At 71.7% G+C, this 53,548-nt stretch carries 46 protein-coding genes (1 of these 46 only partly in view); 13 read left to right on the forward strand and 33 right to left on the reverse strand.

All coding sequences use genetic code 11. From position 1 onward, the window contains the following. The 10 genes from ACFYPR_RS30765 to ACFYPR_RS30810 all read right to left on the reverse strand — a co-directional run. On the reverse strand, nucleotides 1–1,129 hold the 5' end (the start) of the coding sequence (locus ACFYPR_RS30765; RefSeq protein ID WP_387264048.1) for a glycoside hydrolase family 65 protein. Its footprint begins 1,244 nt before the window's first position; only the first 1,129 of its 2,373 coding nucleotides appear in the window; its start codon is at nucleotides 1,127–1,129; the stop codon falls past the left edge of the window. After that, entirely contained in the window at nucleotides 1,126–1,944 is an 819-nt protein-coding gene (locus ACFYPR_RS30770; RefSeq protein ID WP_354861953.1) for a beta-phosphoglucomutase family hydrolase, read from the reverse strand. The genes ACFYPR_RS30765 and ACFYPR_RS30770 overlap by 4 nt, the downstream gene beginning before the upstream one ends. 61 nt (nucleotides 1,945–2,005) lie before the next feature. Further along, nucleotides 2,006–2,470: a DUF4442 domain-containing protein gene (locus ACFYPR_RS30775; protein ID WP_354861951.1), complete on the reverse strand. Its 465-nt coding sequence runs from the start codon at nucleotides 2,468–2,470 to the stop codon at nucleotides 2,006–2,008. 62 nt (nucleotides 2,471–2,532) lie between these two features. Next, nucleotides 2,533–3,579 (reverse strand): hypothetical protein, encoded by a 1,047-nt coding sequence (locus tag ACFYPR_RS30780; RefSeq protein WP_354861950.1) that lies wholly within the window; start codon nucleotides 3,577–3,579, stop codon nucleotides 2,533–2,535. 93 nt (nucleotides 3,580–3,672) lie between these two features. Further along, nucleotides 3,673–4,971 carry an ABC transporter ATP-binding protein gene (locus ACFYPR_RS30785; protein ID WP_387264051.1) on the reverse strand — a complete coding sequence of 433 codons (1,299 nt, stop codon included), beginning with the start codon at nucleotides 4,969–4,971 and terminating at the stop codon, nucleotides 3,673–3,675. A gap of 132 nt (nucleotides 4,972–5,103) precedes the next feature. Beyond that, on the reverse strand, nucleotides 5,104–7,314 hold the full coding sequence (locus ACFYPR_RS30790; protein ID WP_387264053.1) for a CDP-glycerol glycerophosphotransferase family protein: 2,211 nt from the start codon (nucleotides 7,312–7,314) through the stop codon (nucleotides 5,104–5,106). Between the two features lie 15 nt (nucleotides 7,315–7,329). Continuing rightward, the gene (locus tag ACFYPR_RS30795; protein ID WP_387264056.1) at nucleotides 7,330–9,372 is read right to left on the reverse strand and encodes a DUF5941 domain-containing protein; all 2,043 of its coding nucleotides are present in this window, start codon (nucleotides 9,370–9,372) and stop codon (nucleotides 7,330–7,332) included. Further along, on the reverse strand, nucleotides 9,369–10,115 hold the full coding sequence (locus ACFYPR_RS30800) for an ABC transporter ATP-binding protein (protein WP_354863304.1): 747 nt from the start codon (nucleotides 10,113–10,115) through the stop codon (nucleotides 9,369–9,371). Before ACFYPR_RS30800 ends, ACFYPR_RS30795 begins: the two co-directional genes overlap by 4 nt. Nucleotide 10,116: 1 nt before the next feature. After that, nucleotides 10,117–10,944, reverse strand: coding sequence for an ABC transporter permease (locus tag ACFYPR_RS30805; protein WP_355066676.1), 828 nt, complete (start codon nucleotides 10,942–10,944; stop codon nucleotides 10,117–10,119). Nucleotides 10,945–11,016: 72 nt separating this feature from the next. Then, the gene (locus ACFYPR_RS30810; protein WP_387264058.1) at nucleotides 11,017–12,387 is read right to left on the reverse strand and encodes an L-serine ammonia-lyase; all 1,371 of its coding nucleotides are present in this window, start codon (nucleotides 12,385–12,387) and stop codon (nucleotides 11,017–11,019) included. 577 nt (nucleotides 12,388–12,964) lie between these two features. On the opposite strand from ACFYPR_RS30810, the gene ACFYPR_RS30815 reads away from it, so the two are divergent. After that, nucleotides 12,965–13,174: a PspC domain-containing protein gene (locus ACFYPR_RS30815; RefSeq protein WP_007454856.1), complete on the forward strand. Its 210-nt coding sequence runs from the start codon at nucleotides 12,965–12,967 to the stop codon at nucleotides 13,172–13,174. 1,175 nt (nucleotides 13,175–14,349) lie between these two features. Here ACFYPR_RS30815 and ACFYPR_RS30820 read toward each other — a convergent pair. From ACFYPR_RS30820 to pdxH, 7 genes are all read right to left on the reverse strand, one after another. Then, on the reverse strand, nucleotides 14,350–15,138 hold the full coding sequence (locus ACFYPR_RS30820; protein WP_354862786.1) for a DUF4230 domain-containing protein: 789 nt from the start codon (nucleotides 15,136–15,138) through the stop codon (nucleotides 14,350–14,352). A gap of 99 nt (nucleotides 15,139–15,237) precedes the next feature. Continuing rightward, nucleotides 15,238–16,398, reverse strand: coding sequence for an acyl-CoA dehydrogenase family protein (locus tag ACFYPR_RS30825; protein WP_355134445.1), 1,161 nt, complete (start codon nucleotides 16,396–16,398; stop codon nucleotides 15,238–15,240). 34 nt (nucleotides 16,399–16,432) lie between these two features. After that, a complete protein-coding gene (locus ACFYPR_RS30830; RefSeq protein WP_354862783.1) occupies nucleotides 16,433–16,738 on the reverse strand; it encodes a type II toxin-antitoxin system VapB family antitoxin in 306 nt (101 codons plus the stop codon). Between the two features lie 188 nt (nucleotides 16,739–16,926). Next, on the reverse strand, nucleotides 16,927–17,529 hold the full coding sequence (locus ACFYPR_RS30835) for a nitroreductase family protein (RefSeq protein ID WP_387264061.1): 603 nt from the start codon (nucleotides 17,527–17,529) through the stop codon (nucleotides 16,927–16,929). Then, nucleotides 17,529–18,458, reverse strand: coding sequence for an aldose 1-epimerase family protein (locus tag ACFYPR_RS30840; protein WP_387264063.1), 930 nt, complete (start codon nucleotides 18,456–18,458; stop codon nucleotides 17,529–17,531). The genes ACFYPR_RS30835 and ACFYPR_RS30840 overlap by 1 nt, the downstream gene beginning before the upstream one ends. Nucleotides 18,459–18,476: 18 nt before the next feature. Continuing rightward, nucleotides 18,477–19,775 (reverse strand): MFS transporter, encoded by a 1,299-nt coding sequence (locus ACFYPR_RS30845; RefSeq protein ID WP_363935175.1) that lies wholly within the window; start codon nucleotides 19,773–19,775, stop codon nucleotides 18,477–18,479. Next, the gene (gene pdxH, locus ACFYPR_RS30850; RefSeq protein WP_387264065.1) at nucleotides 19,772–20,488 is read right to left on the reverse strand and encodes a pyridoxamine 5'-phosphate oxidase; all 717 of its coding nucleotides are present in this window, start codon (nucleotides 20,486–20,488) and stop codon (nucleotides 19,772–19,774) included. The genes ACFYPR_RS30845 and pdxH overlap by 4 nt, the downstream gene beginning before the upstream one ends. Before the next feature lie 193 nt (nucleotides 20,489–20,681). On the opposite strand from pdxH, the gene ACFYPR_RS30855 reads away from it, so the two are divergent. The 3 genes from ACFYPR_RS30855 to sepH all read left to right on the forward strand — a co-directional run bounded on the left by ACFYPR_RS30855 (nucleotide 20,682) and on the right by sepH (nucleotide 24,383). Further along, nucleotides 20,682–21,788 (forward strand): citrate synthase 2, encoded by a 1,107-nt coding sequence (locus ACFYPR_RS30855; RefSeq protein ID WP_354862774.1) that lies wholly within the window; start codon nucleotides 20,682–20,684, stop codon nucleotides 21,786–21,788. A gap of 199 nt (nucleotides 21,789–21,987) precedes the next feature. Continuing rightward, a complete protein-coding gene (gene serC / locus ACFYPR_RS30860) occupies nucleotides 21,988–23,115 on the forward strand; it encodes a phosphoserine transaminase (protein ID WP_355134439.1) in 1,128 nt (375 codons plus the stop codon). Between the two features lie 185 nt (nucleotides 23,116–23,300). Continuing rightward, nucleotides 23,301–24,383 (forward strand): septation protein SepH, encoded by a 1,083-nt coding sequence (gene sepH, locus ACFYPR_RS30865; RefSeq protein ID WP_355065543.1) that lies wholly within the window; start codon nucleotides 23,301–23,303, stop codon nucleotides 24,381–24,383. Between the two features lie 310 nt (nucleotides 24,384–24,693). Here sepH and thpR read toward each other — a convergent pair whose 3' ends face one another. The 5 genes from thpR to ACFYPR_RS30890 form a co-directional block, all read right to left on the reverse strand. After that, nucleotides 24,694–25,275, reverse strand: coding sequence for an RNA 2',3'-cyclic phosphodiesterase (gene thpR / locus ACFYPR_RS30870; RefSeq protein ID WP_354854806.1), 582 nt, complete (start codon nucleotides 25,273–25,275; stop codon nucleotides 24,694–24,696). 13 nt (nucleotides 25,276–25,288) lie between these two features. Further along, the gene (locus ACFYPR_RS30875; protein ID WP_354854804.1) at nucleotides 25,289–25,798 is read right to left on the reverse strand and encodes a hypothetical protein; all 510 of its coding nucleotides are present in this window, start codon (nucleotides 25,796–25,798) and stop codon (nucleotides 25,289–25,291) included. Nucleotides 25,799–25,935: 137 nt separating this feature from the next. Then, nucleotides 25,936–27,219: an MFS transporter gene (locus ACFYPR_RS30880; protein ID WP_354854802.1), complete on the reverse strand. Its 1,284-nt coding sequence runs from the start codon at nucleotides 27,217–27,219 to the stop codon at nucleotides 25,936–25,938. Nucleotides 27,220–27,292: 73 nt separating this feature from the next. Then, nucleotides 27,293–27,742, reverse strand: a complete 450-nt coding sequence (locus ACFYPR_RS30885) for a MarR family transcriptional regulator (protein ID WP_354854801.1) — start codon at nucleotides 27,740–27,742, stop codon at nucleotides 27,293–27,295. A 116-nt stretch (nucleotides 27,743–27,858) separates the two neighbouring features. Next, on the reverse strand, nucleotides 27,859–29,337 hold the full coding sequence (locus ACFYPR_RS30890; protein WP_387264068.1) for an NCS2 family permease: 1,479 nt from the start codon (nucleotides 29,335–29,337) through the stop codon (nucleotides 27,859–27,861). A gap of 89 nt (nucleotides 29,338–29,426) precedes the next feature. On the opposite strand from ACFYPR_RS30890, the gene ACFYPR_RS30895 reads away from it, so the two are divergent. Continuing rightward, the gene (locus ACFYPR_RS30895; RefSeq protein ID WP_354854797.1) at nucleotides 29,427–29,672 is read left to right on the forward strand and encodes a DUF2530 domain-containing protein; all 246 of its coding nucleotides are present in this window, start codon (nucleotides 29,427–29,429) and stop codon (nucleotides 29,670–29,672) included. 28 nt (nucleotides 29,673–29,700) lie between these two features. On the opposite strand, the gene ACFYPR_RS30900 is transcribed toward ACFYPR_RS30895, so the two are convergent. Beyond that, a complete protein-coding gene (locus ACFYPR_RS30900; RefSeq protein WP_354854796.1) occupies nucleotides 29,701–30,630 on the reverse strand; it encodes a DUF3027 domain-containing protein in 930 nt (309 codons plus the stop codon). On the opposite strand from ACFYPR_RS30900, the gene ACFYPR_RS30905 reads away from it, so the two are divergent. Together ACFYPR_RS30905 and ACFYPR_RS30910 are read left to right on the forward strand one after the other, a co-directional pair. Then, nucleotides 30,629–32,242 carry an MFS transporter gene (locus ACFYPR_RS30905; protein WP_387264071.1) on the forward strand — a complete coding sequence of 538 codons (1,614 nt, stop codon included), beginning with the start codon at nucleotides 30,629–30,631 and terminating at the stop codon, nucleotides 32,240–32,242. The two genes, ACFYPR_RS30900 and ACFYPR_RS30905, sit on opposite strands and share 2 nt — an antisense overlap. Then, nucleotides 32,239–32,889 (forward strand): futalosine hydrolase, encoded by a 651-nt coding sequence (locus ACFYPR_RS30910; RefSeq protein ID WP_387264074.1) that lies wholly within the window; start codon nucleotides 32,239–32,241, stop codon nucleotides 32,887–32,889. Before ACFYPR_RS30905 ends, ACFYPR_RS30910 begins: the two co-directional genes overlap by 4 nt. Nucleotides 32,890–32,902: 13 nt before the next feature. Here ACFYPR_RS30910 and ACFYPR_RS30915 read toward each other — a convergent pair whose 3' ends face one another. Next, the gene (locus ACFYPR_RS30915; protein WP_387264076.1) at nucleotides 32,903–33,730 is read right to left on the reverse strand and encodes a GNAT family N-acetyltransferase; all 828 of its coding nucleotides are present in this window, start codon (nucleotides 33,728–33,730) and stop codon (nucleotides 32,903–32,905) included. A 469-nt stretch (nucleotides 33,731–34,199) separates the two neighbouring features. Between ACFYPR_RS30915 and ACFYPR_RS30920 the strand changes: the two genes are divergently transcribed. Continuing rightward, nucleotides 34,200–35,030, forward strand: a complete 831-nt coding sequence (locus ACFYPR_RS30920; protein ID WP_387264077.1) for a 1,4-dihydroxy-6-naphthoate synthase — start codon at nucleotides 34,200–34,202, stop codon at nucleotides 35,028–35,030. Here ACFYPR_RS30920 and ACFYPR_RS30925 read toward each other — a convergent pair. Beyond that, the gene (locus ACFYPR_RS30925; RefSeq protein ID WP_088986676.1) at nucleotides 34,991–35,377 is read right to left on the reverse strand and encodes a cold-shock protein; all 387 of its coding nucleotides are present in this window, start codon (nucleotides 35,375–35,377) and stop codon (nucleotides 34,991–34,993) included. The genes ACFYPR_RS30920 and ACFYPR_RS30925 overlap by 40 nt on opposite strands. A gap of 27 nt (nucleotides 35,378–35,404) precedes the next feature. Further along, nucleotides 35,405–36,028, reverse strand: coding sequence for an HAD family hydrolase (locus ACFYPR_RS30930; protein WP_387264081.1), 624 nt, complete (start codon nucleotides 36,026–36,028; stop codon nucleotides 35,405–35,407). Nucleotides 36,029–36,112: 84 nt separating this feature from the next. On the opposite strand from ACFYPR_RS30930, the gene ACFYPR_RS30935 reads away from it, so the two are divergent. Next, a complete protein-coding gene (locus tag ACFYPR_RS30935; RefSeq protein ID WP_387264084.1) occupies nucleotides 36,113–38,596 on the forward strand; it encodes a helicase-associated domain-containing protein in 2,484 nt (827 codons plus the stop codon). Between the two features lie 24 nt (nucleotides 38,597–38,620). On the opposite strand, the gene ACFYPR_RS30940 is transcribed toward ACFYPR_RS30935, so the two are convergent. Next, nucleotides 38,621–38,857, reverse strand: a complete 237-nt coding sequence (locus tag ACFYPR_RS30940; protein WP_354854783.1) for a hypothetical protein — start codon at nucleotides 38,855–38,857, stop codon at nucleotides 38,621–38,623. Nucleotides 38,858–38,952: 95 nt separating this feature from the next. After that, a complete protein-coding gene (locus ACFYPR_RS30945) occupies nucleotides 38,953–39,843 on the reverse strand; it encodes a L,D-transpeptidase family protein (RefSeq protein ID WP_387264085.1) in 891 nt (296 codons plus the stop codon). A gap of 173 nt (nucleotides 39,844–40,016) precedes the next feature. Here ACFYPR_RS30945 and ACFYPR_RS30950 point away from each other — a divergent pair, with 173 nt between their 5' ends. Next, entirely contained in the window at nucleotides 40,017–41,696 is a 1,680-nt protein-coding gene (locus tag ACFYPR_RS30950) for a DNA repair helicase XPB (RefSeq protein ID WP_355065525.1), read from the forward strand. Nucleotides 41,697–41,987: 291 nt separating this feature from the next. Here the strand turns inward: ACFYPR_RS30950 and ACFYPR_RS30955 are convergent, their stop codons facing one another. After that, complete coding sequence (locus ACFYPR_RS30955; protein ID WP_139581917.1) at nucleotides 41,988–42,197, reverse strand: winged helix-turn-helix domain-containing protein; 210 nt, start codon at nucleotides 42,195–42,197, stop codon at nucleotides 41,988–41,990. A gap of 418 nt (nucleotides 42,198–42,615) precedes the next feature. Between ACFYPR_RS30955 and ACFYPR_RS30960 the strand changes: the two genes are divergently transcribed. Beyond that, nucleotides 42,616–42,870, forward strand: coding sequence for a hypothetical protein (locus tag ACFYPR_RS30960; RefSeq protein WP_387264089.1), 255 nt, complete (start codon nucleotides 42,616–42,618; stop codon nucleotides 42,868–42,870). Nucleotides 42,871–42,879: 9 nt separating this feature from the next. Here the strand turns inward: ACFYPR_RS30960 and ACFYPR_RS30965 are convergent, their stop codons facing one another. Next, nucleotides 42,880–43,452 carry a TetR/AcrR family transcriptional regulator gene (locus tag ACFYPR_RS30965; RefSeq protein WP_387264092.1) on the reverse strand — a complete coding sequence of 191 codons (573 nt, stop codon included), beginning with the start codon at nucleotides 43,450–43,452 and terminating at the stop codon, nucleotides 42,880–42,882. A gap of 87 nt (nucleotides 43,453–43,539) precedes the next feature. On the opposite strand from ACFYPR_RS30965, the gene ACFYPR_RS30970 reads away from it, so the two are divergent. After that, complete coding sequence (locus ACFYPR_RS30970; protein WP_387264095.1) at nucleotides 43,540–43,911, forward strand: DUF4267 domain-containing protein; 372 nt, start codon at nucleotides 43,540–43,542, stop codon at nucleotides 43,909–43,911. A gap of 86 nt (nucleotides 43,912–43,997) precedes the next feature. On the opposite strand, the gene ACFYPR_RS30975 is transcribed toward ACFYPR_RS30970, so the two are convergent. From ACFYPR_RS30975 to ACFYPR_RS30985, 3 genes are all read right to left on the reverse strand, one after another. Continuing rightward, complete coding sequence (locus tag ACFYPR_RS30975; RefSeq protein ID WP_387264098.1) at nucleotides 43,998–44,720, reverse strand: hypothetical protein; 723 nt, start codon at nucleotides 44,718–44,720, stop codon at nucleotides 43,998–44,000. A 164-nt stretch (nucleotides 44,721–44,884) separates the two neighbouring features. Then, nucleotides 44,885–49,816, reverse strand: a complete 4,932-nt coding sequence (locus ACFYPR_RS30980; RefSeq protein WP_387264101.1) for a carbohydrate-binding protein — start codon at nucleotides 49,814–49,816, stop codon at nucleotides 44,885–44,887. Nucleotides 49,817–49,967: 151 nt separating this feature from the next. Continuing rightward, the gene (locus ACFYPR_RS30985; protein ID WP_387264104.1) at nucleotides 49,968–50,693 is read right to left on the reverse strand and encodes a hypothetical protein; all 726 of its coding nucleotides are present in this window, start codon (nucleotides 50,691–50,693) and stop codon (nucleotides 49,968–49,970) included. 725 nt (nucleotides 50,694–51,418) lie between these two features. Here ACFYPR_RS30985 and ACFYPR_RS30990 point away from each other — a divergent pair. Continuing rightward, nucleotides 51,419–53,548, forward strand: a 2,130-nt coding sequence (locus ACFYPR_RS30990; protein ID WP_387264106.1) for a tetratricopeptide repeat protein, incomplete at its 3' end; no start/stop codon positions are given.

Raw genomic sequence — 53,548 nt, forward strand, 5'->3', positions numbered from 1 at the left:
TCGGCTGGGTGTACGTGAGCACCGGCAGGACGAACATCTCGGTGTCCCAGAAGGCGTGCCCGTCGTAACCGGGGCCGGTCAACCCCTTCGCCGAGATCGGTCGCTGCTCGGCCCGGGCGCCGGCCTGGAGCACGTGGAACAGACCGAACCGCACGGCCTGCTGGATCTCCGGATCGCCCTCGACCAGCACGTCGGCCGCGTCCCAGAACTCGTCGAGGTAGTTGCGCTGTTCCCGGTGCAGACCGTCCCAGCCGTCCAGCCGGGCCCCGGCGAGCGCCGCGCCGACCTGGTCGCGGAGTGCGGGCAGGGACCGCCGGCTGGACCAGCTGTACGTCAGGTACTTGACCACCCGCAGCTTCTCGCCGGGACGGAGCACGCAGCCGATGGTGGTGCGTACCCAGTCCTCGTACCCCTCGGACTCGATGGTGGTGTGGTCCGGGCCGTGCACCTCGTGCTCCATGGCGGCGGCCACCCGCAGCCCGGAGACCTTGGTGCGGTGAATCAGCTGCCCGCCGTCCGGTGTGGTCAGCTCCTCCTCAGCCTGCAACGGCGACTCCAGCACCGCCGCGACCCGGGGGTCCTTGCTCTGCGCCGGCAGCGACTCGTTGGCGACCAGTTCGGACTGGACGATCAGCCGCAGCGGGCCGTCGACGGCCTCCACCTCGTAGCTGATCGCGGCGACCGACCGCTGGGTGAACGACACGAGCCGGGTGCTGCGGACCTTGACCTCACGGCCGGCCGGCGAGCGCCAGTGCAGCTCCCGGTGCAGGGTGCCGGCCCGCATGTCGAGGATGCGCTCGTGCGACAGCAGCTCGCCGTAGCGGACGTCGAGCGGTTCGTCGTCGACGAGCAGCCGGATCAGCTTGCCGTTGGTGACATTGACGATGGTCTGCCCGGACTCGGGGAACCCGTAGCCGGCCTCCGCGTACGGCAGCGGACGCAGCTCGTAGAACGAGTTGAGGTAGGTGCCGGGCAGGCCGTGCGGCTCGCCCTCGTCGAGGTTGCCGCGCAGACCGACGTGGCCGTTGGAGAGCGCGAAGACCGACTCCGACTGGGCCAGCACGTCCATGTCCAGGCGGGTCTCCCGGATGTGCCAGGGCTCGACGGGATAGGCCCGTTCCCGGATCACGCGAGGCCCCGCTCGCCGGTGGGCGCCCAGCCAGCGGTGTCGCCGGCGGGGCGGGGCGCCGGCGGGTCGGCGTCGCCCGCGTCGAGCAGGTCGGCGAGATCCTTCACCACAACGTCGGCGCCGTGTGCGAGCAGTTCGTCGGCCTGTCCCACCCGGTCGACACCGATCACATACCCGAAGCCGCCGGCCCGGCCGGCGGCCACCCCGGAGAGCGCGTCCTCGAAGACGGCGGCCTGGGTGGGGTCCACACCGAGGATCCTGGCCCCGGCCAGGAAGGTGTCGGGCTGCGGCTTGCCGCGCAGCTTCTGCTCGCGGGCGACGAGCCCGTCGACCCGCGCCTCCAGAAGGGCCTCCAGCCCGGCCGCGGCGACCACCTCGCGCCCGTTGGCGCTCGCGGTGACCACCGCCCGACGCAGCCCGGCGGCGGCCGCCGCCCGCAGATAACGCACCGAACCCGGGTAGACCTCGACTCCGGAGGTGCGCAGCTGTTCCAGCAGCAGGACGTTCTTGCGGTTGCCGACACCGTTGACGGTGTCGGCGTCCGGCGGGTCGTCGGGGCTGCCCTCGGGGAGCACGATCCCCCGGGAGCCGAGGAACGACCGGACGCCGTCGGCGCGGGGCCGGCCGTCGACGTAGCGGTTGTAGTCCGGGCCGGGGTCGAACGGCTGGAAGGGTTCTCCGGTTGCCGTGGCCCGCTGCCGCAGGAACTCGTCGAACGTCTTCGTCCAGGCGGCGTTGTGCACCCGGGCGGTCTGCGTCAGCACACCGTCCAGATCGAAGAGACAGGCGGTCACATGAGCAGGTAGGCCCAGCACGGTACGAATCTAACCACCCGGCCCGGCCCGCAAACCCGTTTTCGGCCGCCCGTGGCCTCGCTCAGTTCGGCCGCAACGTCCAGATCACCGTCATCGCCGAGGTGGGCGTGCCGTCCTCGGTGGCGATCTCCACCTCGACGGCGAACTCGGGCCGCCGACCGGACTCCAGCTCGGCGATCACCTCCGGGGCGGGCCGCCCGAGCCGCGCGGCGGCCAGCACCGGCCCCCGGGCCAGCTTGCGGTAGGCGATCTCGGCCCGGACGGCGAGCGGCACGCAACGGTCGAGCAGCTGCCCGAAGGCGGCCAGCACGACCGCGCCGGAGGCCGTCTCGCCGAGAGTGAACATCGCCCCGGCGTGCGGGCCGCCGACGTGGTTGTGGGTGGCCGGCGTGTCGGGGAGTCGGACGACGGCCCGCACCCCGCCGTCCGCCTCCGGTGCCACCTCGACGAATTCGATGCCGAGCGTACGGGCGAACGGCACCGCTTCCAGGATGCCGGCCGCCACCTGGCGGGAGTCGATGGTCATAGCCCGACGTTACTTCTCGGTAACCAGGGCGGCAACCAGGGTTTTCCCCGGCTACCGATGGGTCAGAGGTTGGCGATCGTCCGCAGGATCTCCGTGTAGAAGTTGCCGTCGATGCTGCGGAAGAGCGAGAAATCCTGACCCGGGTCACCGAAGAACGGACGCAGCGTCCACGCCAACTGGGTGCCGACGAACCCGAAGAGCAGGATCCAGATGTAGAGCAGCGTCATGCTGGCCGGCCGCTGCGTCGGCTCGCCGCGCCGGGCCGGCGGGGTGGCCCACGGACGCTGCGCCGCCGGGTAGCCGGGCGGCATCATGCCGGGCGGGAACGAGCCGGGGGCCGGCTGTCCGCCCCACTGGGCCGGGACGTGGGCCGGGACGTGCGCCGGGGTCTGCACCGTCGGCGTCGCGGCGGGCGTGCCACCGTTCGCGGCCGACCCCGCCACCGCTGCTCCCGCCGACACGGCGACCGGCTCGGCACCCGCATCGGCGGACGAGGCCGCACCGGCGGGCACGCTGGCCGGCACCGAACCGGCGGGCACGCCAGCCGGCACCGCCGGCGCTTGGGCGTTGATCTGGCCCGCGGCCCCGGCCGTGGCCACCGCCGGGGCGAGCAGGCCGTGGTCGTTGAGCACCTGCATCCCGCCGGTCAGAAAGCGCAGCCCGACCAGCGCCGACAGCGTCAGGATGGCGACGTTGAGCAGCTTGAAGAAGCCGTAGTCGGGCGCGGTGATCAGGAAGAAGAGGCTGATCGGTGCGAAGGCCACCGCGAGCATCGAGGTGACCGTGATCGCGACCATCACCAGCGCCAGCGACTGGCGCACCGACAGCCGGGCGCCGAACACCAGGTTGAACAGATAGAGCGTGGGGAGGCAGATGGCCAGCGTGACCAGGAACAGCAGCGGCAGTTTCAGCGCGGACGTGAGCGCCATCAGCGGGCTATGGAACGCCCCGAGCACCGCGCCGTAGCAGGCGAGCGCGATGGCGGAGCTGGCCAGCATCCGCCCGGTCAGCGCGTTGAGGTCGCCCTCGGCCACGATCTGCTGCCAGATGCCCTGCCGGTCGCGCAGGATGCGCTCGATGACGAGCGGGCTGGGACGGTCACCCGACACGGGTGCACCCCTTTCGGTGTGTCACATAGTGGACTAGGTGGGCAGACGGTAGGACACCGGACGGACCTCCCGCCACCCCGCTACGGCGTGGCGTCACCGCCAACCCACGTCGATCCGGGCCCCGCGCTCGTCGAAGAAGTGCAGCGCGTCCATCCGAACCGACACGGCGAGCGGATGACCGGCGGTGACCGCCGGGTACGGCGCCAGCCGCACCGCCAACTCGGCCGGGCGACGGTGGTGCCGGCCCGGGTCGGGGAGGACGCTGGTCCGCATGGCGCCGTTCGAGACCTCCTGGGGCTCCACCGGCTTGCCGGTGAGCCGCTGCATCACCGCACCGAACCGGCGCAGTCCTCGCTGGCCCACGGGCGGCGGGTCCAGTGGCGCGCCCATCTCGTCCACGACGATCGCGGTCGCCCCGATGTCGAGGAACGCCAGCGACTCATGCCCGTGGTGCTCCAGGTAGCGGATCCGGCCGCGCAGCACGTCACCGGGGCTGTCCGGGGCGACCGGGGTGAGCGCCTCGGCCCGCATCCCGACCACGATCCGCTCGCCGTGGTAATGCGCCACCGCCCGGCTGCGGATGTCGTTCCACGGCAGGTAGAGCGACTGGTCACCGAGGTTGAGCGTGACGTACCGGTCGAGGTGGACGTAGACCGACGCCTCCAGCAGGTTCATCCGGGGGCTGCCCAGGAAGGCGGCCACGTAGAGCGTCGCCGGGCGGCCGTACACCTGGGTGGGTGTGCCCACGTCCTGGAGCACGCCGCGGCGCATGATGGCCACCCGGTCGGCCATGGTCAGCGCCTCGGCCTGGTCGTGGGTGACGTAGACGGTGGTGACGCCCAGCTCCCGGGTCAGCCCGGAGATCTCCGCGCGCAGCTCGGCGCGCAGCCCACTGTCCAGGTTCGACAGCGGCTCGTCCATCAGGAACAGCCCCGGTCGTCGGACGATTGCGCGGCCCATGGCGACCCGCTGGCGCTGGCCGCCGGAGAGCTGGCCCGGCTTGCGGGCGAGCACGTCGCTGATGCCCAGGGCACTCGCGACGTCGGTGACCCGCTCACCGCGCGGCTCCGGTTCGACACCGGCCAGCCGCAGCGGAAAGGCGATGTTGTCGCCAACGGTCATGTGCGGATAGAGCGCGAAGTCCTGGAAGACCATCGCGATCTTGCGGTCGCGTGGCGGCAGGTCGTTGGCCAGTTCCCCGTCCAGCAGCACCGCGCCCTGCGTCGGGTCCTCCAGACCGGCGATCATGCGCAGCACTGTGGACTTGCCGCAGCCGGATGGCCCCAGCAACACCATGAACTCGCCGTCGTTCACGTCCAGATTTATGCTGTCGACGGCCAACGTGCCGTCCTTGAAAACTTTGGTCACATCTTTGAGCGCGACGGTGCTCACCGTCACCTCCCCCAGGTCGTCGGCCGAACCCCCACAAGACTGTGACCAGGATCATTCGATTCGCACATCGGGTAAACGTCTCGTGTTCGGCCCATGACGCCGCTATTACGCCGGGACGAGGTGTCGTCGCGGTCAGCAGCCCGCCGACGGTTCGGGCTGTTCGCCGAGGAACACCCGGCGCACCACCCGCTCGGCCGCCTGCCCGTCGTCCAGGCGGCAGAACCGGCCCCGGAAGTGCTGGCGGGCCTTGTGCGCGGCGTCCGAGCGCACCGCGTCCGTGCGGAACAGGTCGAGCAGGTCGGCGAACGTGGTGGCCACAGCCCCCGGTGGCTCCGCGGTGACGTCGAAGTAGACACCCCGGGCCAGGCGGTACGCCTCCCAGTCCGGCGTGTAGAGCACGATGGGCCGGTCCAGCACCGCATAGTCGAACATCGCCGAGGAGTAGTCGGTGACCAGCACGTCGGCGACGAGGTAGAGATCCTCCACCCGCTGGTAGCCGCTGACGTCGCGCACCCGCTGGAAGTCCAGCGGCCAGCCGGGCCGGCGCTCCCGGTCGTGGAAGTAGTGGCTGCGCATCAGCAGCCGCCCCGAGTCACCGAGCGCGGCGACGAACCGGTCCGGGTCGAAGGGCGGCCGGTAGCCGGGCAGGTGCTCGCGGTGCGTCGGGGCGTACAGCACCACCTGCTCGTCGGGCCCGAGGCCGAACTCCGCGCGGAGCCGGCGTACCTCGTCCGGACTGGCCGTGACCAGCCGGTCGTTGCGCGGATAGCCCACCTCCAGCGTCGTGTAGGTGGCCGGATAGGCCCGGTCCCACATCTGGGTGGAGAAGCTGTTGGCGCTGACGCTGTAGTCCCAGCGGTCCACCCGGCGCAGCAGGCCGGCGAAGTCCATCCGGCCCGCGCCGACCGGGTAGCGCTGCTGGTCGAGCCCCATCACCTTGACCGGGGTGCCGTGGTGGGTCTGCACGTGCACCTGCTCCGGCCGCTTCCGGACGAAGTCCGGGTAGTTGACGTTGTTGACCAACCACCGGGCCCGCGCGAGGACCCGGTAGTACGCCGGGGTGCCGGCGACGACGTACTCCACCCCGGCCGGGACATCGTCCACCCGGTCGCGGCGCACGATCCACACCCCCCGCACCTCGGGGGCCAGCCGGCGGGCCGCCTCGTAGATCGCGGCCGGGTTGCAGGAGTACCCGCGGTACCAGTAGGCCGCGTACACCGCGAGCGTCGGGTCCACCGGCCGGCGCAGCTCCGCCCGGTAGTACTCGTGCAGCAGCCCGTCGCGGGTCAGCCGCGCGCCACGCCGGGCCACCGGCCCGACCCGACGACGGGCGGTACGCGCCTGCCTCCGGGCCGTGTCGCGGGCCCGGCTGGCGGCCCGCAACGCGCTGAACGTCCGCCACCGGCCGGCCGCCACCAGCCGGTGCTTGACTCCCTCGACGCCCTCCGGCACGGGGTACCCGCCCTCCGGCAGCCACCGCGCGTAGTCGGCGGTGATCTGCGCGAAGAACGCCGGCCGCAGTTCCGGGGCGATCCGCTGACCGTTGCCCAGCACGGTCAGGTAGTGCCAGATCATCCGTTCGAAGACCGCCGGCCGCAGCGCGTCCACCGCCGGTGACCAGGCGTCCATCAGGTGGAAGACCCGGTGCCACTGCGGGAACACCTCGAAGTGCCGGTCCCCTCTGGTCTTCGTGATCGCGCCGGCACGGCGCTGCCGGTAGTTGACGCAGACCCGATCCAGTACGCCGATCCGCTGCGCCGCCATCAGCACCGGGTAGCTGAACGAGACGTCCTCGTACCAGCCGTCCGAGAAGCGCAACCCCAGCTCGACCAGAAACTCCCTGCGGACCAGCCGGTTCCAGGCGGTGTGCAGCAGCCGCATCGCCTCCGGTCGGTCCCGCAGCCGAAAGGTCGCCGCTCCGGGCGACTCCGGGAACACCTCGGCCATCGCGCTGCGGGTGGCGGTGTCGTTCCAGTGCGTCCGGACGTGGTCCACCAGCAGCACGTCCGGCCGGGTCGCGCGCAGTCGCTCGGCCACCTCCCGCAGGCAGTCCGGCGCCAGCCAGTCGTCCCCGTCGAGAAACCACACGTACTCGCCGACGGCCTGGTCCAGCCCGATGTTGCGGGCTGGACCGAGGCCGACGTTCTCCGACAGTCGGACCGACCGGACCCGCTGGTCGCGGGCCGCGTACTCGTCGATGATCTCGCCGCTGGCGTCGGGCGAGCAGTCGTCGACGGCGATCACCTCGAGGTCGGTCACCGGCTGGCCGAGGACCGAGTCCAGGCACTCGCGCAGATACCCCTGCACCCGGAAGGCCGGCACCACGAAACTGATCAGGGTCATCCGGCCGTCCCTCCGTCAGCGCGGCGCGACACCTCCCGCGCCCACCGGCGCGGCCGACGCCCGCGCGCTACGGGCCGGCCGGACGAACCAGGCCAGGACGACGCTCGCCACGAAAACCACGAGAAGGTACGCACCGAGTGTAGCCATGCCGATACTCACGATGCCGACAATCGCCGCGAGGGCCAGCAGCACCGAACGTCCGTCCCAGCCCAGCGTGGCGACGTGCAGCGGCGGCGCCGTCTGCCGCTTCTCCAGTCGCGCCGTCAGGTCGTAGTGGTGCACGGTGAGCACGAAGACGTAGCCGAAGATCAGCCAGCCCGGCGCGTCGCCGACCACCCCGACGGCGATCGCGAACAGGTACTCGGCGGCCCGCAGCGCCGCCGGCACCAGCCAGTCCAGCGGGCCGTTGTGCGCGGCCCCGGCGCCGAGGCCACCGGCCAGCAGCACCAGCAACGCCACCGGCACGGCCCACCGCAGCCCTGCCGGCGAGTCGCCCAGCAGGGCGACGACAAGCAGCACCGCCGGGCCGAGCGCGGCGATCACCGCCAGGGTGAGCGGCCCCATCGGGCGGACCACCGGCAGCCGCCGGGCCAGCGGGCCGTCGTCGCGGTGCAGGGTCGCGTCGACCGTGTCCAGCACCGGCACCCACATCCAGCGGGCCCGCAACGTGCGCAACGCCCCGGTGTACGCGAACGCCAACCCACCCCAGACCAGCACCGCGATGAGGCTGACCAGCGGATTGAACAGCGCCACGGTCAGCGCGATCAGCGCCCACCGCTCACCGATCGGGAACACCACGGTCCGCTTCAGCCAGTACGACAGCGAGCCCGTGTCCGCCTGCACCCGCGTCGACGCGGCGTTCAGCCGGTCACCGATACCGCCGCTGGCTCCCGCCGCCGTCCGGGGCCGGCGTGCCGCCTCGTCGTGCAGCACCCCGTACCAGGTGTCGGTCATGTGCCGGACGGTCTGCAACGTCATCGCGGCGATCGCCAACGCCCAGCCGTTGCCCAGCCCGGCGTGACTGACTCCAAAGCCCAGGCCGGCGTAGACCAGGTACTCCTTCGCCCGGTCGGCCATCGTGTCCAGCCAGCCGCCCCACGCGCTGAAGTGCCGGGTGTAGCGGGCCAGCTGACCGTCCACGCAGTCCAGCACGAAGCCGAGGTAGAGCAGCACCGCGCCGCCGACCAGCGCGGGTCGCCCGCCGACCCCGAACAGCACGGCGGCGGCCAGCGCGAACAGCACCGAGATCACCGTGACCCCGGTCGGGGTGAGCCGCAGCCGGGCCGCGAGCCGGACCACGTACGGCGACCAGGTGCTGACGAAGTACGTGGAGAAGAAGTCGTCCCGCTCCTTCACCGACAGCCGCAGCTCGGCGCGGTCCTCGTCGACCGCCGTCACCGCCGCCTCGGCGGCGACCAGCCCGGCCGGGTCCTCGACCCGGTGCGCGACGAGGAGGCGTACCCGCTGGGCGAAGATCAGGGTGCCGAGCGCCGCGAGACCCGCGACGAGCCGGTCCACGGCGGGCCCGGGCTCGTCGTGGCCGGCGCCCCCGCCCGCCGGCAGCGGCGACACGTCACCGGCCGGCCCGATCGGGGCGGCAAGGGGTCGCGCGCCGACGGCGGCGGCCCGCGCGGCGGCGGCCAGGGTCGGCAGGTCGTCGACGCCGACGCGCAACGCGCCACCGAACACGCCGGTCGCGTCACCGTCGAGGGCGTCCAGCGGGCCGGCGTCGACGATCTGGCCGCGCTCCTCGCGCACGGCGGTCCGTCCGGGCACCGGCGGGTCGGTCAGCACCAGTGCCACGGTCGGTCCCACCGGGCTGGTGGCGAGGTGCCGCAGTACGGCGGTGTGCGCCACCAGGTCGGTGCCACTGATCAGCAGCGGCCCGTCGGCGGCGTCGGCCAGCTCGGCCAGCTCGTCGAGGGTGGCGGCGAAGCGCACGTCGGCCGCCCCGGCCCGGCGCAGCTGGGCGGCGAGTCGGTCGGCCAGCGGCTCGCCGGACGCGGTGCGCAGGCTCGCCGCGGCCGTCCCGGCGGCGAGCACGATCGCGAGCGTCACCGCGGAACCGCGGCGTGGTACGCGTCGAGCGCCTCGGCGATGGTGCCGTCGAGCGTCAACCGGCCCGCGTCGAGGTACAACCCCCGACGGCAGAACCGGGTCAGGTCCTTTTCGTTGTGTGACACCAGCACGAGCGTGCGCCCCTCCCCGAGCAGACGTTCAATCGTCGCGTAACACTTCTTGCGGAACTCCGCGTCGCCGACCGCGGTCACCTCGTCCATCAGCAGGATCGGGTGCGGCAGGTGCGAGATGATCGCGAAGCCGAGCCGCACCTTCATTCCCGACGAGTAGTGCCGCACCGACGTGTCGATGGCCCGTTCCACCTGCTCACCGGCGAACTCGACGATCTCGTCGAAGTGCCGCTTCAGGTAGCTCGTCGACAGCCCGTGCAGCCCACCGACCAGGTGCAGGTTCTCCCGCCCGGTCAGGTCGTTGGAGAAGCCGGCGGACAACTCCAGCAGCGGCGCCACCGCGCCGTGCACCCGGATGTCGCCCTCGTCGGGGATGAGCACCCCGGCGATCAGCCGCAGCAGGGTGCTCTTGCCGGTGCCGTTGCGGCCGATCACCCCGACGGTCTCGCCCGGCTCGACGGTGAACGACACGTCGCGCAGCGGCCAGAACTGGCCGGGCAGGGCGCCCCGGGCGCCCCGGTGGATGAACAGCTCGCGCAGCCGCAGTTGGCGGCGCCGGTTGCGGACGAACCGGATGCCCAGACCGTCCGCCTCGATGATCGGCGCGGCCACGTCAGAGTTCCTTGAGCACGGCGGGTTCCAACCGGCGGAACGACCACCAACCGGCGGCCAGCACCAGCAGGCTGCCGACGACCGTGGTGGCGAGCAGGCGGGTGTCCGGGAACTCGTCCGGGTACCAGATCGCGTGGTGCAGCTGGAAGATCCCGACCAGCGGGTTCAGCTCGTACGCCACCTTCAGCCAGCCCGGCAGGCCGGACTCCCGGACCAGGCTGAGCGGATAGATGATCGGCGTGGCGTAGAACAGCACCCGGATGATCAGCCGCAGGAACCGCTCCACGTCGCGCATCAGCACGTTCCACGCGGACAACAGCAGGGCCAGCCCGATCAGCAGCACCGCCTGCACCGCCACGGCGAGCGGCAGGGCGAGCAGCGACCACCCGGGGTGGATCTTGCCCCGCGCCGCGTAGATCACCGCGATGCCGATCAGGATCGGCAGGCCGGCCGCGTACTCGGCGAACCGACCGGTGACCCGGCCGATCGGGAACACCTGCCGCGGCACGTTCATCGTGGTGATCAGCCGGGACTGGCCGGTCAGCGCGTTGGTGGCCTCGCTCAACGCCGAACTGGCCCACATCCAGGCGAAGATCCCGGTGATCAGGAACAACGGGTACGACCCGGCCGCCTCGCCGAGGTGCCGACCGGTGTCGCGGGAGTAGAGCACCCCGAAGACGAACCAGTAGATGGCGCCCATGCCGAGTGGCTCGATCAGCGACCAGAAGTAACCCAGCACCGACTGCTGGTACTTGACCGCCAGATCCCGTCGGACCAGGATGCGCAGCGAGTTGCGGTGCGACCACAGGGCCGCGACGCCAGAGGTCACCGCAGCCTCCCGCCTCCTGAAAACGGACGCCAGGTTAGCAGTCGGTGAACGAATGCCCCGAATCGGCGGGGTTCAGCACTCGATCACGTTGACGGCCAGACCGCCCCGCGCCGTCTCCTTGTACTTGACCTTCATGTCGGCGCCCGTCTCCCGCATGGTCTTGATGACCTTGTCCAGCGACACCTTGTGCACGCCGTCGCCGCGCAGGGCCAACCGGGCGGCCGTGATCGCCTTGATGCTAGCCACCGCGTTCCGCTCGATGCAGGGGATCTGCACCAGGCCACCCACCGGGTCACAGGTCAACCCGAGGTTGTGCTCCATCCCGATCTCGGCGGCGTTCTCCACCTGTTCCGGAGTGCCACCGAGCACCTCGGCCAGCCCCGCCGCCGCCATCGAGCAGGCCGAGCCGACCTCACCCTGACAGCCGACCTCCGCGCCGGAGATCGACGCGTTCTCCTTGAACAGCACGCCGATCGCGCCGGCCGCCAGCAGGAACCGCACCACGCCGTCGTCGTCGGCGCCGGGCACGAACCGGGCGTAGTAGTGCAGCACCGCCGGGATGATCCCCGCCGCGCCGTTCGTCGGCGCGGTGACCACCCGGCCGCCCGCCGCGTTCTCCTCGTTGACCGCGAGCGCGAACAGCGTCACCCAGTCCATCGCGTGCAGCGGGTCGGCCGTCCCGGCGTCCGCCTCCAGGCCGCGCCGCAGCTCCGCCGCGCGCCGCCGAACCTTCAACCCACCAGGGAGTACGCCGTCTCGTTCGCAGCCGCGCTGCACGCACTCCCGCATGACCCGCCAGATCTCCAGCAGGCCGGCCCGGATCTCCGCCTCGCTGCGCCACGAGCGCTCGTTGGCGAGCATCACCTCGCTGATCGACAGCCCGGTGCGGGTGGTGACCTCCAGCAGCTGTGCCCCGGTCAGGAACGGGTATCGCACCCGCGTGCTGTCCGGCTTGATGCGGTCCGCGCCCGCCGCCGCCTCGTCCACCACGAAGCCACCGCCAACGGAGTAGTAGCTGCGGGCCCGGACCTGCTCCCCGGCCGCGTCGAAGGCCACGAAGGTCATCCCGTTCGGGTGGTACGGCAGCGACCGGCGACGGTGCAGCGTCAGGTCCCGGTCCGGATCGAAGTCGATCTCGTGCGCACCCAGCAGACTGATCCGCCGCTCGGCGCGGATCCGCTCGACCCGAGGACCGACGGTGTCGGTGTCGACCGTCTCCGGCGCCTCGCCGGCCAGCCCCAGCAGCACCGCCCGGTCGCTTCCGTGCCCGTGCCCGGTCGCGCCCAGCGAACCGAACAGCTCGGCCTGCACCCGCGCCGTCTCGGTGAGCAGCCCGTCGGCCTTGAGCCCGGCCACGAACGTACGGGCGGCCCGCATCGGCCCGACCGTGTGCGAGCTGGACGGCCCGATGCCGACGCTGAAGAGGTCGAAAACACTGATCATGGCTGCGCTTCCTCGGCGTCATCCCGTCGTACGGGATCCGCCCGGTCGTGGCCGCCGGTCCGGCAGCCCCGCTCGTGGCCGCCGGTTGGCAGCCCCGCTCGTGGCCGCCCGGTCGGGTGGCCGCCGGTCACCCGGGGTGTGGGTGCCCGACCTGCGAGCCTACCCGCCCAGCTCACCCCTCAACCGAGCACGGCGGCGGGGCCACCCGGCCGCCTCCCGCCGGCCGCTCGTCCGCCACCTTCGCGCAGCCTTCATGATCACGCTCGATCCTTGTTGTAGTGGCCTCGCGAGTGGCGGAAAGCCACTACATCCAGGATCGAGCACGACCTTGACCGGCGCGGGCTGCCGGCGGAGCGCGGGCGCGGGCCTACGCACGGGGAGCGCGGGCTGCCGGCCGGGCGCGGGCGCGGGGCCTGCGCGCGGGGAGCGCGGGCCGGAGGCGTCGAGCGGGGCCGCACGGGTAAGTACCTACGGGTCCATGGACCGCTGATCCTCCTCGGGACCGAGGGCAGGACGGCCACCCCTTTCTACCGTGGATTGCAGACGCGGCGCACCGCCGCAGAGTGGGAGTACGACGATGAGTCGCAAACTGGTTCGGCCCCGCCAGGGGCGCATGCTCGCCGGTGTCTGCGCCGGCCTCGGTCAGCGGTTCGGCATGTCCGCCGGGATGGTCCGGCTGCTGTTCCTGCTGTCACTGCTGCTGCCCGGCACCCAGGTGATCGTCTACCTGATCCTCTGGATCCTCATGCCGAACGAGGACCGCTACCTCGCCTCCACCGGCCACTGACCACACCCCCGCACAGCACAGCGCAGCGCAGTCTGGAGGCCACCACGTCGACGATGTGGTGGCCTCCAGCCACCCCGCTCCTGGACATGGCGCGAATCTCGGGCGGGCACGAATCGCTGGTGGCGCGCGATCGAGTGGCAGCGCACAGCCCCGCGGTAGCGCACAGCCCCGCGGTGACGCACAGCCCAGCGGTAGCGCGCGGCCCAGCAGTGACGCACAACCCGGCGGTAGCGCACGACCCGGCGGTGACGCACAGCCCAGCGGTGACGCACAGCCCAGCGGTAGCGCGCGGCCCAGCGGTAGCGCGCGGCCCAGCGGTAGCGCACGACCCGGCGGTGACGCACAGCCCGGCGGTGGTGCTGGTGGCCCGCGCGAAAGTCGCGGCGGTGGTGGCCGGTCCGGCGGGCGGGCGGGCGCAACCAGCGGCACAACCCGGACTCGCCGCAAGTCATGCCCCGCAGAAACCTGACCGTAGGGCGTGACCGCGTCGGCGTCACGCGCCCAACCGGCCCTCCACTCCGAGATCTTGGACAGTTTCCGTTAGCTGCTGACGGAAACTGTCCAAGATCTGCTCATACCGCAGCCAGAGGATGGCGCGGACCCGACAAATCGCCCTGCCGACGCCGACGAGCGGCGTGCACGGGTAATTGCCGACCTGCCAGCGGGGACGGAGGACGAGCACGGCGCGAAGGCAGCCACAGCAACGCGGCCCGGGTCGGTGCGGGCACCGAGCAGCGAGCAGCGAGGAGCAGGCGGCGAGCGGCAAGCAGCAGGCGGCGAGCGGCAAGCAGCAGGCGGCGAGCGGCGAGCGGCGAGCACCAGGCGGCGGGCTCCAGGCAGCAGGCGCCAGGCTGCAGCGAGCAGCAGGCAGCAAGCGGCAAGCAGCAGGCGGCGGGCTCCAGGCGTCAGGCGCCAGGCGCCAGGCGCCAGGCGCCAGGCAGCGGGCAGCGGGCGGCGGGCGGCAGGCGGCAGGCGACGGGCCAGTGAGAACGCCCGCCCCGACGGTGGTCGGGGCGGGCGCGGCTGCAGTTTTGGAGCGCCGGGCACCGGATTCCGGCACCGAAGCCCCGAGCGTGGAGATGCCGGACCGCCAGGCGCCGAGGGGCCGGATCACCGAGCACGGAGGTGCCGGGGCGTCCGAGCGCCGCAGCGACCTACTGCCGAAGCGTCGAGCGTCAGGGGGCCGTGTAGGTGACCGTGACCTGCTGGTAGCCCAGCGAGCGCAGCAGCCCCTGCAGCATCTTGCGGGTGTTCTCCTCGGCGCGGGCGGAGAGCCCGCTGTCCCGGGCGGCGGCGGTGATCCGTTCCTCGGCCAGTTGGTAGACCTGCTGCTGGCGGTTGGGGTCGTTGCCGACCAGGTCGCCGAGCCGGTTGAGCAGGCCGCGCTGCTCGGCGAAGACGTAGCTCTTCTCCATGTCGAGGTTGGTCTCGCCGAGCTGCGGCGCGGGCAGCTTGATCTCGACCGACTTGCCGTCGGCGGACTGCACGATCGCACCCTCACCGATCTTGGTGAAGTCGACGTACGCCTCGACGCTGCCGGCCCCGACGAACAGGGTGCGTTCGTTGAGCAGGAAGTCCGGGACGTTGCGCCGGTCGTTCTGGGTGTCGACCACGACCTGGAAGTTGCCTTCGGCGGCCACGTAGCGGCTGAGATCCTGGATCGACTTCAGCAGCGGCGGCTGGCTGCGGTCGGTCTGCTCCTTGGTGAACGGGTTACGGAAATCGGGCAGGAAGCCGGTCGCCTGCACGCCGAGCAGCACCACCACGGCCAGCGCGGCGGCACCGAGCAGGAGGAGCAGCCCACGGGCCGCACCCCCACCCCCGCCGGCCGGAGGACCATCGGTGCCACCCGGCCCGCCCGGAGTCGGGTCGGGTGTCGCGGCCGAGCGCTCCTTGAGGTCGTCGCCGGTCGGGTAACCGGGGAACTCCCTCGTGGGCTCGTTGATGCCAGCGTCGCGGGCCATCACACTCACCGTCCTCGTCAGACACGTCGTCTGTCAATGACGGTACGGCCCCAATACGACAGCCGCGCGGCGAGCGGCCGGAATGCGTAAACGGGCAGGTCAGGCGAACGCGGAGAGCCCGGTGAGCCGCTGCCCGACGACGAGCTGGTGGATCTCGGACGTGCCCTCGTACGTCAGGACGCTCTCCAGGTTGTTCGCGTGCCGCATCACCGGGTACTCCCCGGAGACGCCGTTGGCGCCGAGGATGGTGCGGCACTGCCGGGCGATGGCCAGGGCCTCCCGCACGTTGTTCAGCTTGCCCACGCTGACCTGCTCGGGGCGGAGCCGGCCGCCGTCGGCGAGCCGGCCGAGGTGCAGCGCGAGCAGTTGGCCCTTGACCAGTTCGACGGCCATGTCGGCGAGCTTGGCCTGGGTGAGTTGGAATCCGGCCAGCGGCCGACCGAACTGGGTACGGCTGGTGGCGTACGCCAGGGTGGTCTCCAGGCAGTCCCGTGCCGCGCCGAGTGAGCCCCAGACGATGCCGTACCGGGCCTCGGTCAGGCAGCTCAGCGGCGCCTTGAGCCCGACCGCCTCGGGCAGCCGTGCGTCGGCGGGGAGCCGGACGTCGTCGAGCACGATCTCGCCGGTCACCGACGCGCGCAGGGACATCTTGCGGCCGATCTCGCGGGCCGTGACGCCGGGCGTGTCCATGGGTACGGCGAAACCGCGGACGCCCTCGTCGGTGCGTGCCCAGATGACGGCCACGTCGGCGATCGGCGCGTTGGTGATCCACATCTTGGCGCCGGTGAGCACCCAGTCGTCGCCGTCGCGGCGGGCCCGGGTGGTCATGGACGCCGGGTCGGAGCCGTGGTCGGGTTCGGTGAGGCCGAAGCAGCCGATCGCCTCGCCGGTCGCCATCGCCGGCAGCCAGCGCTGCTTCTGCTCCTCGCTGCCGTAGCGCCAGATGGCGTACATCGCCAGTGAGCCCTGCACCGAGACCAGCGAGCGGAGCCCGGAGTCACCGGCCTCCAGCTCCTGGCAGGCCAGCCCGTACGCGACGGCGGAGGCGCCGGCGCAGCCGTAGCCGGTCAGGTGCATGCCGAGCAGACCGAGTTTGCCGAACTCGCGGGCCAGCTCGCGGGCCGGCACGCGACCCTCCTCGTACCACTCGGCGACGTGGGGGCGGACCCGGTCGTCGACGAGCTGGCGGACGACGTCGCGGATCTGCCGCTCCTCCTCGCTGAGCGACGGGTCCAGGTCGAGCAGATCGAGGGCAGTCATGCCGTCACCTTAACGAAGCCTCAGCTCACGCCGTTCAGTCGATCGGCCCGGAGAGCACCAGCACGCGGGCGTGGATCTGGTTGCGCTGTTGCAGGGCGGCACGCAGGGCGCGGTGCAGCCCGTCCTCCAGGTAGAGCCCACCGTTCCACTGGACCACGTGCGGAAAGAGGTCGCCGTAGAAGGTCGAGTCCTCGGCGAGGAGCTTGTCGAGCGCCAGCTCGCGCTTGGTGGTGATCAACTGGTCCAGGCGCAGCGGACGGGGCGGAATCTCCGCCCACTGCTTGAGCGTCAGGTTGTGCTCCGGATAGGGACGCCCGTCCCGGACCGCTCTGAAGATCACGACGGCACGCTCCCCTCCCCGTGGCCGGGCCGACCGACGACACCGAGCCGGGCCGCGGCGGGCACCGCGCGGCGCGGCACCGATGACCGTGCCAGCCTAGCCGTCCAGCGCACGCGACGTTCTGCTCCCTGATGTCAGTTTCGCTACCGCTCGCCCGATCCTCAACTCCGACGAACGGGACGCGCCACTCAACTCCACCGCCCGCGCCGCACCACCTCGTTCATTTCGCGCCGCCCTCGGCGCAGGGATGGTGACCGATGGTCCAGCGCACGGTAACCGATTGTGACGGCACCGATGGGGTGGTACTCCTCCGGCACGCCGAACGCGCCCCGGTACGCGCCCAGCCGCTGCGGCGGAATCCCGAAAAAGCACGCCCCCAGCCCCTCGTCCACGGCGGTGAGCAGCATCAGGAGCGCGGCGAAGCCGGTGTCCACGTACCAGTAGGGCACCGGCCAGCGGTCGGTCGACCGGTCGGTCCAACCCTTGTCCGGCTCGGCGTACCGCCGCAGGTAGGCCGACTCGTTGGCGTGCGGCACCACGATGAGCGGCGCCCTGCGCATCCCCGCCAGCCAGCGCTCCCGCCCGCCACCCTCCGGCGTGGTGGCGGCCCAGAACCGCTCCCGGTCGGCCGGCTCCTCCAGCACGAGGAAGCCCCAGCCCTGGGCGAACCCGGCCGAGGGGGCGCGGACGGCGTGGTCGAGCAGCCGATCCACCACGTCGGGCGGGACGGGACGGTCCGGGTCGTAGTTGCGCACCATCCGCCGTCGGCGGACGACCTCGGCGAACTCCATCAGGCCCCGGGACGGATGCCCCAGGCACCCCGCCAGGTCGTGCCGGGCTTGAGCGTGAGCAGGTCCTTGCCCGAGCGGAACGCGTCCGGCGGGCAGGTCATCGGCTCGATCGCCACCGAGCGCCGGTGCCGCTCGCCGATGAGCGCGTCCCCGGTGAACACCTGCCACCAGCCGAACTCCGCGTCCGCCCAGATGCTCACTTCGGACGAGGAGTCCGGCGCGGCCAGGCTCACCGAGGAACCGCCGTCGGCGTCCCGGACCACCTCGCCGAAGCAGAGGTCCAACTCCGCGCCGCCGATCCGACGCGGGCTGGTCCAGTCGTACTCGGTGCCGGCCACCGGGGTCGCCCCGACCGGGAGCAGCCGACCGTCCACCAGCACACGGGTACGCGCCGGCAGCCGCATGACCAGGTCGTCCACCGCGACACCCGGCAGTTGCAGGTACGGGTGCACCGAGAAGCCGAACGGGGCCACCTCGGCGCCGATGTTGGTCACCTCGTGCTCGGCGCGCAGACCGTCCGCGCCGACGCTCCACCGGCTGACCAGTCGCAGCGGCCACGGGTAGCCGGGCTGCGGCGGCAGGTCGTAGCCGACCGTCACCGCATCCGCGGACTGCTCCAGCAGCCGCCACGGCACCCAGTTGACCAGCCCGTGGATGGCGACGTGCCGCTCCGGCTCGGTCAGCGCGAGCTGGTGCGTCCGGTCCGCGAACGGGTAGCGACCGTCGCGGATCCGGTTCGGCCAGGGCGCGAGCACCTGCCCGGCGCAGCCGGGGCACACCTCGTCGGTCTGGTACCCGTCGACCAGGTCGACACCCTCGTGCCGGTACGTCCGCAGCCCGCCGCCCACCTCCACGATGACTGCCTCGTGGCCCGCGGCGGCGATGGTCCACTGTGCGCCGGAGAAGGGGCGCTGGTCGGGGCTTTCCATGTCGGCGACCCTAACCGGTCACGGCCGGTCGCCGCTCGACGCCGTCGTGGCCCGGTAACGCAGCAGCGCCGGGAAGGCGACCGCGAGCACCACCACGAGCACCGCCGAGGCGAGCCCACCGGCGACCCAGGCCACCCCGCCGCCGAACCCGGCGGCCATGGTGCCGGCCCGCAGGTCACCCAGGCGCGGACCGCCGGCCACCACCACCGTGTTGACGCCCTGGAGCCGACCGCGCATCCGGTCCGGCGCGTACACCAGCAGCATGGACTGGCGCAGTACGGCGCTGACCAGGTCGGCGGCGCCGGCCACGGCGAGCAGCACGACCATCAGCCAGAGCTGGTGGGCCAACCCGGCCGCGGCGATCGCCAGGCCCCAGCCGACCACCGCGACCACCAGGCCGACCCCCTGCCGGCGGAGGCGACCGATCCAGCCGGAGGTCAGCCCGCCGATCATGGAACCGATCGCGATGGCGCTGTAGAGCAGGCCGACCGCGCCACCGCCGCCGAACCGCTCCTGGGCGATCTCCGGGAACAGCGCCCTCGGCATGGCCAGGATCATCGCGATCAGGTCCACGCCGAAGGAGAGCAGCAGCACCGGCGTGGTGGCGAGGTACCGGAATCCGTCGATCACACTGGCCAGGCCGGCACGTCGGGCCTGACCGTCGGCGGTCGGCTCGGGCGGGAGCGAGGGCAGGCGCAGCGCGGCCCAGAGCATGGCGGTGAACAGCACCGCGTCCAACCCGTACGCGATCGGCAGGACCACCGTGGTGTCCGGCGAGGCGGAGAGGATCAGACCGGCGGCGAGCGGGCCGGCGACCGAGGCGGCGGTGAAGGTCGTGTAGTTCAGGGTGGTGGCGGACGCCACCAGGTCGTCCGGCACCAGCCTGGGCAGCATGGCGCTGCGGGCCGGCGAGGTGATCGCGAAGGCCACCGACTGCACCGCCATCAACGCCAGCAACAGCACCGGGCTGCCCACGTTCAGCAGCGCCTGGACCAGCAACCCGAGGGTGGATGCCCAGAGCAACAATGAGCCGCCGAGCAGCACCGCACGGCGGTCGCGGGCGTCGGCGACCGCGCCACCCCAGAGCCCGAAGACCAGCAGGGGTACGAAGGCAGCCACACCCAGCAGACCGACCCAGAACGAGTCCCGGGTCAGGGCGTACATCTCCACCGGCACCGCGACGGCGGTGAACTGGAAGCCGAACATCGCCACGGTGTTGCCGAGCCACAACCGGCGGTACGCCGGAACGCGCAGCGGACGGACGTCGATCGCCCAGCGGCGCGCTCCGCGCGGCCGGGCCTCCTGCACACCCGTCACGGCGCCAGCCGCTCGACGGTCCAGTCGCTTCCGTCGACGCGACGGAACCGCAGGCGGTCGTGCAGTCGACCCGCCCGCCCCTGCCAGAACTCCACCGAGTCCGGCCGGACGCGCAGACCACCCCAGTGCGGCGGAGGCGGGATGACCGTCGCGTCGGCGAACCGCTCGGTCACCTCCCGATAGCGGTCCTCCAGCGTGGCCCGGTCCGGCACCACCTGCGACTGCGGGCTGGCCCAGGCGCCCAGCTGCGAGCCGCGTGGCCGGCTCGCGAAGTACGACTCGGTCACCGCCCGCTCGACCGGGGCGATCGACCCGGCGACCACCACCTGCCGCTGCATGGGAAACCACGGAAATACCAGGCTGGCGTACGGGTTGGCGGACGCCTCGACACCCTTGCGCGAGAGGTGGTTGGTGAAGAAGACGAAGCCCTCGGGGTCGTACCCCTTGAGCAGCACCGTCCGGCCGCTGGGCCGGCCGGCGGCGTCGGCGGTGCCCACCACCATCGCGTTCGGCTCGGGCAGCCCGAAGGCCACCGCGTCGGCGAACCAGCTGTCGAACTGGCGGTGCCAGTCGGCGGCCAGGTCAGCTTCGGTCAGGCCCAGGTCCGCGGCGTACTCGTTACGCATCGCGGCCGGGGCGGGTGTGTCGCCCGTCACGTCCCCACTCCTTCTCGGCGGCCCGACATGCACCCTTCCGCGCTGGCCAGTCCGCATCGCCCAGTCTCACCGAGTGGCGCGGAGAATGCGCGTCTTCAGATGTCGTGTGCAGCACAGTCGCAGCGGGTCGCATATCCGGTTACGCAGCAGGCAAGATGTTCCGAACACATCCCTGAGGGTCGCCTAAGGCGCTCGGCCGACCGGGCCGGCTCAGCTGATCAGGCGCACCGACCAGATCCAGGAGAGCGACATGGCCGATTTCAAACCCGGTCTGGAGGGCGTCGTAGCCTTCGAGACCGAGATCGCCGAACCCGACCGCGAGGGTGGCGCGCTGCGCTATCGCGGGGTCGACATCGAGGATCTGATCGGCCAGGTCTCGTTCGGCAACGTGTGGGCGCTGCTGGTCGACGGCCGGTTCGGGCCGGGCCTGCCGCCGGCGGAGCCGTTCCCGGTGCCGGTGCACTCCGGCGACATCCGGGTCGACGTGCAGTCGGCGGTCGCGATGCTGGCGCCGTACTGGGGGCTCAGCCAGCTGTTGGACATCTCCGACGAGCAGGCCCGTGAGGACCTCGCCCGGGTGTCGGTGACCGCGCTCTCCTTCGTCGCGCAGTCCGCCCGCGGCCTCGGCCTGCCGGCGGTGCCGCAGAAGGAGATCGACAAGGCGCAGACCATCGTCGAGCGGTTCATGAAGCGCTGGCGGGGCGAGCCGGACCCGCGGCACGTCAAGGCCGTCGACGCGTACTTCATCTCGGCCGCCGAGCACGGCCTGAACGCCTCCACCTTCACCGCGCGCATCGTCGCCTCCACCGGGGCCGACGCCGCGGCCTGCATCTCGTCCGGCATCGGCGCCCTCTCCGGGCCGCTGCACGGCGGCGCACCGTCCCGCGTGCTCAGCATGTTGGAGGCCGTGGAGCGCAGCGGCGACGCGGAGGGCTACGTCAAGGGTGTCCTGGACCGCGGCGAGCGGCTGATGGGCTTCGGCCACCGGGTCTACCGTGCCGAGGACCCCCGCGCCCGCGTGCTCCGGCGCACGGCCAAGGAGCTGGGCGCGCCGCGCTTCGAGATCGCCGAGGCGCTGGAGAAGGCCGCCCTCGCCGAGCTTCAGGCCCGCCGCCCGGACCGGGTGCTGGCCACCAACGTCGAGTTCTGGTCGGCCGTGGTGCTGGACTTCGCCGAGGTGCCGGCGCACATGTTCACCTCGATGTTCACCTGCGCCCGGATGGGCGGCTGGAGCGCGCACATCCTGGAGCAGAAGCGTCTGCAGCGGCTGGTCCGCCCGTCCGCCCGCTACGTCGGCCCGAACACCCGCAAGCCGTCCGACGTCGAGGGCTGGGCCGCCATCCCGCACGGCGTCTGAGCTGCCCGAAGGGCCCCCGCACCAGCCGTGGTGCGGGGGCCCTTTTCGACCGCCGTCGACCTCGTGGGCCGCTCGATGTGGTGAAGGACTCAGACCGGCCGTCGGGACCCCGGCGGTCGCCATCCGCCCCGGGTGCGAGGATGAGGGCCGGCAGTGTCGCCGGGCCCGCCCTCGCCCTTGCGGAAGGATCTTCAGTACCGTGGCTGACGCACCGATCATCCGGATTCCCGACGAGATCAAGCCCGCCGACGGACGTTTCGGCTGCGGCCCGTCCAAGGTCCGTCCGGCGGCCGTGTCCGCGCTCGCCGAGGTGGCGACCAGCTACCTGGGCACGTCGCACCGGCAGAAGACGGTCCGCGACCAGGTGGCCCGACTGCGCTCCGGCATCGCCGAGTTCTTCTCGCTGCCCGAGGGCTACGAGGTCGTGATCGGCAACGGCGGCACCACCGCGTTCTGGGAGGTCGCCACCTTCGGCCTCGTCCGCGACCGTGCGCAGTTCGCCAGCTTCGGCGAGTTCGGCGCGAAGTTCGCCAAGTCGGTCTCCGACGCTCCGTTCCTGGGTGAGCCGACCGTCCGCAAGGCCGCGGCGGGCAGCGCGCCGACCCTGGTCGCCGAGGCCGGCGTGGACGTGTACGCGACGCCGCACAACGAGACCTCGACCGGCGTGGCCGTGCCGATCAACCGGGTCGCCGGTGCGGACGAGGGGTCGCTGCTCCTGGTCGACGCCACCTCGGGCGCGGGCGGCCTGGAGGTCAACGTCGGCGAGACCGACGTCTACTACTTCGCGCCGCAGAAGTGCTTCGGCTCCGACGGCGGCCTCTGGCTGGCCCTGATGTCGCCGGCCGCGTTGGACCGGGCCGCCGAGATCAAGGCGTCGGGGCGTTACATCCCGGCCTTCCTGGACCTGGTGACCGCGATCGACAACTCGCGGCTGGAGCAGACGTACAACACCCCGGCGCTGGCCACCATCTTCCTCGCGGCCGAGCAGACCGACTGGATGAACGCGCAGGGTGGTCTGGCCTGGGCGGCCAAGCGCACGGCGGAGAGCGCCGCGACGGTGTACGGCTGGGCGGAGCGGTCCACGGTGGCCACCCCGTTCGTCACCGACCCGGCGCTGCGGTCCAACGTGGTCGCGACCATCGACTTCGCCGACGGGGTGGACGCCACCGCGATCGCCAAGGCGCTGCGCGCCAACGGCATCGTCGACACCGAGCCGTACCGCAAGCTCGGCCGCAACCAGTTGCGGGTGGCGCTGTTCCCGGCCGTCGAGCCGGCTGATGTCGAGGCGCTGACCGCGTCGATCGACTACGTCGTCGAGCGCCTCTGAGCATCGTCACGGTGGGTGTCCGTCGGGGCCTCGATGGACACCCACCGTGATTATCGCCGCAGCTCAGTCGCGACATGCGGGGTGTCGCTTCCCCCACCCCGAGACAGATGCGCGTACGGTGGTCCGAGACGCCTGGGTGGCCGACTCGTGGCGTGCGGCCAGCGAAGCGGGACGGAGGCAACGCTATGCGCCCAGTACGCTTCGTCGCCCTTTCCGAGGACGGCCAGGCGCTGGTGCTCGCCGACGAGGTCGGGCGACTCCTCGCCCTGCCGATCGACGAACGCATCGCCGGCGTGATGCACCCCGAGCCGGGTGCCCCGCCGCTCGCGGTGGCACCGAGCACCGTCGACCCGACTCCCTCACTGTCTCCCCGGGACATCCAGGCCCGCATCCGCTCCGGTGAGTCCGCCGAGGACGTCGCCCGGATCGCCGGGGTGCCGGTCGACCGCGTGCTGCGCTACGCCGGCCCGGTGCTCCAGGAACGGGCGATGCTCGCCCAGCACGCCCGTCGCACCCGACTCAAGGGCGCGGAGAAACCCACCCCGCTCGCCGAGGTGGTCAACGGCCGACTGAGCCAGCACGGCATCGACACCGAGAAGATCTCCTGGGACGCGTACCGGCGCGACGACGGCACCTGGCGGATCATCGCCACCTGGCCGTCCGGCAAGGCCACCGCGCAGGCCATCTGGGACATGGACAAGGCCCGGCAGGTGGTTACCCCGCACGACGACATGGCGCAGTACCTGTGCGCCGAGCGGCCCACGCCGATCCTCGGCCAGGAGCCGGCGCCGGAGCGGGGCGGGCACGCCCTGCCTGGTCCGTCGCGTGGCGAGCCGAGCCGTGGTGGGCACGGGCTGCCGGCCGCGTCCGAACACCCGCGCCCTGGTCGGGATCCGATTCGGGCCGGCCGGGACGCGCTGCTCGCTTCACTGGACCGTCCGCTCGGCGGCTCGTCGGGTCGCGGCCTTGAGCCGCGTACCCCGGCTGCTCTGGCCGGGTCGGACGCGCCCCGGCAGCGGCCGGTCGGCGGCGGCGCTGCCGCGCTGCTCGGCGGTGGCCAGGGCTCGGCCTTCGACGACGACTCGGACGCGCCCAAGGAGGTCCCGGCCGTTCCGTCGCTGGCGGTGCTGCGGCCCCGCCGGACCGGTACGGCCGCCGCGGCGGCCGGTGGCGAGTCCACCGACGCCAACGGCAAGCCGCGCAAGCGCCTGCCGAGCTGGGACGACGTGCTCTTCGGCAGCGGTCCGGCCGCCCGCGAGTCCTCCTGACGCTCGACGTCCACGGTCCACTCCCGAGATCGCCGATGTCGCGGTGTCCCCTGCGCTTGATACCCCGAGATCGGCGCTCCGAAGTGCCCGCCGTGTCGATGTGCTGGTGAGCGGTATACCTCAGAGGTATGAATATGACTCTGAGGTATACCGCTCACCACCGCATCCGCCCCCATGGAGGTGACCGAGGGTCACCGCCGGCAGCCGGCTGCGCCCACCGCCCCAGCGAGGTTAGGCATTACTCGTCTAGCCAGGGCAAGCTCAGGCGCACGACTTTGCCGGCCGATGCCGTTCAAGCCGGCTCGACGAATCAGAGCGGCCAGGCGGCGAGCCGCTCGTAACGCGGTCGTGCCGACCCGAGGTGGCTCCGCATCAGCAGCAACCCCGTCGCCGGCCACTCCGGGCCCGCGTAGTCGTCCAGGGTCACCCGGTCGGCCTCGACGGCAGCCAACTCCACCCGGTCACCGGGCCGGGCGACGGTCAGGTGCGGCCGAAACGGCTTCTCGTCGTACGGCAACCCGGCCACGCGTAGCCGCTCCCGGACGAGCTGGGCCAGCTCGTGCAGCGCCTCGACATCGCCCCGGGCGTCCACCCAGAGCACCGTGCGGCGACCGTCGCCGAACACGCCACCGCCACCCAAAAGCAGCCGGGGCGGGGCGTCCCGGGCATCGCGGAACCGGTCGGCGGCGAGCCCGAGCGCACTCACCACGTCGACCAGCCGGGCGGCCTCGACGTCACCGAGGAACGCCAGGGTGATGTGCAGGTCCGCCGGGTCGGCAAGCCGCACCCGGACACCGGCGGCCGCCGCCGCGCCGACCCGCAGCCGCGCGATCTGCGCGCCGAGATGGCTGACCGCCCCGACGGGCGGATAGACCGCGACGAAGAGCCGCAAACTGTCGGACCGTTCAGCGGTGCCGTTGCCGGTGCCCGGCCCGGGCCGCCGGCAGGGTCAGACCGGCGGCGTGCAGGACGCCCTCCACCCGTACCCGTTCGATCTCCTGGTCGACGCCGGTCAACTCGGTGAGGTGTTCGGTGATCCCGAGGGCGCGGCAGGCCAGCCGGAGCCGGTCGTCGTACGCCTGGACCACCGCGCCGTGCCAGACCATCGACCGGCCGGTGCCGCCGAGCCGCTGACCGCCGAGGCGACGCAGGTCGGCGGCGAGCTGTTCCAATGGGCGACGGTCGGTGCGGTCGAACTCGCTGAGGTCGATGTCGCGGGTCAGCGCGTCGGCTTCGATGGCCCGGTCGAGGCGGGCGATGGTGCGTCGCTCCCGCCGGCGCTCGCGCCACTCGGACCAGGCGCAGACCACCCGGTCGATGATCTCGTCGGCGCAGAAGAGCAGGGCGAACGCCGCCGGGAGGCTGGCCACGGCGAGGAACGCCAGGGCAAGCATCAGCGCGCGTTCGACTCCCACATATCGACGCTAAGCCCCGTCGTGCCACCTCGCCAGCGATTTGGCCGCATCCGCGCTATCCGCCGATCGGGACTTCGCCGTGTTCTCCGAACGTGCGCGAAGGGCCCGTTCCGACCGGAAAGGGCCCTTCGCGTAGCTCAGCAGTCGGTGGAGGTGACGTAGAAGCGGGGCATGGGCAGCACCCGGAAGCGCAGTCGCGCACCAGAGCGGCGCAGTTGCCAGGTGAGCGCGATCAGCGCGGTGGCCAGCGAGATCAACCCGCCCATCCAGATGCTCGCGCCGGCGCCGAAGTGCTCGGCGACCCAGCCGATCAGCGGTGCGCCGACCGGGTTGGTGCCCAGGAACACCAGCACCCACAGGGCCATCACCCGGCCCCGGAAGGCGGCGTCCACCCCGAGCTGGACGCGCTGGTTGGCGGCCTGGGCGAAGAAGACCATGAAGAAGCCGGTGGGCACGAGCAGCGCCACGACCAGCCAGTACGTCGACGCGAAGCCGACCAGGGTGCCGAAGCTGGCGCAGCCGATCGCGGCGCCGAGCACCAGCCAGACCGACGGGCGGCTGCGCCGGCCGGTGCCGCTGAGCGCCCCGCCCAGCGCGCCGACGGCCAGCGCGGTGCTGAACAGGCCGAAGGAGGCCGCGCCGGTGTGGAAGACCGTCTTGGCCAGCGCGGCGAGGGTGAGCTGGAAGTTGAACAGCGACATGCCGATCACCGACATGACCGCCATCGGCAACAGCAGGTCCGGCCGGCGCCACACGTACCGCAGCCCGTCGACGACCTTCGCGGACGCCCGCTCGTCGCGCGGCAGCAGGGCGTCGCGGTGCAGGTCGGCCGTCCGCATGCGGACCACGTTGACCAGCGGCGCGATGGAGCTGAGGGCGGTGAAGAGGAAGACCGGGCCCACGTCGAAGGCGGCGATGGCCAGACCGGCGACCGCCGGGCCGATGATCCGGGCGGAGTTGAACACGGCGGCGTTCAGCGACAGGGCGTTGGGCAGCAGCGGCGTGCCGACCAGTTCGGAGACGAACGCCTGGCGGACCGGGGTCTCCACGGCGTTGGCCGTGCCGAGCAGCGCGGCGAACGCGAAGACGTGCCAGAGCTGCACCAGATCGGTCAGCACCAGCAGGGACATCCCGAGCGCCAGCACCGTCCAGAAGGCGTTGGCGGCGAAGAGCAGCACCCGCTTGTCGTACCGGTCGGCGAGCCGGCCGGAGAGCAGGGTGAGCAGCAGCACCGGGGTGAACTGGAGCGCGGTGACCACGCCGAGGGCGGTGGCCGAGTTGTCGGAGAGCTCGAGGACGAGCCAGTCCTGGGCGATGAACATCATCCAGACGCCGATCAGCTTGATCAGCTGCCCGGATGCGAAGAGCCGGTAGTTGCGAACCTGTAGGGACTGGAACATCGTGCTCAGCTTGGCCTGCACTCTCGGTGCGCCTCCTCAAGGACGTACGCGTCATCGACAGGTGACGGCACGGCCGGAAGTGGCGCGCGCGGGCTCAGGCGCGAGCGAGCTGCTGGAGAATCTCGGCGGCCCTGTGCAGGGTCTCCCGTTGGTCCTCGTCGAGCGCGGCCAGCCGGTGGGCCAGCCATTCGTCGCGGGCCCGCTCGAACTGGTCGAGCACGGCCTGCCCTCCTTCGGTCGCCGCGAGGATGACCTGGCGACCGTCGGTCGGATGGGGGGTCCGCTGCACGAGGCCGCGGTCCTCCAACTTCGCGACGATCTTGGTCATCGTCGGTGGCTGCACCCGTTCGACATCGGCCAGTTCCCGGGGCGTCATCGCGCCCGCCAGCCGCAGGCTGGTGAGCGCGGAGACCTGGGTGACCGTGAGGTCGCCGACCGGCCGGGCCCGTCGGACCCGCCGGTTGAGTCGGGTGATCGCATCTCGCAACTGGGGAGCCAGCTGCGCCGGTGGCACGCGTTCCGCCGTCACCGTCCGCTCCGTCACGTTAGTTAGCTTAACTAATGAGCCTGGCTAACGACATCCGTTATGACCAGGCTCACGAGGATGTTCGTGCTGTTCCGGGCGGGGAATCACCCTCGACTCCCCGCCCGGACGACGCGTCAGAGGACCAACGACTCGATGGGCCCGCGCAGGAAGTACAGCACGAAGAGCGCGGCCACCCCGTACAGCAGCGGGTGGATCTCCCGGGCCTTACCCTTCGCCAGCTTGACGACCACGAAGGTGATCAGACCGGCGCCGATCCCGTTGGAGATCGAGTAGGTGAACGGCATCAGCACGATGGTGAGGAACGCCGGGATGGCGATCTCGTAGTCGGACCAGTCGATCGTCCGTACCGCGGTCATCATCAGGAAGCCGACCACCACCAGGGCCGTCGACGCCGCCTCGAACGGCACGATCACCACCAGCGGCGCCAGGAACATCGCCAGCAGGAAGAGGAAGCCGGTGACCAGGCTGGCCACGCCGGTCCGGGCGCCCTCCCCGACACCGGCGGCACTCTCGATGTACGACGTGTTGCTGGAGGTGCTGGCCGCACCACCGGCCGCCGCCGCGATCGAGTCGACCAGCAGGATCTCCTTGGCCTTCGGCGGGGTGCCCCGCTCGTCGAGCAGGCCACCCTCCTGACCGACCGCCACCATCGTGCCCATGGTGTCGAAGAAGTCCGTGATCAACAGGGTGAAGACGAACATCAGCACGACCACCCAGCCGGCCCGGCCCCACGAGTCGAGCACGTTGAACTTGCCGAGCAGCGACAGGTCCGGCACGTCCACCACCGTCTTGGGCAGCTCCGGCACGTTCAGTGCCCAGCCCTTCGGGTTGGGCTTTCCGTCGACGAACGACGGGCCGATGTTGGCGACCGCCTCGACGATGACCGCCAGCACGGTGGAGGTCAGGATCCCGATCAGGATCGCGCCCTTCACCCGGCGCACCACGAGCACCAACGTGAGCAGCAGGCCCACCACGAAGACCAGCAGCGGCCAGCTCACCAGCTTGCCGCCGATGCCCAGGCCGACCGGCACGGTGGTGTTCGCGACGTCCGGGATCCGCCGGACGAAGCCGGCGTCCACCAGGCCGATGATGGTCAGGAAGAGGCCGATGCCGACGCCGATGGCCGTCTTCATCTGCGTGGGCACCGCGCGGAACACCGCGGTACGCAGGCCGGTGAGCACCAGCACGGCGATGAGCACACCCTCGATCACCACCAGGCCCATCGCGTCGGCCCAGGTCATCTCGGGGGCGATCTCGTACGCCACCAGGGCGTTGACGCCCAGACCGGCGGCGAGCGCCAGCGGGAACCGGCCGACCACACCCATCAGGATGGTCATCAGGCCGGCGACCAGCGCGGTCGCCGCGGCCAGCGCCGGAATCGGGAGGGACTTGCCGTCACCGTCGACGGCACCGCCCAGGATCAACGGATTGAGCACCACGATGTACGCCATCGTGAAGAAGGTCGCCAGGCCACCGCGTACCTCACGGCTCAACGTCGAGCCGCGGGCGGAGATCTCGAAGAACCGGTCGAAGCCGTTACGCGGGTGAGCGGGGTCGGGAGGTGTGCCGTTCTCGGGCGGCGCTACTGCCATCAGGGTCCTCGCAGGTGATCTTCCAGTTGTCGCGCGCATCGTCCCAGATCACCGACGGGCAGGGGAAGCGGATCGCGTACGCTTGCCCGATGCCGAACGACCAGCCACCGCGTCCCGCGCCGCTGGACCCACCGATGGTGCCGTTCGCCGTCGCCGGGCTGATCGCATGGGCGGTCGTCGGGCTGGTATTGCTGGTCTTCTTCCGGGGCTGGCTGACCGAGCACGACCACGAGAACTGGCTCTGGACCTGCCTGGCCGGTTTCCTGTGGGGGTTCCCCGGCCTCGCCGTGATGATGCGTCACGACGCCAACCGACGCCGCCGCCGCGCGAGCTGACGGCACCCGGCCGCGCCGGAGCGAACGCTCAGGGGTGCCCGTACGGCTCCGCCGGCTCGGCTGCCTCCACCGAACCCGGGGCACGGCTGACCGACATGGCCTCCACCGCGCTGTCGTCGTACACCGTCGGAAGATCCTCCACCGCGGTCTCGGCGGCCTCGATCAGCGTCTCGGAGTGGGCGCCGCAACCATGGTCGGCGCTGACCACCCGGCCGTCATCCGGAGCGTAGAAGTTGCCGCACGCGCCGAAGGCCTGCCGCATCGCACCGGCCAGCGGCAGGTAGAAGCCGCAGGTGCCGCAGCGGGCGGCGGCCGGGGCGGCGACGGAGATGGCCGCCGTGGGGCCGTGGTCGCCGTCGTACCAGCGCTGCGCCGCGTCGGCGCGACCCTCCCGGGAGAGCACCCGGGCCCGACCGAGACCCAGCTCCCAGGCCGTCTCCTCGACCGCCGGGTCGTCGGAGAGCAGATAACCGGGGGCCAGCCGCTCGTCCTCCGGGGAGGTCGGCAGCAGGTCACCCGGGCCGAGGTCACCCGGCTTGAGCCGCTCCTGCCAGGGCAGCCAGCCGGGCGCGAGCAGCGCGTCCGGGCCGGGCAGCAGCACGGTCTCGCAGATGGTCACCGTGCGGCTGCGCGGAACGCGGGTGACGGTGACCGCCCACCGCCAGCCGCGGTAGCCGGCGAGGCGGCATTCGAAGTAGTGGGTGACCAGCCGTTCACCCTCGGCGACGACCTGCAGGTGGTCGCCGACATCGTCGGCGTCCACCTCGGTGATGCCAGCGCGGGCCACCTCGACGGCGGCGGCGCAGACCTGGTCGAGACGGGCGGCACGGGTGGAGGCGGGCCTGGTCACCCGACCATTGTTCCCCATGCTCCCCGCAGAGGTGACAGGGACTCCCGGGGAACCTTTCACCGCAGTGGTGCGGCGTACCTGGATCAGATGGGCGAGGATGGTGCACATGCCGCCGTACTCCCGCTCCGGGCGATCCGTCCTCGGGCGGACCGTCGGCACCGGCATTCGGGCCGTCCGCCTGCTCCTGCGTGGTTCGGTGGGCAGCGGCCGCTGGGTGACCCGCCGGGCCGGTCGGGCCCGGACGCGGGGCGCCGGCGGCGAGGTCGGCATGGTCCGCCTGTTCGATCTGCACGCCGTCTCCTGCGCGGGCGACACACTGATCGCCATCGGCCTGGCCGGGACGATCTTCTTCAACGTGCCGCTCGGCGAGGCCCGCAGCAAGGTCGCGCTCTACCTGCTGGTGACCATGGTGCCGTTCGCGATGCTCGCCCCCGTGGTGGGCCCGCTGCTGGACCACTTCCGGCACGGCCGGCGGTACGCGCTGGCCGCGACCATGCTCGGCCGGGCGTTCCTGGCCTGGCTGATCTCCGACTACATCCACGGCTTCGGGCTCTATCCGGCCGCGTTCGGTGTGCTCGCGCTGTCGCGTGCCTACGGCGTGGCACGGTCCGCGGCGGTGCCCCGGCTGCTGCCGGAAGGGCTGGGCCTCTCCCAGGTGGGCGCACGGGCCAGCGTCTACGGCACGGTGGCGGGGGCGCTCGTGGCCCCGATCGGGTTGGCGGCCTTCTGGTTCGGGCCGCAGTGGCCGCTGCGCGTCGCGTCGGTGATCTTCCTGATCGGCATGGTGATCTCCCTGCGGCTGCCACCGAAGGCGGACTCGGAGCCACCGGAGCGGGTCCCCCGCGCGCTGCGCGCGCTGGGCCGCCGCGAAGACCGGCCGCTGGGCCGGGGCCGACCCGCCGGGCGGCTGGTGATCGCCACCCTGATCGGCGCCGCGACGCTACGCGCGGTGTACGGCTTCCTGCTGTTGTTCCTCGCCTTCGCCATCAAGAAGGGTGACCTGACCACCGCCGTGTTCGGCCGGGACCTGGGCGCGGAGTGGGCGCTCGGCCTGATCGGCGGCGCGCTGGCCGTCGGCAGCTTCCTGGCGACCGCCGTCGGCACCCGGTTGCGCATCCACCGGCCGACCGCCATCCAGTCCAGCAGCATGATCATCGTGGCGGGGGTGGCGGTGCTCGCCGTCATCCAGTTCTCGCTGTCGATGGTGGCCCTGCTCTGTCTGGTCACCGCGCTGGTCAGCGGGGTGGCCAAACTCGCCGTGGACGCCTCGATCCAGGAGCGCATCCCGGAACGGCTGCGGGCCAGTTCCTTCGCGCACTCCGAGACGGTGCTGATGCTCGCCTTCGTGGTCGGCGGTGGGCTCGGACTGGTCCCGTTCGACGGCCGCACCGGCATCGCGGTCGCCGCCGGCGTGGGCATCCTGGCCGCCGTCCGGGGGGTGGTGGTCGCCGCCCGGCTGCGCGCCGAGAAGCTCGCCGGCCGGCCGCTGGGTGACGACGAACTGACTGAGAACGAGCCGGCCGAGGACGAGCCGGTTGCCCAGCCCGCGGACGTCGCCCCCACCTCGCCGGCTCCAAACCAGGCCAACTCGCCGCAGCACGACGAGCCGGGGCTGGCACCGCCGGGCTACCACATCTACCGCCCCTCCTCGGCAGTCGGCGGCCCGGGCGGCGGAGCGGACGACGAGACCCGCCGGGAATCCCCCGGCTCGCTCTCGTGACCGGCCTGCTGGTGGTGACGGCGGTGCCGGCCGAGGCGGACGCCGTACGGGCCGGGCTGACCGACGCCAGCGTCACCGTCGCCCCGATCGGGGTGGGCCCGGCGGTCGCGGGTGCCGCCACCGCACGGCTGCTGGCCCTGGCCGAGGCGGCCGGCCGCCCGTACCGCGCGGTGGTCAGCGCCGGCGTGGCCGGCGGCTTCATCGGGCGGGCCGCGGTCGGCGACACGGTGCTCGGCACCGCCAGCATCGCCGCCGACCTGGGCGCCGAGTCACCCGACGGCTTCATCCCTGTCGACGAACTGGGCATGCCACCCGCGTTGCTCGGCGGAGGCAGCGTGGTGCCCGCGGACCCGGGCCTGCTCGCGGCACTCCGGGCGGCCCTGCCGTCGGCGACGACCGGCCCGGTGCTCACCGTCAGCACGGTCACCGGCACCGCCTCCAGCACCGACGAGCTGCGCCGCCGGCATCCGGAGGCGGTCGCCGAGGCCATGGAGGGGTACGGGGTCGCGGTCGCCGCCGCGCAGGCCGGGGTGCCCTTCGTCGAGCTGCGCACCATCTCCAACCCCATCGGCCCCCGTGACCGCGACGCCTGGCGGCTGCGCGAGGCCCTCACCGCGCTGACCGCGGCAGCTCCGGCGCTGCGCTGACCACGGGCACTCGTCACACCTCGAGCATCAGCGCCGACGGCCTGCTCGCCTGCAGCTCGAACCCACAGGCGAGAAGGAACTCGACGTTGCCGAACTCGGCGACCGCGTGGGCGGCGCGAATGCCGGCACGTGTCATCTCCTCCGCCAACAGCTCGACAAGCCGCCGCCCGACGCCAAGCGCCCGCAGGCCCGGGGCGACGACCACACCTTCCAGCACCAACTCACGCCGGTCGTCCAGATCCTCGCCGAGGAGCAGATCGACGCTCCGCTCATGAGCCCGCAGCTCACCGACCGGCCCGCCGCCGGGCACCTCGGCGAGGAACCGCCAGGGCGTGGCCGGTAGCCCGTCGGATACCCGCCGGAAGATCATCTGCGCACGCGCCTCCGACCGCCACCGCCGCCTGTCCCGCCGCGCCCGATCCAGGTCGTAGGTCAACTCCGGAACCCTCACCGGCCACAACTTCTCCGGGAGCGTGTACGAGTGCACCCACCAGGCGCCCGGCCAGTCCTTGAGGGTTCGGACCCGGCGGACGTCGAGGTGGGCGGGGTACCGGCGGTCAGCCTCGTCCCGTGGCTCGTCGGCCGGCATGCCCAGCAGTCCGCCGCCCGCGGACCCGTCGCCGTCCCCGGGCAAACGGAGCGCGAGCTCGCCCCCTGCCGCCGCGACCAGCCGCGCCACCGTTCGAAAGGCGGGCCCGCCACCCTGGCCGGCCTCGATGCGTGCCAGCGTGCTCTTCGGGACCCCGGACCGCTCGGCCAACTCCCGCTGGCTCAGATCGGCACGTCGACGAAGATCACGCAGCGCCGCGCCCACATCGATCGCATCCCCTCCGGCTGCCACCCGCTCATGGTTTTCTGCTCGGCGAGCGTCGTCAACAGGCCCCCCTCCGCCTGTGGATAACCATGTGGACAACGTCGCCGCCGCTGTGGGTATCCCCTCGGTCGGGCCCTGTCGAGCTGCCCCATGGGTGGGGCGGCTGCATGGGGCGGGACACCGCCACCAGGATCGCCCCTCGGTGCCCGCTCACGGCCACGCCACCGCCGCCACCGCTCGCCGCGGGCGCTGACCTCGCCCCATATCTGGGGCAGCTCGACAGGGCGCGACGTGACCTCACCCGGCCCGGACCGAAGCCCGACCGACCACCCCGCCTGAGCTGAACGGAAGCACCCCGCCGAGCCCGGCGGCGATACCGCCGCAGCCCGCCGGGAGGCTGGGAGGCTGGCTCCGGGCGGGCCGGGCCGGCCGTCGTGGATCACAGTGGGCGGGGTGTGCGCGAGCTGTTGGCCGGGGGCGGGGCTAACGTGAGGGCGTGGCGCTCTCCCTGGCGATCTCGCCCTGCCCCAACGACACGTTCGTCTTCGACGCCCTGGTGCACGGGCGGGTGCCCGGTGCGCCGCCGGTCGAGGTGACGTACGCCGACGTGGACGTCACCAACACGGCGGCCGAGCGGGGTGCGTTCGACCTGGTGAAGGTGAGCTACGCGGCGCTGCCCTGGCTGCTCGACGACTACCACCTGCTGCCCTGCGGGGGCGCGCTCGGCCGCGGGTGCGGGCCACTGGTTCTCACCAGGGGCGACCGCACCGACCTGACCGGCGCCACGGTGGCGGTGCCAGGTGATCGGACGACCGCGTACCTGCTGTTCCGGCTCTGGTCGGCCGGGCAGTCGCCGGCCCGGATCGAGGTGGTGCCGTTCCACGAGATCATGCCGGGCGTCGCGGCTGGTCGCTACGACGCTGGGTTGGTCATCCACGAGGCCCGGTTCACCTACCACCGGCACGGGCTGACCGCGCTCGTCGACCTCGGCGAGTGGTGGGAAGCCGACACCGGGCTGCCCATCCCGCTCGGCGCGATCCTGGCCCGGCGCGGCGCGGTGGACCCGGTGGCAGCGGCCGGATGGATTCGCGAATCCGTCCGGCAGGCCTGGGCGGATCCGGCGGCCAGCCGGGAGTACGTGCTCGCGCACGCCCAGGAGATGGAACTCGACGTGGTGGACCGGCACATCGGCCTCTACGTCAACGAGTTCACCGCCGACCTGGGCGAGGCCGGCTTCGCCGCGGTGACGGCGCTCCTCGACCGCGCCGCCACCGCCGGCCTGGTGCCTCAGACCTCCAGCTCGCGCGCCACCGCGTGGACCAGCTGAGCGATCTTCTGCGCGGTCTTTTTGTCCGGGTACCGGCCCCGGCGCAGGTCCGGCTGGACCTTCGCCTCCAGCACCTTGATCATGTCCTCGACGAGGCCGTGCAGCTCCTCGGCCGGCCGACGTCGCAGCTCCGCCATCGACGGCGGCGCGTCCAGCAGCTTGACGCCCATGGCCTGCGCGCCCCGGCGGCTGTCCACCACGCTGAAGTCGACCCGCTGACCACCCTTGAGGTCGGTGACGCCCGCCGGCAGAGCACCCTTGGGCAGAAACACGTCGCCGCCCTCATCACTGGTGACGAAGCCGTATCCCTTGGCCGTGTCGTACCACTTCACTCGACCCGTAGGCACCTGAAAACCCCTGCTTCACTTGAGCCGCTACTGCTCCCAGGCTAGCTGGATCATGCCGTCGAGCGCCGCTGGGAATCCGGTGAGATCGTCCAGCACCACGCTCGCCCCCGCCGCACGCAGCTCATCCGGGGAGCACGGCCCGGTCGCGACAGCGATTCCCGGCACCCCTGCCACGCCCGCCGCCACCATGTCCGCCACGTGGTCACCGACGTAGTGGGTCGCGCCGTGCTCCCGCAGCGCGGTCGCCTTCTGCTCGGCGAACAGGTCACCCGCCAGCTCGTCCACCACGAGGCCGAGGTGATCCAGGTGCAACCGGGCCAGTCGGCCGATCTTGGACGTGACGACGAGCACCCTTCCGCCCCGGGCACGGATCGCGTCGATCGCCTCCCGCGCGCCGGGCAGCGGCACCGTCGGTGTGATGGCGTACGCCGGATACAGCTCCCGGTACGCCTGCACGGCCGACTCGACCTGCTCCGGCGGGAACCAGTGCGCGATCTCGGTGCGCAGCGGCGGGCCGAGCCGGGACACGGCCAGGTCGGCGTCCACCGGTACGCCCGTCCTGGCGGTCAGCGCCCGGTAGGCCGCGGCGATGCCGGGGCGGGAGTCAACCAGGGTCATGTCGAGATCGAATCCGACGGTCAGCGTGGGCATGTCGAGAAACGTACCCGGCGACCTTTGACCGCCCGGACGTCCGAGGGGCGCGACTGCCCCACCCCGGGCTAGCGTGGAAAGACGATGACCACCTCACTCGCCGACCACCTGCGGTCGCTGCCCGACGAGGCGCTGGCCGCGCTCCTCCAGCTCCGGCCGGACCTCGTCGTGCCCGTGCCGGCAGACGTCTCCGCCCTGGCCATCCGCGCCCAGTCCCGGGTCTCGGTGGCCCGCGCCCTGGACGGGCTGGACCAGTTCACCCTCCAGATCCTCGACGCCGCCCGGCTCACCCGGCATCCGGACGAGGGCACCACGGCCACCGACGCCGTGCTCGCCATGGCGACCACCGGGCCGCACCCGCCGGCACCGACGGCCGTCCGGGCCGCCCTCGGCCGGCTGAGGGCGCTCTTCCTGCTGTACGGCCCCGAGCACGCCCTGCACGTGGTGCCCGCCGTCGACGAGGTCTCCCCGTACCCCGCTGGGCTCGGCCGACCCGCCGCGGAGCTGGACCCGCGCACGGCCGCGCTCTGCGCGGACCCGGCGAAACTGCGCCGGACGCTGCTCGCCGCGCCCCCGTCGGCCCGGGCGATCCTGGACCGGTTGGCGGCCGGACCACCCGTGGGCAGCGTGCCCCCGGGCGCGTTGCAGGCACCGCCGATCGGCACGCAGGACGCCGTCCTCGCCGACCCGACCAACGGTGGCGCGCCGACCGGCTCGCCGGTGCGTTGGCTGGTCGACAACCGGCTGCTGGTCGCTGTCTCGGCCGGCTCGTCGACGGCTAGCGGAACGGTCGAGCTGCCCCGCGAGGTGGGGCTGCTGCTGCGCCGCGACAGTGGCCCGCTCGGGCCGTTGCGCACCAGCCCGCCGCCGGTGGCCACCGCGCCCCGGGAGCCCAAGGCGGTCGACTCGGCCGGCGCCGGGCAGACCATGGAGGTGGTCCGGCACACCGAAGGGCTGTTGGAGCAGCTCGCCGCCGAACCCGCGCCGGTGCTGCGCTCCGGCGGCATCGGCGTCCGGGACCTGCGCCGGCTGGCGCGTACCGCCGGCCTGGACGAGCCGACCACCGCCCTGCTGCTGGAGGTGGCGTACGCGGCGGGGCTCGCCGGTGAGCTGGAGATGCCCGGTTCGACCACGGGCCGGTACGGCGCTGATCAGCAGGTGCTGCCGACCGGCGGGTACGAGGTGTGGCGGGCCGCCTCGCTGGCCCAGCGGTGGGAGCACCTGGCCCGCGCCTGGTTGACGATGACCCGGCAGGTCGGCCTGGTCGGTCGGCGGGACGACCGGGACCGGCCGATCACCGCGCTGTCCGCCGAGGCCGAGCGGGCCGGCGCACCGGCGACCCGGCGGGCGGTGCTCGGGGTGCTCGCCGACCTGGAGCCGGCTACCGCGCCCACCCCGGAGGAGGTGCAGGCCCTGCTGGACTGGCGGGCGCCGCGGCGCAGCCGGGGTCGGGAGGCCGCCCACCGGGAGGTGCTTGCCGAGGCGGCGCAGCTCGGCGTGACCGGCCTGGGGGCGCTCACCTCGTACGGGCGGTTGTTGCTGGGCGAGCTGACGTCGGCCGACGAGCCCGGTGGCGACCCGCTGGGGTTGCACGCGGACGCGGAGAGCGGCGATCCGTCCAGTGCCGCGCGGGCGTTGGACGCGCTGCTGCCCGCCCCGGTCGACCACTTCCTGGTGCAGGCCGACCTGACCGTGGTGGTGCCCGGGCCGCCCGAGCCGGCGCTGGCCGCCGAGTTGGAGGCGACGACCGAACCCGAGTCGGCCGGCGGCGCGAGTGTGCACCGGGTCACCACGGCGAGCGTGCGGAGGGCGCTGGACGCCGGTTACACGGCCGACGATCTGCACGAGCTGTTCCGGCGACGGTCGCGTACCCCGGTGCCGCAGGGACTCAGCTACCTGGTGGACGACGTGGCCCGTAAGCACGGTGGGCTGCGGGTCGGGTCGGCCGGGGCGTACCTGCGCAGTGACGACGAGGCGCTGCTCACCGAGGTGCTGGCCGACCGGCGGCTGGAGCCGTTGACGCTGCGCCGGCTGGCGCCGACGGTGCTGAGCACTCCGTACCAGGTCAGCCGGCTGTTGGGCGCGCTGCGGGACGCCGGGTACGCGCCGGTGCAGGAGGACGGCACGGGCGGCACGATGCTGTCCCGTCCCCGGATCCGGCGTGCTCCGGCGCGGGTCGCGGTGACCACCAGGACGCTCGATCCGCTGGCCGCCCCAAAGCTGCCGATGCCCCGGCTGCTCGGGGTGGTGGAGCACATCCGCCGGGGTGACGCGGCGGCGCGGGCGGCCCGCCGGGCGCCGGCCGTCGTCCGGGGCGGGGCGGCAGGGCTGGGCGGAGGCCCGGTGCCCGCGCACACGCACAGCGAGGCCCTTGCCGTGCTCCAGCAGGCGGTCCGCGACAAGGCGCTGGTCTGGGTCGGGTATGTCGACGCGCACGGGGCGACCGCGTCCCGGCTGGTCAAGCCGGTCTCGATCGGTGCCGGCTACCTGCGAGCCGAGGACGAGCGGACCGAGATGCTGCACACCTTCGCACTGCACCGGATCACGGCGGCGGTGCTGGCGGACTGACGGGGCGACGCCGCCGCTGCTCGGTCAGCGGCGGCTGCGCCGAAAGGTGCCGACCACCGAGACGACAAGCAACAGGGCGAAGCCGGCGCCGGCGGACTCACCGACCGAGTCGACGAAGCCCTGCCGCAGCACCAGCCAGCCGAAGAGGAACCACCCGACGAGGAGCGCCGCGGCGAGGGCGTACGCGACCACGGTCACGCGGGACACCTCGTCGGGTGGCGCCTGTTCATGCTCTGCGATCACGTCACGGTCGACCGTCATGCCCAGCCTCCCCGCCCGGTGCGGCCCTGGACTCCCAAGAGTGTCACTCCCGGGACGGGTGTGACAGGGGATAAACCCCGAGTCGGGCGGGATGCTCAGGTGCCGGGGCGGCGGCCGATCAGCACCACCCGGGTGCCGACCTTGCCCAACTCCCACATCCGGACGGCGTCGGCGTGCAGCAGGTTGACGCAGCCGTGCGAGCCGATCGACTTGTCGTGCAGGTAGGTCGTGGTCTCGTGGAACCCCATGCCCTGGGTGAAGTGCTGCCAGTACGGCAGCCACACCTCGTACGGGTTGGACCACTCCTTCGGATTGCGGTAGTTGACCGTGTAGGTGCCGGACGGGGTCCGGTAGCCGGACATGCCGGTGCGCGTCACCGTCGGCGCCATGATCACCTTGCCGCCCCGGACCGCCCACACGGTCTGCCGGGTCAGGTCCACGCAGAAGGTGGTGCCGGTGCCGGCCTTGCAGCGGGTCGTGTCGGTGGTGGCGAGTCGCTGGGCCACGTCCAAGGTCGTTGGTCCGGCGCGTCCCTCGACGGGGCGAATGCCGTACCTCTTCTGGAACTTCTTGATGGCGGCGCAGTCGGCGGCGGACTGCCGCCCGTCGACCGTGACCGGCCCGAACCCGCCCAGCCGGGCGAGGTAGGTCTCCACGGCTCGCTGGTGCTGGCCCTGCGGGCAGCCGGCGACGGTCGGCGTACCGGTGCTCGGGGTCGGGGTCGACGCCGTGCGGGTCGGCCTCGGCGTGGGTTTCCCGGAGGGTTTCGGGCTGGGTTTCGACGTCGGCGCGGCCGGCGTGGGCCGGCCGCGCTGGCCCGGCCCGGACGTGCCGCTCGCCCCCGTTGCCTGTTCCGCCGCACCGACCGGGGCGGCTCCCCCGCCACCACTCCCGCCGGACTGCGGATCGAACGTGCACGCGCCGGCCCCGACCAGCACGACCACCGCCAGGGCAACCAACCGGGAAGTGCTCCGGACACGCCTCATGGCACCTCCCCTGGACGGTCGTCCCTTTGCTAGACGTTCGTGAGTGCCGTCCTGGTTGCACCCGGTGCTCATCTTTCTTTCCACGTTCTCCGCCGTGCAACACTGGATGGTCGGCCAGCGGCGGGTCTGCGACCCGCTCCGGCTGGACGGCCAACCGAGGAGAGGACGCTGGCGTGAGTGGTGGACCCCTGATCGTGCAGTCGGACAAGACCCTGCTGCTGGAGATCGACCACCCCGACGCGCAGGCCTGCCGGATGGCGATCGCCCCCTTCGCCGAGCTGGAGCGCTCCCCGGAGCACGTGCACACGTACCGGCTGACCCCGCTCGGGCTGTGGAACGCCCGTGCGGCGGGGCACGATGCCGAGGGCGTGGTCGACACGCTGATCAAGTACTCGCGGTACCCGGTGCCGCACGCGCTGCTGGTGGACGTGGCCGAGACGATGGACCGCTACGGCCGGCTCCAGCTCGCGAACGACCCGGCGCACGGGCTGGTGCTGCGCGCGCTCGACCGGCTGGTGCTGATCGAGGTGGCCAAGAGCAAGAAGCTCGCCGGGATGCTCGGCGACAAGATCGACGACGACACCATCCGGGTCCACCCGTCCGAGCGGGGCCGGCTCAAGCAGGCGCTGCTCAAGCTGGGTTGGCCGGCGGAGGACCTGGCCGGTTACGTCGACGGTGAGGCGCACCCGATCGAGCTGGCCGAGGCCGGCAAGGACGGGCGCAAGCCGTGGACGCTGCGGTCGTACCAGCGGGAGGCCGTCGAGGCGTTCTGGGCCGGCGGGTCGGGCGTGGTGGTGCTGCCCTGCGGCGCCGGCAAGACCCTGGTGGGCGCGGCGGCGATGGCCGAGGCGAAGGCGACCACGCTGATCCTGGTCACCAACACCGTCGCCGGCCGGCAGTGGAAGCGGGAGCTGATCGCCCGCACGTCGCTGACCGAGGAGGAGATCGGCGAGTACTCGGGCGAGCGCAAGGAGATCCGCCCGGTCACCATCGCCACGTACCAGGTGCTCACCTCGCGGCGCGGCGGCGCGTTCACCCACCTGGACCTGTTCGGCGCCCGTGACTGGGGCCTGGTCGTCTACGACGAGGTGCACCTGCTGCCCGCGCCGATCTTCCGCTTCACGGCGGACCTCCAGGCCCGCCGTCGGCTGGGCCTCACCGCCACTCTGGTACGCGAGGACGGCCGCGAGGGCGACGTGTTCAGCCTGATCGGGCCGAAGCGGTACGACGCGCCGTGGAAGGACATCGAGTCGCAGGGCTGGATCGCCCCGGCCGAGTGCGTCGAGGTCCGCGTGACCCTGACCGACGCGGAGCGCATGTCGTACGCGACGGCGGAGGCCGAGGAGCGCTACCGGATGGCGGCGACCGCCCGCACCAAGCTGCCGGTGGTCAAGGCGCTTGTCGACCGGCATCCGGACGACCAGGTGCTGGTGATCGGCGCGTACATCGACCAGTTGCACCAGATCGGCGAGTACCTCGACGCGCCGATCGTGCAGGGCTCGACCACGAACAAGGAGCGGGAGCGCCTGTTCGACGCCTTCCGCACCGGGGAGATCCGCACCCTGGTGATCTCGAAGGTCGGCAACTTCTCGATCGACCTGCCCGAGGCGGCGGTGGCGATCCAGGTGTCCGGCACGTTCGGGTCGCGCCAGGAGGAGGCGCAGCGACTGGGTCGGGTGCTCCGGCCGAAGGCCGACGGCCGGCAGGCGCACTTCTACACGGTGGTCTCCCGGGACACCATCGACACCGAGTACGCGGCGCACCGGCAGCGCTTCCTCGCCGAGCAGGGGTACGCGTACACGATCGTCGACGCCGACGACGTCCTCGGCCCGTCCCTGCCGTCCTTCGACTGACGCGACGCTCGGCCTTGGCGCCTTGGCGCCTTGGCGCCTTGATCGACTCCACATCGCCGACGTGGCGGTATCCCAGCAGGTTGATGCCCCCACATCGGCGATACGGAGTCGATCAAAGGGTTGGCCCCGCCGCGGGTTCCGCCCCGCTTGATCGACTCGGATCCCTGAAAACCGGGGTGTCCCGAGCGCGGACACCCCGCCTTCCTGAAACCCGAGTTGACCAAGGCGCGTGCCAGCCCAAGAGCCGCACACCTTCCCTCGGCGGACGGCGGGCGGCAGGCGGCAGTCGGATCAGCGCCGGCCGGACTCCGCCACGAACACACCCCGCCCCGGTCGACCGACCAGCACTCCCTGCTTCCGAAGCGTCGCCACCGCACGGCTGATCGTGGATTGCGAGACGTCGTACTCGTCGGCCAGAACGCGCCCAGACGGAAGCTGTGATCCAGGCGCGTAGGTCCCGCTCTTGATCTTTTGCAACAGATCGTCGAGCAGCTCGTCCATTGTGGGCGGGATAGGCACGGGAAGCCCCTTGCAGTCGGTTGGCTCGCCCAGTATTGATCGACTCCACCGGCACAGGCAACGTATGTAACGCGGATGACGTAGGTGGGTTGATGACTCAAAGACATGCTTGACATAGGTGACTCGGTGGCAATAGCGTCGCTCTCGGTGATGCGGTGCTGCTGCGGTCGGTTGGCGCCTCTCGTACCGGTCTCGCATCGCCACCGAGGCCCCATCCGCCGCGCTCCCTCGGCGCGGCCCTGCTGCCGTACCTCCGGAACGGCTGCGGGCGGGCGGCCTCCGCCGTGCGCAACCGGCGGGGGCCGCCCCTCACCGTCGATCCCATCCGACGAAGGGCAGTCACCGTGCGCTACCCGATGAGAGGGCTGGCGAGCCCCCGCGACCCGAACCACCGTCCCCGATGAGTGAGCGTTGGGTGATCCACCTGCCGATCACCGCTCCGGACCTGCTGCGCGCCCGGATCTTCGCGCGTACGGCCGCTCGGGTGTTGGTCCGGCTCAGCGCGCGGGTCGAGCCGGGCGGGGTGACCGTGTCGGCGGAGGACCAGCAGGGCGTACGACACTGGGTGTTCTGTGACCGGCCACTGCCTGGCGGCGCGCGGTGCGCCCTGCCGGTCGACCACCTCGCGCCGTGCGCCAGGCGCGCACGGCCGTAACGGCAACGCTCAGCGAGAGAAGCGGTCCACCAGGACCGCGAGCCGGCGGTCGTGGTCGGCGCGGCGGAGCCGGCCGCTGCGCATCAGCGTGACCAGCCCGTGTAGGCCGCTCCAGAACGTCTCGGTGACCGCCTCCAGGTCGTCGTTCCCGGCGATCGGACGCACCGCGTCGGCCAGCTCGGCGAAACCCCGGGCCAGGTCGGTCGGGACGTCCTGGCTGGCGAACGGCAGGTCCACGGCGAGGGTGAACATCGCGTCGTAGAGGGCGGGCCGCTGTTCGGCGAAGGTGGTGTACGCCGTGGCGACGTCGGCGACGGCCTGCCGGGGGTCGGCGGCCGAGGTTCGGGCCGCGGCCAGGGCGGTGGCCAGCTCGGCGAAGCCCTCGACGGCGACTGCCGCCATGATGGCGTCCTTGCCCTTGAAGTGGCTGTAGAGGACGGGCTGGCTGTATTCGATCTCGGCGGCGAGCCGCCGGGTGGTGACGGCGTCCCAGCCCTCGGCCAGGGCCAGGTCGCGGGCGGCGGCGACGATGGCCCGTTCCCGTTCCGCCCGCTCGCGCTCCCGGCGCGTCTGAGTCGACATGACAAAATCCTAGCACCGCTAGCAAACCTGTCGCTGCTCTGCTAGCGTCGCTCTCATATCTAGCAACGCTAGGAATTGGAGCGGACCATGTTGTCACCCCTCGCCTACGGGCTCGCCGTCGTCCTCAGCCTCTTCGTCGCCTTCATCGGTGCGCGGTTCCTGCTGGTGCCGCAGGCCGCAGCCGCCGGGTACGGCGTACCGGCCCGGCCGGATGGCGACCCCGCCTACCTGACGATCAAGGGCCTACGCGATCTCAGCTACGGCCTGCTCGGCCTCGCCCTGATCGCCTTCACCACGGCCGACGCGGTCGCGTGGTTCATGCTGATCGTCGCGCTCGTCCCGCTGGGCGACACCCTCATCGTGCTCCGCAACGGCGGAACGAAGGCCGTAGCCTTCGGCATCCACCTCGCGACGGCCGCAGCGGTCCTCCTGAACGCCGCCCTGCTCTTCGCCCTCTGACGCCCCACCGCACGTGGTGATCAAGAGGTTTGCGTCATCGACGGGCCGATCGGTGACGCAAACCTCTTGATCAACGCGGTCGGGGGTCAGGACGTGGGAGGTGGGCAGCGATCGGGGAGTTGGACCTCGCCGGGGCGGAGCTCGAAGGTGTCCATCGTGAACCACTCGTCGAGTTCCGGGTCGAAGAGGTTCTGCAGGCCGAACTGCAACACCTGCCACCACCGGGTCGAGTCGCGCTGGTCGACGTAGATGTCGCCGAGCGCGAGCGGGAACCGGAAGAACTCTCCCGGCACGGCCGAGCCGCCGACGACGCCGACCCGCCAGTGGTCGACGTGCCGGTCCTTCTCCCCCTGCAGGATCTCCGGCCCGACGAAGCGGGCGGTCTTCAGCTTGTCGTTGAAGATCTGCCGGTTGAAGAACCCCGGCACCTTGCTGCACGGACGCGGCGGGAACAGTGGGATGTTCGGCCACTTGTAGGTGAGCGTGTAGAGGGTGTTCTCGAAGATCAGGTTCGTGAACCAGATCGGGTACTCCGGGCCGCCGGCGATCATCTGGCTGTTGCCGTCGCGGCCCTGCCAGGTGAACGGGACGTCGATGCCGAGGTCCCGCACGATGTACCGGCCGGTGCCCCGGAAGTCCGCCGGCAGCAGCGGCGGGCGCGGCTCGCGCGGCACGGGGGCCGTAGGACCGTCCGCCCGGGCCGCGCGAGGCAGCGGCGCCGCCGCCGGACCCGGCGCGACCACGCCGAGGGCGAACAGGGCGCCGGCAACCGCCGACACCACCATCCGACGTGTACGCCTCGACGCCACCGCTGCCCTCCGTCGGGTGTGAGAGTGCCACCTGCTTTCGGCGCAGCGTATGAGCAGGAAAAACGTGAGAGCCGGCGGAAGACTGCCGCTCCACCGGACGGGTGACGAGATGCGCACCGGCCCGGGACCAGAAACGGTCCCGGGCCGGCGTCACGCCAATCTGACTACTTGATCAGCTTCCAGGGGCCACTCTTGTCACCGGGCTCCTGGCCGCGCGTCCACCATTTCGCCTCGTACACGTGCCCCTTGAACGTCACCCGGTCGCCGGCGTTGTAGACCCTCGTGAGCGTCCAGGCCGCCGGGCTGTTGTCCGGTGGGGTCGGGGCGATCTCCTCCCAGGACCCGTTGCGGTCACCGGGCTTCTGGTTGCGGGTGTACCACTGGGCCCGCCACTTCTTACCGTCGTACATGGCGACGTCACCCGCGTTGAAGATCCGTGACGTGGTCCAGATCGCCGTACCGTCCTCGGTCATGGCGATTTCCTGCCACGCGCCGTTGGCGTCGGCGCCCGGCTTCTGGTTCTTCGTGTACCAGGAGGCCCGGAAGACCCGGCCCTGGTAGGTCACCCGGTCCCCGTCGTTGTAGACGGTCGACGAACTCCACTGGGCCGGCAGGTTCACCGTCAGGACGGCAGTGGCCTGCACCGGAGTGAGGTGGTCGTCGCCCGCGTACGACGCGGTCAGCGTGTGCTGGCCGCCCGCGAGGCCCACCGGAAGGGTGAACGTCGCGGCGCCGTTGGTCAGCGTGGCCGAGCCTCGGACGGTCGTACCCTCGCGCAGCTCCACCGCGCCGGTGACCGGCGTACTGCCGGCCGCGACCTGCACCGTCACCGTCGCCGCGGTGCCCCAGCTGGTCGGGGCGGCGGTGACGGTCATCGTCGGGACCTGCTTGGCGATCGCGAACACGGCCGGTTGGGCCACCGCCTCGCCGCCGTCGGCGCTCTTCGCCGAGACGATCCAGCCGTACGAGGTGCCCGGCAGGAGCCGGTCCCAGGTCGCCGTGGCGACACCGTTCGAGGTCACCTCGTCGGTGCCGATCGTGCCGGACGGCACGTACGCGGCGAGCGAGTCGGTGCTGAACGACGTCTTGCGGGTGCTGAGATCCACCGGCAGGGTCAGGTTGTCCTCGGAGCCGTTGTAGCGCGGCTTGGGCTGGCTGCCGTCCTGGCGGATGTCGTACTCGGTCGCCCCGAAGTTCTTGAGGAACGGCGAGTACGTGTCGATGTGCATCTCGGCCCGGTCGACGTCGAACTGGAGCAGGCGCAGGAAGCTCGCGCCGAACTGGAGCCGGTCGGTGGCCTTGTGGTCCGGGGTGCCGTCGCCGTTGACGTCGATCGTGCCGTCGGCGGCCACCTGGTTCGGCCACAGCTCGGCGGCCGTGACCGTGTAGAACTGGTAGTCCGCCAGCAGCTCGACGACGTCGTGGCTGACCGTGACGCCGATCTTCGACTTCAGGTTGGTGCCGACGCCGTGCTCGTGACCGGCGAGGACCAGGAAGACGTTCGGGTTGGTCTCGACGACCTGCTTGAACAGCGGCGAGCCGTCCGGAGCGGAGAAGTCAGCACCCCGCCCGTCCGGGTTGGCCGACGGCTTCAGGTAGTCGTGGGAGAGCAGGATCCCGTTGCGGTCCTTGTACCGCTTGAAGATCGAGTCAGCCCACTTGGCCTCGGCCGGCGTGACGCCGTACGACAGGCCGACCGCCACGAAGTCCAGGCCACCTGCCGAGAAGAGCAGGTAGTTGTTCTGGTTGTCCTTGCCCGGGGTGACGGATCCGTCGGCGTTGGTCACCTCGTCCCACGCGTGGTATTCGGTGCCCTTCGGCCAGCCCTTCGCCGTCCCGTAGTAGCGGTCCGCGCTGAAGGTCCGGCTGAACCGGGACGTGGGGCCCGTCTCGGCGCCCAACTGGTCGTCGTGGTTGCCCGCGATGACCTGGTTGACGACGCCGTTGTCGTCGAGAATCTTCTGGAAGCCCGAGGCCGTGGCCAGCTCCTTCTCGACCTGCTCGTGCAGACCGGGCCGCTTCAGCGAGCCGTCCGGGTTGGTGGCCAGCGGGTCGTAGTAGTCGTTCTCGATGACGTCGCCGGTGTGCGCGGCGTACGCGATCTTGCGGCTGGCCGCGTTGTCAGCGATCCACTGCATCTGGTCGCGGTACGCCGCCGACCAAATCGCCTGCTCCTCGGCCGTCTCGACATCGGAGGGCTCGGCATTGCCGTCGAAGTCGTCGTACGTGCCGCCTGCCGCACCCTCGGTGATGTACTGGGTGTCGGTGAAGTGCGCCAACGAGAAGTCGTACGAGTTCGGATCCTCGAAGCGGTCCTTGTCGTTCTGCGCCGACGCGTCGTGCGGCGACAGGTCGTCGGCGAACGGGTCCTCCCCGGTGACCAGCACGTGGACGACGCCGCTGTCGCGGTAGCCGGCCTCCACCGGCGCGGTCAGGACCGTCTCGTGCCCGGCCTGGCCTCGCGCCGAGGTCAGCACGGTCCACCTGCCGGTGGCCGGGTTCCAGGCCCGCAGCGCCACGATCCGCGCCGGGTCGATGGTGCCCGACCAGCGCAGCGTGGGCTCCTGCTTGGTCGCGGCGAGCGGCAGGTCGTACCGCTGGAAGACCACCCCACGGCCGGACGGGGTGTCGATCGTCGCGCCGTCGAGCGGACGCAGCGAGGCGACGTCCACGCTCCGGTCGTGCTGCACGTGGAGCGTGGTCGGCACGTCGGCCGCCTCACCCTGGTAGCCGCCGGTCGGCAGGACCACGTCCGCCTTGGTGAAGGTGGCGGTCAGCCCGACGCCCTCGGCGCCGGGGATCCGGGCGGACAACTCGGCCGAGAGCGGGTCGGTGCCCTTGACTGTCGAGTTCAGCTCGGTCGGAACGTCCGGGATGCTCGCGCTGCTGAAGCGCACCTCCCGGGTGGCGGTGTTGCCCAGCGCGTCGGTCGCCGTCAGCGCGATGACGTGCTCACCGGCCGGCAGGCCGTGGCCGATCTGGTCGCCCTGCTTGACGGCCGCGCCGTCGAGGGTGATGGCCGGCGTACCGACCACGCCGGAGGCGTCCTTGATCTTGACGTTGAGCGCGACTGTCGACGTCAGCCGTTGCCCGGCCGCCGGGACGCTGCTCTCGATCTCCGGGGCGGTGTTGTCGGTGGTGAAGCGCCGCGTCGAGGTCTTGTCCCCGACGACAGCCTTGATGGTGTGTGCGCCGTCCGCGATCGTCGTCGTGTCCACGTCGGCACGCTTGCCCAGCGCCGGCAGCGCCGTGCCGTCCTGCGCGGTGACGTCGAACAGGACCATCTTGGTCAGCACCGCGTTGTAGCTGCTGCCGCAGGTGCCGTCGCCGAGGTACGTGGTCACCTGAGAGCCAGCGGGGTAGCTCGCCGAACCGATGGTGACCGTGGTCTGCGCGATCGAGCGGGTCAGCTGGGTCGCCTTCGCGTCGGTCGGCAGCAGCTGGAAGTCCCGCAGCGTGAAGTCGTCGAAGTTGTCGCAGCCGCCGGGCTTGGCGCTGCCGTGGTCGTTGCCCGCGACGAACTCCACGGCGTTGACGCCCGGCACCAGCCACTCGTTCGGGAAGGCGAGGTCGGCGACCTCCTTCTCCCACATGCCGATCTCCAGCGGGATGCCGTTGATCAGGACCTTGTTGTCGTACCCGTTGTCGCTGCCGTTGCCGCCGACGAACACCGTCAGGTGCGCGTCGCCGCCACTGCCGAGGGTGTCCACGGTACGGGTCGTCGGGGCGCCGTCGATGGTGAAGTGGAACTCGGCGTCCCGGTTGGCCGCGCAGGTGCCGTCACCCAGCGCCAGCGTGGCGGCTGTCGTCTCCGCCTTCGTCACGGTCGTGCCGCTTGTGGTGACGAGGTACGTGGTGCCGGCCGTCACCGTGCCCGCCGTGCTCAGGGTGAGGCTCGTCGCCGCCCGGGTGAGGGTGAAGTCGTCGTGGTTGGCGCAGGTCGCGCCGTTGAGGGTGCCGTTGTAGTCGCCGGTGCGGACCTCGACGACGTTGTCACCGAGGTGCAGGAACCGGTTCGGGAACGCCAGCTTGACGTCCTGGGCGCCGGTCGCGCCGTAGTCACCGCCGAGATCGACCCGGTGGCCGTTGACCAGCGCGTAGTTCTGGTAGCGCGCCTCGATGGAGTTGCCGGCCACGACCGCGAGGCCGAGGGTGGCGGTGCCGGTGGCCAGCGCCTCCGCGTTCTCGGCGGGCTTGTCGTCGATGGCCAGCGACTCGACGTGCTCCTTGCCACCGCTGGGCAGCGCGGCGATCACCGGTCGAGTGCCCCGTACGCGGGCACCGTCACCGGGGGTGACCACCGCCGCGCCGGCCGGAGCGTTGTTGACGTCGACGGTCACCGACGTCTTCGCGCCCGACTGGGTCGTCGCGCTGACGGTGTGCGTACCGTTGCTGAGCCTGGTGGTGTCCAGGTCGGTGCGCAGGCCGGACGTGCTGCCCGGCTCGCCGGAGATGACGAAGGTCAGGGCCTGCTTGAGCAGCTTCGCCGAGCTGCCGCAGGTGCCGTCGCCAAAGCTGTAGCTGAACAGGTTCTGCTCGCCGTCGGCGACCACGCCGAGCAGGCTGAGGCTGATGCTGCTCAACGCGTAGTCGTCGTAGTTGGGGCAGCGGCCACCCTCACCGTTCGGCAGCTCCTCGTAGCCGACGGCGGTCTTGGTCGTCGTGTCGACCCAGTTCGCTCCGGCCTGGACGGTGACGGTGTTCGTGCCGGGTTGCAGCCAGTCGCCGGGGAAGTCGAGGGTGCCGACCTGGCCACCCGGGATGTCCGGGAGGTACACCCGGTCCGCCTCGGCCGTGTGACCGTTGACGGTTATGTAGTTGCGGTAGCGGGCCTCGGTGCCGTTGCCGCCCATCTCGAAGGCGAAGTGGGCGGTGCCGGCGGTCTTGTCGGCACCGATCCGGTCGCCATCGACGGCGAGCGTGGTGACCGAGTCGTTCTCGGTGACCGGCTCGACGACGACGGGGACCTTGCCCTCGATGTTCTGCCCGTCGCTCAGGCTGATCAGCGGCGCGTTACCGCTGGTCGGGACCGTCTGCGCTCCCGCGAGGGTGGGGCTGAGGGTCGTCGCCGGTCCGGCGATGAGGATGAGCGCCACCGCGGACAGGAGTCTGCGTGTTCGCTTCCTACGCGCACGTGGTGCGTGCGTCATGGCGAGGTTTCTCCTTTGTTGGGTGCGAGGAACCGCCGACGCCGAGCACCGGAATGCCGACCGCGGCGGGCACGGGGGCCAGAGCGGGTGGCCGGTCTCAGGACGGTCGGGCGTGGGCGACCCGGCGGCGACGCAGTTGGCGTCGCAGCAGCGCGACGACGGCCGCGACGAGCAGCAGGGGGCCGACGCTTCGGGCGACCTTCCAGGCGGTGGCGGGGCCGTGGTCAGTCGCGCTCGCCACACTCGCCACACTCGCCGCGGGCACGTCGCCGAGCACCCAGTCGTGGGCGTACCGGCCGGGGCCGTACACCTGGTGCTGGCCCTGCGGGCCGGTCGCCACCGTCTGGTACGCGGGGTCGAGGTCGCTCAACATCCGCACCTCGATGCGGGCCTTGCCGACCGGCCCCGGGCAGGTGTAGTCGACGTCCACACCGGAATTGGCGAGGTCACCTTGCGGCGTGACGGTGCCGGCGCACGCGTTTCCGTCACTGCTGACGGTCATCTGCTTGAGCAGGTAGTTCGCGAACGGCGTGGACGAGGCGAGGACTGTCGCGTCCGACGCCTGGAAGGAGATCGCGCCGTCGAGCAGGACGCGGTCCTGCGGCAGCAGGCCGAGGTGGACGCCGAGCAGGGTGAGTTCGTCGACGCCGCCCGGCTTCCACGTCAGGTGCACCACCTCGTCACGGGCCGCGTCCGCCGCGATGGTCACGGTCTGCGGATAGCCGTACGGGTGGGCTGCGGCGGGGACCGCCGTGGCGAGCAGGGTGAGGGTGAACGCCACCGACATCACGACGCGGCGGGGCCACCGTGCGGTTGAGGGCATGCCAGCGCTCCGGTCTACAGGTGCTGTGGCACGCCGGTGGGCGCGGCCGTCCAGTGACCCTGCCGGTCGTTGGCGAACTCGCCAGGCGAGCTTGATGAGAAGCGGGCGCAGCGGGGATGAACAGTTAGTTGATCAACTGGGCCTCTCGAGGCGCGACGCGGGCTGCCCGACCGCTCCGGCAGCGCTGAGCTTCCGGGATGGGTTCCCGCTAACGTCTCTAGGCTAGGACTTGACCCCCGTCGGGGGGATGCGGTCTCAAGTTGTCGGCTGCTGTCACCAGTGACGGCACGAGACGACGAGCAGAGGCCAAGCCTCGTCGGTTGACGTTCCGGACCGACCCGGATCAGAGCTTGCGCTGCCTCCTTGCTGCCTCGCCGCCTGACGCCGCGCTTACAAGTTCTGAGCAGTCTGTCCGGCTGGATCGGTCCGCGTCGCCGACCTCGGGCGGCTGCTGTTGTCCGGCCGTCAGCCGCTGCCCTCGTCCGGGCTTGTTGCTGTCGACGATGCTGTCGACGTCCGCTCCAGGCTCTCGGTCGTCGCAGCAAATTCTCGACTGGGTCGCCGACCAACTGTCCTTAGATCGCAGCCGCTTCGATCATCGGCCATGGGTCACCTCTCGTCATGTTGCGGTCACCGTCGATAATGGTGGAGTGGCTCGGGTGTTCCGGCGTCGGTTGCGGCGGCGCGTCGTCGTACTTGCTCTGGTGGCTGTCGGGTGTGGTCTGGTGGCGCTGTGGGAGTGGTGGGTTCCGACCGGTTGGCGGTTGCCCCGGCTGGGGTGGGCGGGAACTGAACAGCTCGGCTGGATCGCGGGGATCGTGGGTGGGGCGGTCGGGCTGGCGTCGTTTGTCCTCGACCGGCTCGACGCCCGCCGCGACCGTGGTGGGTCGGCTGCGGTGGGTTCAGTCGTTCGGGTTGGTCTCGTGCCACAGCAGGCCGCCTGGTTCCAGGATCGACGTGCCGAGGTCAATCTGGCGCGGGCGGCCAGGGTCGGGCGGACTGCGGTGTTGACTCAGGTGCTATCCGGGATGGGTGGTGTGGGCAAGACCCAGTTGGCCGCCCAGTTCGCCCGTCACCTCGACAACAAAGGTGAGCTGGACGTGCTGATCTGGGTCACGGCGTCCAGTCGTGAGGCGATCATCGCTGCCTACGCCGAGGCCGCGCGGGCTGTCGGTGTCGTGTCTGCCGACGTGGAGCCGGAGGCGGCGGCTAAACGCATGCTGGCGTGGTTGGAGCGTACCGACCGTCGGTGGCTGGTCGTGTTGGACAACCTCGATGTCCTCGGGGAGGGCGCCGGCTGGTGGCCGCCGCACAACCGCAACGGCCGTACGGTGGTCACCACCCGCCGCCGAGATCCAGTTCTGCACACCGACGGCCGCACTCTGGTACAGGTTGACTTGTTCAGCCCTGCCGAGGCCGTCAACTATCTCACTCGGGCTACCGGTGCTACCGGCGACGAGCACGCCAATATCGCCGCACTGGCCGCCGACCTCGGCTTCCTACCTCTGGCCCTAGCGCAGGCCGCGGCGTTCATCCGCGATCGTGGTATCAACATCGCCGACTACCGGGGCCGACTGACCGACCATCGGCATCCCCTGGCTGATCTCGCTCCGCCCGATGACGCCCTGCCAGATGACTACCAAGCCACGGTGGCGGCCACCTGGTTGCTGTCCGTGGAAGCCGCTGATAACCATCCGCCACGTGGGCTGGCCCGACCGGTCCTGGACCTTGCTGCGCTACTGGACCCCAACGGCATCCCTGAAACCCTCTTCGGCACCGACGCGGTCACCAGGCATCTCACCGCCGTCAACGGCCAAAACATCACCGGGCGGATGGCTGCGGATGCCCTGCGTAACCTTCACCGACTGAACCTCATCACCCACGATCCGGCAACCGGCACCGTTCGCGTACATGCCCTGGTCCAACGCGCAACCCGTGACCACGGCAACAGCGCGCGACTAGCCGCTGTAGCCCACGCCGCGGCTGACGGACTACTCGCTCTCTGGCCCGACATAGACCGAGACCCCGACCACATCCAGACCCTCCGCGCGAACACCGCCATCCTGCAGACCACCAGCGATGACAGCCTGCTGTATCCCGACGCCCACCCACTGCTCTTCCGCCACATCCGAAGCCTCGGCAAGACCGGCCAGGCCACCGCTGCCGCTACCGCCGCCGAGCATCTGCTCACCAACTGTTTGAGGGTCCTGGGACCCGAACACTCCGACACCCTGACCACCCGCCACAACCTCGCCAACTCGCGGGGAGAAGCCGGCGACTCCAACGGCGCTGCCATCGCATTCGAACAGCTCCTCACCGATCGTCTGCGGGTCCTGGGACCCGACCACCCCGACACCCTGGACACCCGTGGCGACCTCGCCTTCTGGCGGGGACAAGCCGGCGACTCCAACGGTGCCGCCGCCGCATACGGACAGCTCCTCACCGATTGCCTGCGGGTCCTAGGGACCGACCACCCGCACACTTTGACAACTCGCCACAACCTCGCCCACTGGCGGGCAAATGCCGGCGACCGCAACCGCGTCGTCGCTGACCTCAAACAGCTCCTCACCGACTGCCTGCGGGTCCTGGGACCCGACCACCCCGACACCCTGGCCACCCGCCACAGCCTCGCCCACTGGCGGGCAAACGCCGGCGACCCCAACGGCGCGGTCGCTGACCTCAAACAGCTCCTCACCGATCGCCTGCGGGTCCTGGGACCCGACCACCCCAGCACCCTGGGCACCCGCCACAGCCTCGCCTACTGGCGGGCAAACGCCGGCGACCCCAACGGCGCGATCGGCGACTTCGAACAGCTCCTCACCGATCGCCTGCGGGTCCTGGGACCCGACCACCCC

Origin of the sequence: Micromonospora sp. NPDC005254 (genome assembly GCF_042872525.1) — a bacterium.
In the GTDB taxonomy this organism is placed as follows: domain Bacteria; phylum Actinomycetota; class Actinomycetes; order Mycobacteriales; family Micromonosporaceae; genus Micromonospora.

Bases quoted from the DNA above. Each gene is read 5' to 3' on its own strand.
- ACFYPR_RS30855 (WP_354862774.1), top strand. From the start codon at position 20,682: ATGGCCGATTTCAAACCCGGTCTGGAGGGCGTCGTAGCCTTCGAGACC.
- ACFYPR_RS30810 (WP_387264058.1), bottom strand. From the start codon at position 12,387: ATGATCAGTGTTTTCGACCTCTTCAGCGTCGGCATCGGGCCGTCCAGC.
- ACFYPR_RS30835 (WP_387264061.1), bottom strand. From the start codon at position 17,529: ATGGAGTTCGCCGAGGTCGTCCGCCGACGGCGGATGGTGCGCAACTAC.
- ACFYPR_RS30815 (WP_007454856.1), top strand. From the start codon at position 12,965: ATGAGTCGCAAACTGGTTCGGCCCCGCCAGGGGCGCATGCTCGCCGGT.
- ACFYPR_RS30825 (WP_355134445.1), bottom strand. From the start codon at position 16,398: ATGACTGCCCTCGATCTGCTCGACCTGGACCCGTCGCTCAGCGAGGAG.
- ACFYPR_RS30970 (WP_387264095.1), top strand. From the start codon at position 43,540: ATGTTGTCACCCCTCGCCTACGGGCTCGCCGTCGTCCTCAGCCTCTTC.
- ACFYPR_RS30900 (WP_354854796.1), bottom strand. From the start codon at position 30,630: ATGTGCACCATCCTCGCCCATCTGATCCAGGTACGCCGCACCACTGCG.
- ACFYPR_RS30985 (WP_387264104.1), bottom strand. From the start codon at position 50,693: ATGCCCTCAACCGCACGGTGGCCCCGCCGCGTCGTGATGTCGGTGGCG.
- ACFYPR_RS30945 (WP_387264085.1), bottom strand. From the start codon at position 39,843: ATGAGGCGTGTCCGGAGCACTTCCCGGTTGGTTGCCCTGGCGGTGGTC.
- ACFYPR_RS30840 (WP_387264063.1), bottom strand. From the start codon at position 18,458: ATGGAAAGCCCCGACCAGCGCCCCTTCTCCGGCGCACAGTGGACCATC.
- ACFYPR_RS30775 (WP_354861951.1), bottom strand. From the start codon at position 2,470: ATGACCATCGACTCCCGCCAGGTGGCGGCCGGCATCCTGGAAGCGGTG.
- ACFYPR_RS30930 (WP_387264081.1), bottom strand. From the start codon at position 36,028: ATGCCCACGCTGACCGTCGGATTCGATCTCGACATGACCCTGGTTGAC.
- ACFYPR_RS30820 (WP_354862786.1), bottom strand. From the start codon at position 15,138: ATGGCCCGCGACGCTGGCATCAACGAGCCCACGAGGGAGTTCCCCGGT.
- ACFYPR_RS30940 (WP_354854783.1), bottom strand. From the start codon at position 38,857: ATGACGGTCGACCGTGACGTGATCGCAGAGCATGAACAGGCGCCACCC.
- ACFYPR_RS30960 (WP_387264089.1), top strand. From the start codon at position 42,616: ATGAGTGAGCGTTGGGTGATCCACCTGCCGATCACCGCTCCGGACCTG.
- ACFYPR_RS30935 (WP_387264084.1), top strand. From the start codon at position 36,113: ATGACCACCTCACTCGCCGACCACCTGCGGTCGCTGCCCGACGAGGCG.
- ACFYPR_RS30890 (WP_387264068.1), bottom strand. From the start codon at position 29,337: ATGGCAGTAGCGCCGCCCGAGAACGGCACACCTCCCGACCCCGCTCAC.
- pdxH (WP_387264065.1), bottom strand. From the start codon at position 20,488: ATGCGGACTGGCCAGCGCGGAAGGGTGCATGTCGGGCCGCCGAGAAGG.
- ACFYPR_RS30895 (WP_354854797.1), top strand. From the start codon at position 29,427: ATGCCGAACGACCAGCCACCGCGTCCCGCGCCGCTGGACCCACCGATG.
- ACFYPR_RS30955 (WP_139581917.1), bottom strand. From the start codon at position 42,197: ATGGACGAGCTGCTCGACGATCTGTTGCAAAAGATCAAGAGCGGGACC.
- ACFYPR_RS30965 (WP_387264092.1), bottom strand. From the start codon at position 43,452: ATGTCGACTCAGACGCGCCGGGAGCGCGAGCGGGCGGAACGGGAACGG.
- sepH (WP_355065543.1), top strand. From the start codon at position 23,301: ATGCGCCCAGTACGCTTCGTCGCCCTTTCCGAGGACGGCCAGGCGCTG.
- ACFYPR_RS30790 (WP_387264053.1), bottom strand. From the start codon at position 7,314: ATGACCCTGATCAGTTTCGTGGTGCCGGCCTTCCGGGTGCAGGGGTAT.
- ACFYPR_RS30905 (WP_387264071.1), top strand. From the start codon at position 30,629: ATGCCGCCGTACTCCCGCTCCGGGCGATCCGTCCTCGGGCGGACCGTC.